Annotated in this window: 55 protein-coding genes (1 of these 55 running past the window's edge); 10 read left to right on the top strand and 45 right to left on the bottom strand. The window is 75.0% G+C overall.

The window, feature by feature from the left end:
* Window positions 1–1,979 carry the 3' portion of an elongation factor G gene (gene fusA / locus VG869_06060; GenBank protein HEV3450754.1) on the top strand. 28 nt of this gene lie to the left of the window's left edge, so only the last 1,979 of its 2,007 coding nucleotides appear in the window; its start codon lies off the left edge, out of view; the stop codon is at window positions 1,977–1,979.
* A gap of 78 nt (window positions 1,980–2,057) precedes the next feature.
* On the opposite strand, the gene VG869_06055 is transcribed toward fusA, so the two are convergent.
* The 6 genes from VG869_06055 to npdG all read right to left on the bottom strand — a co-directional run bounded on the left by VG869_06055 (window position 2,058) and on the right by npdG (window position 7,837).
* Window positions 2,058–2,936: a tyrosine-type recombinase/integrase gene (locus VG869_06055; GenBank protein HEV3450753.1), complete on the bottom strand. Its 879-nt coding sequence runs from the start codon at window positions 2,934–2,936 to the stop codon at window positions 2,058–2,060.
* A 68-nt stretch (window positions 2,937–3,004) separates the two neighbouring features.
* Window positions 3,005–3,472 (bottom strand): hypothetical protein, encoded by a 468-nt coding sequence (locus VG869_06050; GenBank protein ID HEV3450752.1) that lies wholly within the window; start codon window positions 3,470–3,472, stop codon window positions 3,005–3,007.
* Window positions 3,473–3,482: 10 nt separating this feature from the next.
* Window positions 3,483–3,977: an HIT domain-containing protein gene (locus VG869_06045; protein HEV3450751.1), complete on the bottom strand. Its 495-nt coding sequence runs from the start codon at window positions 3,975–3,977 to the stop codon at window positions 3,483–3,485.
* Window positions 3,974–5,953, bottom strand: coding sequence for a threonine--tRNA ligase (gene thrS / locus VG869_06040; GenBank protein ID HEV3450750.1), 1,980 nt, complete (start codon window positions 5,951–5,953; stop codon window positions 3,974–3,976). The genes VG869_06045 and thrS overlap by 4 nt, the downstream gene beginning before the upstream one ends.
* A 25-nt stretch (window positions 5,954–5,978) precedes the next feature.
* Entirely contained in the window at window positions 5,979–7,175 is a 1,197-nt protein-coding gene (gene cysS, locus VG869_06035) for a cysteine--tRNA ligase (GenBank protein HEV3450749.1), read from the bottom strand.
* Entirely contained in the window at window positions 7,172–7,837 is a 666-nt protein-coding gene (gene npdG / locus VG869_06030) for an NADPH-dependent F420 reductase (GenBank protein ID HEV3450748.1), read from the bottom strand. The genes cysS and npdG overlap by 4 nt, the downstream gene beginning before the upstream one ends.
* Window positions 7,838–7,896: 59 nt before the next feature.
* Here npdG and VG869_06025 point away from each other — a divergent pair, with 59 nt between their 5' ends.
* The gene (locus VG869_06025; GenBank protein HEV3450747.1) at window positions 7,897–8,097 is read left to right on the top strand and encodes a hypothetical protein; all 201 of its coding nucleotides are present in this window, start codon (window positions 7,897–7,899) and stop codon (window positions 8,095–8,097) included.
* Between the two features lie 6 nt (window positions 8,098–8,103).
* On the opposite strand, the gene dnaE is transcribed toward VG869_06025, so the two are convergent.
* Together dnaE and VG869_06015 are read right to left on the bottom strand one after the other, a co-directional pair.
* Entirely contained in the window at window positions 8,104–11,604 is a 3,501-nt protein-coding gene (dnaE, locus tag VG869_06020) for a DNA polymerase III subunit alpha (protein HEV3450746.1), read from the bottom strand.
* Between the two features lie 114 nt (window positions 11,605–11,718).
* Window positions 11,719–12,807, bottom strand: coding sequence for an alkaline phosphatase family protein (locus VG869_06015; GenBank protein ID HEV3450745.1), 1,089 nt, complete (start codon window positions 12,805–12,807; stop codon window positions 11,719–11,721).
* Window positions 12,808–12,870: 63 nt separating this feature from the next.
* Here VG869_06015 and VG869_06010 point away from each other — a divergent pair, with 63 nt between their 5' ends.
* Window positions 12,871–13,308: an Rrf2 family transcriptional regulator gene (locus tag VG869_06010; GenBank protein ID HEV3450744.1), complete on the top strand. Its 438-nt coding sequence runs from the start codon at window positions 12,871–12,873 to the stop codon at window positions 13,306–13,308.
* A gap of 6 nt (window positions 13,309–13,314) precedes the next feature.
* Here the strand turns inward: VG869_06010 and VG869_06005 are convergent, their stop codons facing one another.
* From VG869_06005 to VG869_05980, 6 genes are all read right to left on the bottom strand, one after another.
* A complete protein-coding gene (locus VG869_06005; protein HEV3450743.1) occupies window positions 13,315–14,709 on the bottom strand; it encodes a HAMP domain-containing sensor histidine kinase in 1,395 nt (464 codons plus the stop codon).
* Window positions 14,706–15,380 (bottom strand): response regulator transcription factor, encoded by a 675-nt coding sequence (locus VG869_06000; protein ID HEV3450742.1) that lies wholly within the window; start codon window positions 15,378–15,380, stop codon window positions 14,706–14,708. The genes VG869_06005 and VG869_06000 overlap by 4 nt, the downstream gene beginning before the upstream one ends.
* A gap of 160 nt (window positions 15,381–15,540) precedes the next feature.
* Window positions 15,541–16,542 (bottom strand): RluA family pseudouridine synthase, encoded by a 1,002-nt coding sequence (locus VG869_05995; protein HEV3450741.1) that lies wholly within the window; start codon window positions 16,540–16,542, stop codon window positions 15,541–15,543.
* Window positions 16,503–17,012: a signal peptidase II gene (gene lspA / locus VG869_05990; protein HEV3450740.1), complete on the bottom strand. Its 510-nt coding sequence runs from the start codon at window positions 17,010–17,012 to the stop codon at window positions 16,503–16,505. Before lspA ends, VG869_05995 begins: the two co-directional genes overlap by 40 nt.
* Window positions 16,993–17,793 carry a TraR/DksA C4-type zinc finger protein gene (locus VG869_05985; GenBank protein ID HEV3450739.1) on the bottom strand — a complete coding sequence of 267 codons (801 nt, stop codon included), beginning with the start codon at window positions 17,791–17,793 and terminating at the stop codon, window positions 16,993–16,995. Before VG869_05985 ends, lspA begins: the two co-directional genes overlap by 20 nt.
* A 100-nt stretch (window positions 17,794–17,893) precedes the next feature.
* Window positions 17,894–18,247: a DUF167 domain-containing protein gene (locus tag VG869_05980; protein HEV3450738.1), complete on the bottom strand. Its 354-nt coding sequence runs from the start codon at window positions 18,245–18,247 to the stop codon at window positions 17,894–17,896.
* A 53-nt stretch (window positions 18,248–18,300) separates the two neighbouring features.
* Between VG869_05980 and ileS the strand changes: the two genes are divergently transcribed.
* Window positions 18,301–21,405, top strand: coding sequence for an isoleucine--tRNA ligase (ileS, locus tag VG869_05975; protein ID HEV3450737.1), 3,105 nt, complete (start codon window positions 18,301–18,303; stop codon window positions 21,403–21,405).
* Window positions 21,406–21,408: 3 nt separating this feature from the next.
* On the opposite strand, the gene VG869_05970 is transcribed toward ileS, so the two are convergent.
* The 19 genes from VG869_05970 to VG869_05880 all read right to left on the bottom strand — a co-directional run bounded on the left by VG869_05970 (window position 21,409) and on the right by VG869_05880 (window position 39,919).
* Window positions 21,409–22,383 carry a DivIVA domain-containing protein gene (locus VG869_05970; protein ID HEV3450736.1) on the bottom strand — a complete coding sequence of 325 codons (975 nt, stop codon included), beginning with the start codon at window positions 22,381–22,383 and terminating at the stop codon, window positions 21,409–21,411.
* A 46-nt stretch (window positions 22,384–22,429) separates the two neighbouring features.
* Window positions 22,430–22,678: a YggT family protein gene (locus VG869_05965; GenBank protein ID HEV3450735.1), complete on the bottom strand. Its 249-nt coding sequence runs from the start codon at window positions 22,676–22,678 to the stop codon at window positions 22,430–22,432.
* A gap of 6 nt (window positions 22,679–22,684) precedes the next feature.
* Window positions 22,685–23,284 (bottom strand): cell division protein SepF, encoded by a 600-nt coding sequence (gene sepF, locus VG869_05960; protein ID HEV3450734.1) that lies wholly within the window; start codon window positions 23,282–23,284, stop codon window positions 22,685–22,687.
* 67 nt (window positions 23,285–23,351) lie between these two features.
* The gene (locus tag VG869_05955; protein HEV3450733.1) at window positions 23,352–24,017 is read right to left on the bottom strand and encodes a YggS family pyridoxal phosphate-dependent enzyme; all 666 of its coding nucleotides are present in this window, start codon (window positions 24,015–24,017) and stop codon (window positions 23,352–23,354) included.
* Entirely contained in the window at window positions 24,014–24,697 is a 684-nt protein-coding gene (locus VG869_05950; protein HEV3450732.1) for a polyphenol oxidase family protein, read from the bottom strand. The genes VG869_05955 and VG869_05950 overlap by 4 nt, the downstream gene beginning before the upstream one ends.
* 26 nt (window positions 24,698–24,723) lie before the next feature.
* Window positions 24,724–25,806 (bottom strand): cell division protein FtsZ, encoded by a 1,083-nt coding sequence (ftsZ, locus tag VG869_05945; GenBank protein HEV3450731.1) that lies wholly within the window; start codon window positions 25,804–25,806, stop codon window positions 24,724–24,726.
* A 315-nt stretch (window positions 25,807–26,121) separates the two neighbouring features.
* On the bottom strand, window positions 26,122–26,886 hold the full coding sequence (locus tag VG869_05940) for an FtsQ-type POTRA domain-containing protein (protein HEV3450730.1): 765 nt from the start codon (window positions 26,884–26,886) through the stop codon (window positions 26,122–26,124).
* Window positions 26,883–27,824 (bottom strand): UDP-N-acetylmuramate dehydrogenase, encoded by a 942-nt coding sequence (gene murB / locus VG869_05935; GenBank protein ID HEV3450729.1) that lies wholly within the window; start codon window positions 27,822–27,824, stop codon window positions 26,883–26,885. Before murB ends, VG869_05940 begins: the two co-directional genes overlap by 4 nt.
* Complete coding sequence (murC, locus tag VG869_05930; protein HEV3450728.1) at window positions 27,821–29,203, bottom strand: UDP-N-acetylmuramate--L-alanine ligase; 1,383 nt, start codon at window positions 29,201–29,203, stop codon at window positions 27,821–27,823. Before murC ends, murB begins: the two co-directional genes overlap by 4 nt.
* Complete coding sequence (locus VG869_05925; protein HEV3450727.1) at window positions 29,196–30,311, bottom strand: UDP-N-acetylglucosamine--N-acetylmuramyl-(pentapeptide) pyrophosphoryl-undecaprenol N-acetylglucosamine transferase; 1,116 nt, start codon at window positions 30,309–30,311, stop codon at window positions 29,196–29,198. The genes murC and VG869_05925 overlap by 8 nt, the downstream gene beginning before the upstream one ends.
* Window positions 30,308–31,465, bottom strand: coding sequence for a putative lipid II flippase FtsW (gene ftsW, locus VG869_05920; protein ID HEV3450726.1), 1,158 nt, complete (start codon window positions 31,463–31,465; stop codon window positions 30,308–30,310). Before ftsW ends, VG869_05925 begins: the two co-directional genes overlap by 4 nt.
* Window positions 31,465–32,511 carry a phospho-N-acetylmuramoyl-pentapeptide-transferase gene (gene mraY, locus VG869_05915; GenBank protein HEV3450725.1) on the bottom strand — a complete coding sequence of 349 codons (1,047 nt, stop codon included), beginning with the start codon at window positions 32,509–32,511 and terminating at the stop codon, window positions 31,465–31,467. The genes ftsW and mraY overlap by 1 nt, the downstream gene beginning before the upstream one ends.
* Window positions 32,508–33,899, bottom strand: a complete 1,392-nt coding sequence (gene murF / locus VG869_05910) for a UDP-N-acetylmuramoyl-tripeptide--D-alanyl-D-alanine ligase (GenBank protein ID HEV3450724.1) — start codon at window positions 33,897–33,899, stop codon at window positions 32,508–32,510. The genes mraY and murF overlap by 4 nt, the downstream gene beginning before the upstream one ends.
* Window positions 33,890–35,359 (bottom strand): UDP-N-acetylmuramoyl-L-alanyl-D-glutamate--2,6-diaminopimelate ligase, encoded by a 1,470-nt coding sequence (locus VG869_05905; GenBank protein ID HEV3450723.1) that lies wholly within the window; start codon window positions 35,357–35,359, stop codon window positions 33,890–33,892. The genes murF and VG869_05905 overlap by 10 nt, the downstream gene beginning before the upstream one ends.
* Before the next feature lie 34 nt (window positions 35,360–35,393).
* Window positions 35,394–37,091, bottom strand: coding sequence for a penicillin-binding protein 2 (locus VG869_05900; protein HEV3450722.1), 1,698 nt, complete (start codon window positions 37,089–37,091; stop codon window positions 35,394–35,396).
* A gap of 167 nt (window positions 37,092–37,258) precedes the next feature.
* Window positions 37,259–37,687: a hypothetical protein gene (locus VG869_05895; protein HEV3450721.1), complete on the bottom strand. Its 429-nt coding sequence runs from the start codon at window positions 37,685–37,687 to the stop codon at window positions 37,259–37,261.
* Window positions 37,688–37,692: 5 nt separating this feature from the next.
* On the bottom strand, window positions 37,693–38,640 hold the full coding sequence (gene rsmH / locus VG869_05890) for a 16S rRNA (cytosine(1402)-N(4))-methyltransferase RsmH (GenBank protein HEV3450720.1): 948 nt from the start codon (window positions 38,638–38,640) through the stop codon (window positions 37,693–37,695).
* 175 nt (window positions 38,641–38,815) lie between these two features.
* Window positions 38,816–39,247, bottom strand: coding sequence for a division/cell wall cluster transcriptional repressor MraZ (locus VG869_05885; GenBank protein ID HEV3450719.1), 432 nt, complete (start codon window positions 39,245–39,247; stop codon window positions 38,816–38,818).
* A gap of 162 nt (window positions 39,248–39,409) precedes the next feature.
* Window positions 39,410–39,919: an HNH endonuclease gene (locus VG869_05880; GenBank protein HEV3450718.1), complete on the bottom strand. Its 510-nt coding sequence runs from the start codon at window positions 39,917–39,919 to the stop codon at window positions 39,410–39,412.
* Window positions 39,920–40,332: 413 nt separating this feature from the next.
* Between VG869_05880 and VG869_05875 the strand changes: the two genes are divergently transcribed.
* From VG869_05875 to VG869_05865, 3 genes are read left to right on the top strand one after another with little or no spacing between them, the layout of a single operon-like run.
* Entirely contained in the window at window positions 40,333–41,304 is a 972-nt protein-coding gene (locus VG869_05875) for an AAA family ATPase (protein HEV3450717.1), read from the top strand.
* 3 nt (window positions 41,305–41,307) lie between these two features.
* Complete coding sequence (locus VG869_05870) at window positions 41,308–42,525, top strand: DUF58 domain-containing protein (GenBank protein ID HEV3450716.1); 1,218 nt, start codon at window positions 41,308–41,310, stop codon at window positions 42,523–42,525.
* Complete coding sequence (locus tag VG869_05865; protein ID HEV3450715.1) at window positions 42,480–44,711, top strand: DUF3488 and transglutaminase-like domain-containing protein; 2,232 nt, start codon at window positions 42,480–42,482, stop codon at window positions 44,709–44,711. The genes VG869_05870 and VG869_05865 overlap by 46 nt, the downstream gene beginning before the upstream one ends.
* Here the strand turns inward: VG869_05865 and VG869_05860 are convergent.
* The 5 genes from VG869_05860 to VG869_05840 all read right to left on the bottom strand — a co-directional run bounded on the left by VG869_05860 (window position 44,660) and on the right by VG869_05840 (window position 48,350).
* The gene (locus tag VG869_05860; GenBank protein HEV3450714.1) at window positions 44,660–45,103 is read right to left on the bottom strand and encodes a MerR family transcriptional regulator; all 444 of its coding nucleotides are present in this window, start codon (window positions 45,101–45,103) and stop codon (window positions 44,660–44,662) included. The two genes, VG869_05865 and VG869_05860, sit on opposite strands and share 52 nt — an antisense overlap.
* A gap of 12 nt (window positions 45,104–45,115) precedes the next feature.
* Window positions 45,116–45,499 (bottom strand): DUF3040 domain-containing protein, encoded by a 384-nt coding sequence (locus VG869_05855; GenBank protein HEV3450713.1) that lies wholly within the window; start codon window positions 45,497–45,499, stop codon window positions 45,116–45,118.
* Between the two features lie 90 nt (window positions 45,500–45,589).
* Window positions 45,590–46,648 carry a Gfo/Idh/MocA family oxidoreductase gene (locus VG869_05850; protein ID HEV3450712.1) on the bottom strand — a complete coding sequence of 353 codons (1,059 nt, stop codon included), beginning with the start codon at window positions 46,646–46,648 and terminating at the stop codon, window positions 45,590–45,592.
* Window positions 46,645–47,844, bottom strand: a complete 1,200-nt coding sequence (locus VG869_05845) for a DNA polymerase IV (GenBank protein ID HEV3450711.1) — start codon at window positions 47,842–47,844, stop codon at window positions 46,645–46,647. Before VG869_05845 ends, VG869_05850 begins: the two co-directional genes overlap by 4 nt.
* Window positions 47,841–48,350 carry an NUDIX domain-containing protein gene (locus tag VG869_05840; GenBank protein HEV3450710.1) on the bottom strand — a complete coding sequence of 170 codons (510 nt, stop codon included), beginning with the start codon at window positions 48,348–48,350 and terminating at the stop codon, window positions 47,841–47,843. The genes VG869_05845 and VG869_05840 overlap by 4 nt, the downstream gene beginning before the upstream one ends.
* 42 nt (window positions 48,351–48,392) lie before the next feature.
* On the opposite strand from VG869_05840, the gene VG869_05835 reads away from it, so the two are divergent.
* The gene (locus tag VG869_05835) at window positions 48,393–48,668 is read left to right on the top strand and encodes a hypothetical protein (GenBank protein HEV3450709.1); all 276 of its coding nucleotides are present in this window, start codon (window positions 48,393–48,395) and stop codon (window positions 48,666–48,668) included.
* Here the strand turns inward: VG869_05835 and VG869_05830 are convergent, their stop codons facing one another.
* From VG869_05830 to VG869_05810, 5 genes are all read right to left on the bottom strand, one after another.
* Entirely contained in the window at window positions 48,669–49,388 is a 720-nt protein-coding gene (locus tag VG869_05830; GenBank protein HEV3450708.1) for a PIG-L family deacetylase, read from the bottom strand. It lies immediately after the preceding gene.
* Window positions 49,385–50,182 (bottom strand): SDR family oxidoreductase, encoded by a 798-nt coding sequence (locus VG869_05825; GenBank protein ID HEV3450707.1) that lies wholly within the window; start codon window positions 50,180–50,182, stop codon window positions 49,385–49,387. The genes VG869_05830 and VG869_05825 overlap by 4 nt, the downstream gene beginning before the upstream one ends.
* Window positions 50,179–51,222, bottom strand: a complete 1,044-nt coding sequence (locus tag VG869_05820) for a threonine aldolase family protein (protein ID HEV3450706.1) — start codon at window positions 51,220–51,222, stop codon at window positions 50,179–50,181. The genes VG869_05825 and VG869_05820 overlap by 4 nt, the downstream gene beginning before the upstream one ends.
* 1 nt (window position 51,223) lies before the next feature.
* Window positions 51,224–52,096, bottom strand: coding sequence for an acyl-CoA thioesterase II (tesB, locus tag VG869_05815; GenBank protein ID HEV3450705.1), 873 nt, complete (start codon window positions 52,094–52,096; stop codon window positions 51,224–51,226).
* 113 nt (window positions 52,097–52,209) lie between these two features.
* Window positions 52,210–53,238, bottom strand: a complete 1,029-nt coding sequence (locus tag VG869_05810) for a 6-phosphofructokinase (protein HEV3450704.1) — start codon at window positions 53,236–53,238, stop codon at window positions 52,210–52,212.
* Window positions 53,239–53,312: 74 nt separating this feature from the next.
* Here VG869_05810 and VG869_05805 point away from each other — a divergent pair, with 74 nt between their 5' ends.
* The gene (locus VG869_05805; GenBank protein ID HEV3450703.1) at window positions 53,313–53,783 is read left to right on the top strand and encodes a hypothetical protein; all 471 of its coding nucleotides are present in this window, start codon (window positions 53,313–53,315) and stop codon (window positions 53,781–53,783) included.
* A complete protein-coding gene (glpK, locus tag VG869_05800) occupies window positions 53,780–55,264 on the top strand; it encodes a glycerol kinase GlpK (protein ID HEV3450702.1) in 1,485 nt (494 codons plus the stop codon). Before VG869_05805 ends, glpK begins: the two co-directional genes overlap by 4 nt.
* Before the next feature lie 5 nt (window positions 55,265–55,269).
* Here the strand turns inward: glpK and VG869_05795 are convergent, their stop codons facing one another.
* Both VG869_05795 and VG869_05790 read right to left on the bottom strand, forming a co-directional pair.
* Window positions 55,270–55,980 carry a lysophospholipid acyltransferase family protein gene (locus VG869_05795; protein HEV3450701.1) on the bottom strand — a complete coding sequence of 237 codons (711 nt, stop codon included), beginning with the start codon at window positions 55,978–55,980 and terminating at the stop codon, window positions 55,270–55,272.
* 66 nt (window positions 55,981–56,046) lie between these two features.
* A complete protein-coding gene (locus VG869_05790) occupies window positions 56,047–57,222 on the bottom strand; it encodes an aminotransferase class I/II-fold pyridoxal phosphate-dependent enzyme (GenBank protein ID HEV3450700.1) in 1,176 nt (391 codons plus the stop codon).
* Window positions 57,223–57,272: the final 50 nt, after the last annotated feature.

Raw genomic sequence — 57,272 nt, 5'->3', positions numbered from 1 at the left:
GCAACGTGGCCCTGGTCGGCCACGGCGGGGCGGGCAAGACGACGGTGACCGAGGCGCTCCTCTTCCTGGCCGGCGCCATCAACCGGATGGGGCGGGTCGAGGACGGGACCACGGTCACCGACTTCGACCCCGAGGAGCACAAGCGGACGATCTCGGTCTCCCTCGCCGTGGCTCCCTTCGAGTGGGAGGACCACAAGGTCAACGTCCTCGACGCGCCCGGGTACGCCGACTTCGTCAGCGACGTCGCCGCCGCCCTCCGGGTCGCCGACCTGGCGGTGTTCGTCGTCTCGGCGGTCGAGGGCGTCGAGGTCCAGACCGACGCGGCCTGGCGGCTGGCCGCAGCCCGCGGGATGCCCCGGGCCATCTTCGTGAACAAGCTCGACCGGGAGCGCGCCTCGTTCAGCCGCACCCTCGACGAGCTGAAGGCGCGCTTCGGAGCCGGGGTCGCGCCCCTCGAGCTCCCGCTCGGCGAGGAGGCGGCGTTCTCGGGCGTCGTCGACCTGCTGACCGACGAGGCGGTCCGCTACAACGGCGCCACCGGTCGCGGCACGGCCGGACCCGTCCCCGACGACATGGCCACCGAGGAGCACTCCGTCCACGACGCGCTCGTCGAGGGCATCGTGGTCGCCGACGACGACCTCATGGAGCGGTACCTCGGCGACGAAACGATCCAGGTCACCGAGCTCGAGGCGGCCCTGGCCAAAGGCATCGCCGAAGCCACCGTGTTCCCGGTGCTGTGTGGGAGCGCCACGAAGCTCATCGGCATCGACCGGCTCGCGCACTTCATCGTGGAGGAGGGACCGGCGCCGGCCGTCGGCGAGGGGCCACCCGCCGCCTTCGTGTTCAAGACCGTGGTCGACCCGTACGTCGGCCGCGTGAACCTGTTCCGGGTCCTGCAGGGGACGATCGAATCGGACGCCACGCTGGTCAACGACCGCTCGGTCGCCGAGGAGCGCCTCCACCAGCTCGTCACGCTGCGGGGCAAGGACCAGGAGCCGTTGAAGGCCGCGGTCGCCGGGGACCTCGCCGCCGTCGCCAAGCTCAGCGACACGGCCACGGGCGACGTGCTCGGCGCCCGCGGCGCCGAGCTGGACGTCGAGCGGCTCGAGCGTCCGCAGCCGGTGCTGCCCGTGGCGATCCGGGCCAAGTCGAAGGGCGACGAGGACAAGCTCGCCAACGCGCTCCGGCGCCTCCAGGACGAGGACCCGGCCATCCGGGTGGAGCGCAACGGCGAGACCCACCAGACGCTCCTGTGGGGCATGGGCGAGACCCACCTCGGCATCGCCCTCGAGCGCCTCCAACGCAAGTTCGGGGTGGCGGTCGAGACCGACGACGTGAAGGTCGCCTACCGGGAGACGATCACGGGCACCGCCGAGGCCGAGGGGAAGTACAAGAAGCAGACCGGCGGCCACGGCCAGTTCGGGGTGGCGTTCCTGCGGGTCGAGCCCCGGGAGCGAGGCTCCGGGTTCGAGTTCACCGACGCCATCGTCGGCGGTGCCATCCCCCGACAGTTCATCCCCGCGGTCGAGAAGGGCGTCGTCGAGACGATGCACTCCGGGGGCGTCTACGGCTACCCGGTCGTCGACGTCGGCGTCACCTGCTTCGACGGCAAGTACCACTCGGTCGACTCGTCCGAGATGAGCTTCAAGATGGCCGGCTCCCTCGGCTTCAAGGAGGCGATGGCCAAGGCCAGCCCGATCCTCCTGGAGCCGATCAGCGAGCTGGTCGTGACGGCCCCCGAGGACGCCCAGGGCGACATCATGGGCGACCTCAACTCGAAGCGCGGGCGCATCCAGGGGTCCGGCAGCATCGGGAACGGAGAGGTGGAGATCGTCGCCCTCGTCCCGACCTCGGAGGTGCTGCGCTACGCGATCGACCTGCGGTCGGTCACGGCCGGACGCGGCCGCTTCACGATGCGCCACTCCCACTACGACCCCGTGCCGTCGCAGCTGGCCGCCAAGGTCGCCGTGGCGTCGTAGCGAGCCTCGGCGCCGCGCGCCGGCCGGGGTGGCCCGCGTGTCCCGCCGCGGCCCCGCCCCGCGGCGCCTCGCCGAGGGTCAGAGCACGCCGCCGAGGGTGTCGTACTCGCTCAGCGCCCGGTCGCTCGCGAGCGCGCTGCCGTAGCGGCGCGTGATCGACGCGTCGGTCCATCCGCCGAGCGCGGCCAGATTGCGCTCGGTCCCGCCCCGTCGGAGGTACTCGTACGCGAATCGATCGCGCAGCTGGTTGAAGTGCAGCGCCGGGATGTCGGCCTCGGCGCAGCGGCGCCGCAGCATCGCGTGCGCGCCCTTGCGGGTGAGCGGCCCGAAGCGCGTGATGAACAGGGCCGGCAGGTCGGCGAGCCGGTGGTCGGCCCGCACTCTCAGGTAGCGGTCGATGGCGCGGGCCGTCTCGGGGTCTATGCCCGCGCCTCGACCCTTCCGGGCCTTCCCGCGCCGGAGGGACAGGATCCGGCTCTTGAGATCGACGTCAGCGACCCCGACGCCGCAGAGCTCGCCGAGGCGTCCGCCCGTCGCCGCCGCGGTGCGGATCAGCGCCAGGTCGCGCCGCGCCGCGAAGTCTCGGCCGCCGCACGCCTGGAGGAGCAGCGCCACGTCATGGTCGTCGGGGATCGCGACCGGTGGCGGCTCCGCCCGCTTCACCGTGATGTCGCCCATCGGGTTCTCGGCGACCTCGCCCTCGTCGGCCGCCCACCCGTAGAAGCTCCGCAGGGCGATCCAGCGGGATCGGATGGTCGCCTGGGCCCGGCCCTCCTCACCCAGGGCTGCGAAGTACCGCTGGCAGTCCCGGCGCTCGGCGCCGACCAGGCTCGCACCGTCCGGGAGCCACCGGGCGAAGCCGGTCAGGACCTCGCGATACAGGCGCCGGGTGCTGCTGGCCTTGTCGTGGAGCGCCAGGTCCCACGAGGCCAGGAGCGCCTCGTCGTCACCGCCCACGGATGGATTGTACGCCGTAAGCCCGGGGCTACCGGTGGATCCTGCCTCGGACCTGGGGAAACGCGACCTCAGTAACCGGACCAGTCCTCTGGGTTGGCCTCGGTGTACTCGCCGAGCACGTGGGCATCGACGGCGTCGAGCTCGACGAGGCCGCGGCTCGACGGGGGCGAATCGGCGCTGTAGAGGAGGATGCGCCAGGTCGGGCGGGAGCGCAGGCCCCGCCAGGTCAGCTGGGCCGAGGCGTGCCCGACGGGGAAGCCCACGGCGCGGGTGGCGACGAGGAGGGCCTCGGTCTGGTCCACGACGAGGGGCCAGGCCGTGAGGGCGTGGTAGGCGGCCACGGCGAAGAGCGCGAGCGCCCCCGCGAGCAGCCCGTCGTTGCCGCTCACGACGTAGCCGGCGAGGCCGGCCAGGCCGACGGGGATCTGCCACGCCGCCGCGACCAGGCGGCGGCGGGGGCTGGGGAAGAGGTACGGGCCGACGTACGCCGTCACGTCGAGGTCGGCGGGCAGCTCGTCCCGGTCCTGGTGCCCCACTCCCCCGACGCTAGGTCGGCCAGGCCGCCCGCAGCCGCTCGAGGCTCCGGCTCAGCGGCTCGGGCAGCACCCGGGCCTCGGCGACGCTGGTCATGAAGTTCGTGTCGCCGACCCAGCGGGGCAACACGTGGACGTGCAGGTGGCCGGGGACGCCCGCACCCGCGGCCCGGCCCAGGTTCATGCCGAGGTTCACGCCGTCCGGTCGGTAGGCCGCCTTCACCGCCGCGGTGGCGTGCTGGGCCATCGCCATCACCGCGCTCGCCTCCTCCGTCGTGAGCGCCTCGAGCTCGCCCACGTGGCGGACGGGCGCCACCATGAGATGCCCCGACGTGTAGGGGTACAGGTTGAGGACGGCGAAGGCGAGCGGGTCGCGGGCCAGGATCTGACCGTCGTCCCCGGACGCCTCCAGCGCGCAGAACAGGCAGGCCTGGTCGCCGTGGTCGACGGTTGCGAAGTCCTCGATGTACGACGCCCGCCACCCCGCCCACAGGCGGTCCAGGCTCATCGCCGCTCCGCGACCTCGGCGGCCAGGCGCTGCACGAAGGCCTCCACGGGCACGAGCCGCTCGGGTGGACCGTCGGCGCCGCGGGCGTTGACGCCGACCGTGCCCGCCTCAGCGTCCTCGTCGCCCACGACCAGCACGTACGGCACCTTCTCGAGCTTCGCCCGCCGGACCCGGGCGTTCAGGGTGTCGTCGTGGGCGTCGACGAGCTCGATCCGGTACCCCTCGGCCCGCAGCCGGTCCGCGAGCCGGTACGCGTAGGCGTGGTGACGGTCCGCCACCGGGGCGACCGTCACCTGCACCGGTGCCAGCCAGACCGGGAAGTTCCCGGCGTAGTGCTCGAGGAGGATGGCGAAGAAGCGCTCGATCGCCCCGAAGAGGGCCCGGTGGATCATCACCGGCCGGTGCCGCTCGTTGTCGGATCCGACGTAGTGGAGGTCGAAGAGGGCCGGCAGCTGGAAGTCGAGCTGGATCGTCGAGAGCTGCCACGTCCGCCCGATGGCGTCCTGGGCCTGCACGGAGATCTTCGGGCCGTAGAACGCCCCGCCGCCCTCGTCGAGGGTGAGGTCGAGGTCCATGGCCTCGGCCGCCGCCCGTAGCGCCGCCGTCGCCTCGTCCCAGTCGCGGTCGCTGCCGACCGCCTTCTCGCCCGGCTTCGTGGAGAGCTCGAGGTAGAAGTCGTCGAGGCCGAAGTCGCGGAGCACCTCCAGGACGAACACCAGCAGCGAGCGGAGCTCGTCCGCCAGCTGCTCCCGGGTGGTGAAGATGTGGGCGTCGTCCTGGGTCATGCCCCGAACGCGCGTGAGACCGTGCACGACGCCCGACCGCTCGTACCGGTAGACGGTGCCGAACTCGAAGAGGCGCATCGGCAGCTCGCGGTACGAGCGGCTGCGACTCCGGTAGATGAGGATGTGGAACGGGCAGTTCATCGGCTTGACGTAGTAGGCCGTGCCCTCCCCCGGCCCCTCGTCGAGGTGCATGGGCGGGAACATGCTCTCGCCGAACCACTGGACGTGACCGGACGTCTCGAACAGCTCCGCCTTCGAGATGTGCGGCGAGTGGACGAACGAGTACCCGGCGGCTTCGTGGCGGCGCCGCGAGTAGTCCTCCATGATCGTGCGGACGAGCGCGCCCTTCGGGTGGAAGACCGCGAGACCGGACCCGATCTCCTCGGGGAACGAGAAGAGGTCGAGCTCGAGCCCGAGCCGACGGTGGTCGCGCCGCTCGGCCTCCTCGAGCCGGTGGAGGTGCTCGGCCAGCGCGGCCGGGCTCTCCCAGGCCGTGCCGTAGATCCGCTGCAGGACCGGTCCCCGCTCGTCGCCCCGCCAGTAGGCGCCGGCGACCCGCATGAGGTGGAAGGCGCCGAGGCGACCGGTGCTCGGGACGTGCGGCCCGCGGCAGAGGTCCACGAACGCGTCCCCCCCGGGCCGCGGGTTCCGGTACAGCGAGATCACCGTGCCGCCCCCGACCTCGGAGTCCTCGACCCGCTCGATGATGTCCCGCTTGAACGGCTGGTCCGCGAACAGCGCCAACCCGTCGTCGCGCGCCACCTCGTCCCGCACGAAGGGCTGGTCCTCGGCGACGATCTCGCGCATGCGGGCCTCGATCCGCTCGAGGTCCTGGTCCGTGAACCGGCCGTCGTCCGGGAGCTGGAAGTCGTAGTAGAAGCCGTCCGCGACCGCGGGCCCGATCGCGTACTTCGCCCCGGGGAACAGGTCGGTCACTGCCTGCGCCAGCACGTGAGCCGTCGAGTGGCGGAGCACCTCCCGGCCCGCCGGGCTGTCGGGCGTGATGATCGTGAGCCGGGCGTCGTGGTCGAGCGGGCGGTCCAGGTCCACCCACTCCCCGTCGACGATCCCCGCCAGCGCGTCGCGGGCGAGCCGCTTGCCGATCGACGCCGCGACGTCGGCGGGCGTCGTGCCCTTCGGATAGGCGCGGCTCGACCCGTCGGGCAGCACGATCGTGACGTCGCCGGCCATCCCGGCGACGGTACCCGACGGCATCTCAGCGGCCGGGCAAGTTCTCGACCGGTCGGTCGAGGCTGACGCCGACGAGCGCCCCGAGCTCGCGCAGCACCGCCGGCGCGCGCGGGTCGTCGCCCTCGGAGAGGACCGCGCTGGCCAGATCGTCGAGCGCCTCCACGGCGCGGGGAGCGTCGAGGTCCTCGTCGAGCGCGGCTCGGACCCGACGCGCGAACGGCTCCGGGTCCGGTCCGGCGTCTCGGCCCGCCGCCACGAGCAGCCGGTGGAGCAGGGCGACGCCATCGTCGAGGTCGGTGTCGTACCACTCGAAGCCGGCCCGGTAGTGGTGTCGCATCAGCGCCAACCGGATGGCGCGGGCGTCGGCGGTCTTCAGCAGGTCGCTCACGAACACGAGGTTGCCGAGCGACTTGCTCATCTTCTCGCCCTCGTAGCTGACCATCGCCGAGTGCATCCAGTGACGAGAGAACGGCCCGTCCGCCACGCTCTCGCTCTGGGCGATCTCACACTCGTGGTGCGGGAAGATCAGGTCCGTGCCCCCGCCGTGCAGGTCCAAGGGGGTGCCGACGGTCTCCATCGCCATGACCGAGCACTCGATGTGCCAGCCCGGTCGTCCGACGCCGAACGGCGCCCGCCACGCCGGCTCGTCGGACAGCGAGGGCTGCCAGAGCACGAAGTCGAGCGCGTCGCGCCGGTGCGGGTCCTCGGGGCGCCCGCCCCTCGCCCGGGCGAGCCGCACCATGTGCTCGCGCGAGTACTGGGACAGCGCACCGAAGCGCGGGAAGGTGGACACGTCGAAGTACGTCGTGCCGTGGGTGCAGTAGGCGTGCCCGGCGTCGAGGAGGTCGGCGATCATCGTGATCATCCCGGGGATCCACTCCGTCGCCCGGGGCTCGGCCACCGGCGGCCTCATGCCGAGGGCGTCCATGTCGGAACGGAAGCGGTCCAGCTCGGCCTCGGCCAGGTCCAGGTACGGGACGCCGAGCTCCCGGGCCTTCGGGAGGATCGAATCGTCGACGTCGGTCACGTTCCGCACCATCCGCACCTCGTGGCCCAGCTCCTCGAGCCGCCGGGCGAGGAGGTCGTAGGCCAGGTACGTCGCCGCGTGGCCGAGGTGCGTCGAGTCGTACGGCGTGATCCCGCACACGTACATCCGCACCACCCGACCGGGCGCGAAGTCGACGACCCGCCGCTGCGCGGTGTCGAACAGGCGAACCGTCACCGCCCGCTCCCCTCCTCGCCCAGGCGCAGCGTGAAGGTGCCCCGGTGACGGAGGTTCACGGTGAGCAGCGACGCCGCGAACGCCTCGACACCGGCGGCGTTGGCGAGTGAGCCGCCGTCGAAGGCTCGCAGCCCCGGGATGCCGTCGAGCAGCTCGATCACCGTCCGCCGGGCCTCGTCGTCGTCAGCGCAGACCACGACGTCGGTGTCGATCGGCCGATCGAGGTCCTCGAACGCACGCGCCGGGACGTGCTGCAAGGCGGCCACGACCCGCGCCGCCGGGGCGCGGGCCTGCATCGCCGCCGCGATCGAGCCCTCCTTCGTGGGCACAGCCCGGAACTCTCGGCCCTCGCGACGCAGCCCGTTCGCCATCGCGATGACGACCTTGCCGGCGAGCGCCGACGCGTGCGCCTCCGTGGTCTCGAGCGCCGCCTCCCAGTTCGTGGCCACCACGACGGGACCCGGCGCCGCGGCCGCCTCGTCGTTGGTGCCGGGCCGGAGCGACGCGACGCGCCCGTCCCACCGCTGGCGCAGCTCCTCGACGACCTGCTCGGCCCGCGCCCGGGCGCGCGACCCGACGATGACGTCGTGGCCGAGGTCCGCGAACCGAGCCGCCACGCCTCGCCCGGCGGGGCCGGTCGCTCCGAGCACGCCGATCTCCATCCGGCCAGCATGGCACGGCGCGACGCGCGCGCCTCGGTGTGCCCCTACGCTGCGCCGGCGTGGACCCGCGACCGCGGCCGCGTCCGCCCGTCTCGCTGCGCCTGGTCGGCATCGTCGTCATCGCGCTGCTCGCCTGGGTCATCCTCGGCTCGGCGATCAGCGCGGCCCGAGCGGTCGTCGCGATCGCCGGCTACGTGGTCGTCGCGGTCCTGGCGTACTCGCTCGGGAAGTGGGTCGGTCGCCGCGGCCCGCCGCGGTGACCCCGATCAGCAGATGCAGTCGGGTCCGAGGAGGATCCGCAGCTCTGCGAAGAGGCCGTTCGTGGCGTCGACGCGGAAGTCATCGGCCAGGCGCAGCACCGTGACGCGCTCGGGGCGCTCGAGGTGCACGAACACCGGGCTGTCCCCCGGGTGGCGGCGCAGGAGCTCCCGCAGGTCGTCGACGCGCTCGTCGGAGAGCCGCGCCAGCGGGACCCGGACCCGCAGCGGCGGCGCCCCGTCGAGGGCGATCTCCGGCCGGGTCAGCTCCATCGCGACGATCTTCGGCTGGTCCTCGCGCCGGTCGAGCCGGCCCCGCACGCAGACGATGGCGTCGTCCTCGAGCAGGTGCCCGTAGTCGGTCATCGTCTTCGGGAACACGATCACGTCCATCGCGGCGGCGAGATCCTCGAGGACGAACGTCGCCATGAGGTCGCCCCGCTTCGTGTACTTCCGCGTGAGCGCGGTGACGATGCCGCCGACGGTGTGGAGCTCCCCCTCGCGACCCTCGCGGAACTCGGTCAGGCTGGCGTCGACGTGGCGACGGAGGAGACGCTCGATCCCGAGGAGCGGGTGGTCGCTGACGTACAGGCCGAGCATCTCCTTCTCGAAGTCGAGCCGGGTCTTGCGGTCGAACTCGGTCTCCGGGATCGCCACCCGCTCGGACAGCCCGCCGTCCCCCTCGCCGTCGCCTCCGTCACCGAAGAGGCTCATGATGCCGGCGTCGCGCTCGCGCCGACGGGTGACCGCCTGGTCGACGACGGGCTCGAAGACGTGGAGCAGGCCCTGGCGCGGGTGCCCGAGCGAGTCGAAGCCCCCCGCCTTGATCAGCGACTCGATCGTCCGCTTGTTCAGCGCGGCCGGGTCGACCCGGGAGCAGAAGTCGTAGAAGTCGCGGAAGGGACCGCCCTCGGTCCGGGCGGCGACGATCATCGCCACCACGCCCTCACCGACGTTGCGGACCGCGGAGAGCCCGAACCGGATCGCTTGCGCTTCCTCGGGACCGACGTGCACCGAGAAGTCGGAGACCGACTCGTTCACGTCGGGTACGAGCACCGAGATGCCGAGCTGTCGGCACTCGTTGAGGAAGACCGCGGTCTGGTCCTTGTTCGTCCGCACGCTGGTCAGCAGCGCGGCGAGGTACTCGACCGGGTAGTTCGCCTTCAGGTACGCGGTCTGGTAGGCGAGGTAGCCGTAGCCGACCGAGTGCGACTTGTTGAACGAGTAGTCGGCGAACGGCTCGATGGTGTCGAAGATGCGCTCGCCGAAGGCCCGGTCGTGGCCCTGGGCCACGCAGCCGTCGACGAACTTCGAGCGCTCCTTGGCGATGAGCGCTCGGATCTTCTTGCCGGTCGCCTTCCGAAGGTTGTCGGCCTCCTCGAGGGTGTACCCGGCGAGCCGCTGCGCGACGCGCATCAGCTGCTCCTGGTAGATCATCAGGCCGTACGTCGGCGCCAGGGTCTCCTCGAGGTCGGGGTGCGGGTACGCGACCGGGCGGCGCCCGTTCTTGCGGTCGGCGTACTCGGTGTGCCAGTTCTGGGCCATCGGCCCGGGCCGGTACAGCGCCACGAGCGCGGCGATGTCCTCGAAGCTGGTCGGCGCCAGTCGCTGGAGCAGCGCCCGGACCGGGCTGCCCTCCAGCTGGAACACGCCGACGGTGTCCCCCCGGCGGAGGAGCTCGAAGGTCTTCGCGTCGTCGAGGGGCACCGCGTCGATGTCCGGACGCCGACCGGTGGCGGCCTCGACGAGGTCCAGCGTGACCTCGAGCACGTCGAGGTTGCGCAGGCCGAGGAAGTCCATCTTCAGCAGGCCCAGGCGCTCGACGCCGTGCATCTCGTACTGGGTGACGATCGGGCCCTCCGCCAGCTCCCGGCCCGGCTCGGGCTTCCGCTGCACGGGCAGGTACTCGGTGAGCGGCTCCCGGGTGATCACGACCGCGGCGGCGTGGATCCCGTCCTGGCGACGCAGCCCCTCGAGGCCGCGGGCGACGTCGATGACGCGCCGGGCGTCGGGGTCGTCGGCGTAGAGCTCCCGCAGCTCGGTCGCCATCTTGTACCCGTCGTCGTGGCCGGGCACGACCTCGAGGCAGGCGCGCAGCGGCGTGTCCCGACCCATGATGAGCGGGGGCATGAGCTTGGCGATGCGGTCCCCCATGCCGTACGGGTAGCCGAGCACCCGCGACGCGTCCCGCACCGCGGCCCGGGCCTTGATGGTCGAGAACGTGACGATCTGGGCGACGTGGTCCTCCCCGTACCGCGACGCGGCGTAGCGGATCATCTCGCCCCGGAAGCGGGAGTCGAAGTCCATGTCGATGTCGGGCATCTCGGCCCGGCCGGGGTTCAGGAAGCGCTCGAACAGCAGGTCGTAGCGGATGGGGTCGCTGTCGACGATGCGGAGCGCGTACGCCACGCAGGAGCCGGCGGCGCTGCCGCGCCCGGGGCCGACTCGGATCTTGCGCTCCCGCGCGTACCGCACCAGGTCCCACACCACGAGGAAGTAGGCCGAGAAGCCCATCGTCTTGATGACGCCCAGCTCGAACTCGATGCGCTCGCCGACCGTCGGCGGGAGCGGCTCGCCGTAGCGCTCGGCCGCGCCGGCCAGGGTCAGCTCGCGCAGGTAGGAGTCCTCGTCGTGGCCCTCCGGGGTCGGGAAGGCGGGCAGCACCGCCCGGTCGAACTCGATGTCGACGCTCGCGCGCTCGGCGACCAGCAGCGTGTTGTCGCAGGCGTCCTCGTGGTCGGCGAAGACCGCCCGCATCTCGGCCGCCGACTTCAGGTAGAACTCCTGGCCCTCGAACTTCAGGCGACGGGGGTCGTCCTGGGTCGACCCGGTCTGCACGCAGAGGAGCGCGTCGTGCGCCTCCGCGTCCTCGCGGCGCGTGTAGTGGCTGTCGTTGGTGGCGAGGAGCGGCGCGCGGAGGTCGCGGGCGACGTCGAGGAGGCTCCGGTTCACCCGGTGCTGGTCCGCGAGCCCGTGGTCCTGGAGCTCGATGAAGAACTGGCCGGGTCCGACCACGTCCTGGAACCGGCCCGCGAGCTCGCGCGCCCCCGGAGCGTCGTCGACGAGCAGGCGCTGGCACACCGCGCTGCCGAGGCACCCGCTGGTGACGATGAGCCCGTCGCGGTGCTCCTCGAGGAGCTCGAAGTCGACGCGGGGCTTGTAGAAGAAGCCGTCGAGGTACGCCGACGACGAGATCTTGATGAGGTTCTTGTAGCCGGCGTCGCTCTCGGCCAGCAGCGTGAGGTGGAAGATGTCGTGGTCGTCGCGCCGCGGCCGGTCGAAGCGGCTGTGGGTGACGAAGTACGCCTCCATGCCGATGATCGGCTTGATGCCGGCGTCGAGCGCGGCCCGGTAGAACTCGAGGACCCCGTACATGTTGCCGTGGTCGGTGATCCCGACCGCCGGCTGCCCGTCGGCGGCGGCGGTGGCGATCACGTCCGAGACCCGGGCGGCACCGTCGAGCATCGAGTACTCGGTGTGCAGGTGAAGATGGACGAAGGACGTGGTCACGGTCCGCGTTCTCCCGCCGGTCCCTCTCTATCCACAGGGTCCCGGCGCCCTGTGGAGAACTACAAGCGTGTAACTCCCGAACCTACGCCGGGCGCCCGACCGCCGCAAGGGCTCTCACGCCCGCCCCCGCCCGGCGAGCAGGGGCACGAGCACCTCGGCCTCGGTGACGGACCCGTGGGCCGACACCAGCGTCGCCTCGCGGGGCAGGGCCGGGTCGATGAACGCGACCGGGCCCTGCGCCGCCAGGACCACGTCGCCGACCCGGCGGCGGGTGGCGCCCGACGGCGCCGGCCCGAGCCAGCCCTCGTCGAGGAGCTGGGCCCGGCCCCAGACCCAGGCGTCATCGCCGAAGCACTTGCTCGCGGCGTCGAGCAGGGCCGCTGCCGCCCCGGGCCGAGCGTGGAGGTAGCGGAACCGCCCGTCGCCCGAGCAGCGCTCGACGAGACCCTCGAGGGGGCTGAGGCCGAGCCAGCCCTCGGGCCCGACGTGCACCTGCCCGTGGTCGGAGGTGACCGCCAGCGCCGCGTCCTCGGGCAGCGCGTCGAGCACCGACCCGACGAGCCGGTCGACGGCTCGCAGCTCGGCGTCGTAGAAGCCGTCGTAGAGCCCGTGGGCGTGGGCGACGGCGTCGACGCCGTCGTAGTACGCGTAGACGAACGGCTCCCCGCCGGCGACGAGCTGGCGGCACGACTCGACGAGCGACGACACCGCCCGCCAGCCGAGGAACCGCCCGCCGCGCAGGTGGGCTTCGGTGAAGCCGGTGGCCGCGAACTCGGCCTTCGTGACCACCGGCACCGCCCGCCCGAAGAAGGGTGGGTGACGCTGCACGCTGAACGGCTCGGGGGCGCGGCGGTTGTTCGACATCTGCCACGACAGCACGTTGAGCACGGCGTGGTCGATGAGGACGCGGTAGCCGACGATGCCGTGCTGCGACGGCGGCAGCCCGGTCGTGATCGAGGTGAGCGCGCTGGCCGTCGTCGACGGCGCCACGGTCGTGATCGCCCCGCCGTCGAGGGCGCGCAGCTCGCCGAGCTCGGGCCGGGCGCTGACCGCGTCCCAGCCGAGGCCGTCGACGACGAGGAGGACGACGCTGCGGGCGGCGCGCACCGGTGCCGGCAGCCACTCCCCTGGCCGGGCCCCGAGCAGGGCTGGGACCACCCCGGCGACCCCCGCGCCGTCGTAGCGGGGCCGGGCCGGTTCCACCCGGGCAGGGTAATGGGGTCCCGGCACGACCCTGTGCTGGGGACGCGCGACCATGGTGAGGCCATGAAGATGTCGACCCGGGGCGACTACGCGGCGCGGGCCCTGCTCTCGCTGGCCCTGCACGGGCTCGACCGGCCGACGTCGGTGAAGGAGATCGCCGAGCGCACCGCCTTGCCCCAGCCCTACCTCGAGCAGATCCTCCTGGCTGCGAAGGGCGCGGGCTTGGTGAGCTCAAAGCGCGGGGTCGGCGGGGGTTACGTGCTCGCCCGGCCCCCCCACGAGATCACGCTGGCCCAGATCGTGAGCGCGGTCGAGGGTCCGCTCGAAACCCCCCTCGGCGAGCACGACCACTGCGAGGGGCACTGCGTGCTGCAAGAGGTGTGGGTGGGCGTGTCCGACGAGATGCGTCGACTCCTCGAGGGCTACACCCTGGCCGACCTCGTGCACCGGACCCGGGTCGGTCATCGGGTCGTCGGCGCGTCCGACGCCGCGACCGCCTGATATCGGTCAGGCGCTGGCCCGCAGCGCCGCGACGCGCGCCGCCGGGAGCGACACCACGACCGCGAGCCCGCCCCCGGGCGCGTCGGCGAGGCGCACCTCCCCCCCGTCCGCGACCACGAGCCGCCGCACGATCGGCAGGCCCAGCCCGAAGCCGCCGTCGTGCCGACGAGCGCTCGGCGACCGCCAGAACCGGTCGAAGGCCCGGGCCCGCTGCTCCGAGCTCATGCCGGGCCCGGCGTCCCGCACGGTGAGCTCGACCCGCTGGCCCGTGGTCCGGGCCGAGACCCGCACCGCCGACCCGCCCGGCGCGACATCGAGGGCGTTGCTGAGCAGGTTGTCGAGCACCTGCTCGAGCCGCCCCGGCTCGCTGCGCACGGCCACGGCGCCGACGGCGGCGTCGAGCTCGACCCCCCGCTCCGCCGCCACCGCGCTCCAGGCCTCGAGGCGCGCCTCCACCAGCGGCTGGAGCCACACGTCGACCGTCGGCGCCGGCGCGTCCTCCGCCCGCGTGAGCACGAGCAGGCTCTCGACGAGGGCGGTGAGCCGACGGACCTCGGTCAACGCGCCGTCGAGATCCTCGGGTCGGTGCTCCGGCCCGTCCGCCTCGACGTTCTCGAGGCGCAGCCGCAACGCTGCCAGCGGGGTCCGCAGCTGGTGGGAGGCGTCGGCCACGAACGCGCGCTGCGACGACAGCAGCGACGCCAGCCGAGCCGCGGTGGCGTTGAACGACCCCGCCAGCCGCCGCAGCTCCGGCGGGTCGTCGGGCACGGGCACGCGTGCGTCGAGGTCGCCGTCGCCGAGGGCGGCGGCGGCGCGGTCGAGCTCGGCCAGCGGGCGCGTGAACGACCGGGCGAGCAGCGTGCTCACGAGCAGCACGATGAGCGCGATGACGCCGGCCAGGCCGCCGAGGAGCAGCCAGTTCCGCGCCACCGCCCCGTCGACCTCGGCGAGCGAGGACGAGACGCGCGCGGCGCCGATCGTCGCGCCTCCCGAGAGGATCGGCACCGTGACCGTCAGCGTGTCGTCGCCGCCAACCGTGTGCCGCGCGGTGACGCCGTGGCCGCGCCGCGCCGCGTCGAGGTCGGCGGAGCCGACGGTGGACGCGGCGGTCGCCGGCTGATGAGCCCCGGCGGCGTCGACCACGCGCCCGCCGAGGTCGACGACCGCGATCCCGTCGCCGGTCCGGGCGGCCAGCTGGTGGACGAACGGGCCCAGCACGGCGGTGTCGCCGTGCGCGAGCGGCTGCTCGGCCCGCAGCGCCAGCGCGAACGCCTCGTCGCGCACGCGGCTCGTGAGCTGCCGCTGTTGGCCCTGCCGGTAGGAGAGGCCAAGCGGCAGGGCGAGGGCGAGGAGCACGAAGCAGGTGATGGACAGGGAGCTGATCAGCAGCCGCCGCTTCACGCCGCCGCCTCGGGGACACAGAGCCGGTAGCCGACCCCCCGGACGGTCTCGATGAGCTCGGGGCGCCCGAGCTTGCGGCGGAGGCTGGCGATGTGCACGTCGAGGGTCTTCGTCGGCCCGTACCAGTGGGGGTCCCAGACCTCGTCGAGGATCTGCTGGCGGCTGCACACCGCCCCCGGGTCGTCGGCGAGCAGCGCCAAGAGGTCGAACTCCTTCGGCGTCAGGGTGAGCGGCTGGTCGTCGACGGCGGCGCGGCGGGTGCGACGGTCGACGACGAGCGGCCCGAGCGACGCCGCCCCGCCGGCGGCGCGTCCGGCGGCCCGGCGGAGCACGGCGCGGATGCGGGCGACGAGCTCCCGGAACCCGAACGGTTTCACGACGTAGTCGTCGGCGCCGAGCTCGAGGCCGACGACCCGGTCCACCTCTTCGCCGCGGGCGGTGACGACGATGATCGGCACCCCCGAGCTGGCCCGGAGGGTCCGGCACAGCTCGAACCCGTCGACGTCGGGGAGCCCGAGGTCGAGGAGGATCACGTCGGGGTGCGCCCCGTCGAGGGCGCCGGCCACGTCGCCGCCGCACTCGGCGTGGGCGACCGCGAAGCCCTCCCGCTCCAGGCCCCGGACCAGCGGGTTGGCAATGGTGAGGTCGTCCTCGATGAGGAGCACCCGCATCCTCACCGCGTCGGCGCGTGGGCGCCTGGACCTTTACCGAATCTTGGCCTGGCGCGGAGCCGACGCTGAGACGGCCCGTCGTACCGTGTGGAGGGTCAGCACGCCCCGCTGATCGGTGTCCAGCCCGTTCCGACGGCCCGGCGCCGGCGACGTCGAACAGTCACCCCGCCTCGACGCCGCCGGCTCGGGCTGGTCGGTCCTCCAGGGCGGGCGGCTCCACCCCCACCTCGGCCAGCACCCCCGCCAGCTCTGCGGGCAGGGCCGCCTCGAAGGCCTGCCGCGCCCCGCCACGGGGATGCGAGAACGCCAGCCGGTGGGCGTGCAGGAAGGGCCGGGGCCCGCCCGGCCCCCCGCCCCCGTAGGCCCGGTCCCCCACCACCGGGTGGCCGATGGCGGCCAGGTGCACCCGGATCTGGTGGGTGCGGCCGGTCTCGAGCCGGCACTCGAGGAGGGCGACCCGCCGGGCGGGGTCGGTGCCGAGGAGCTCGTAGCCGGTGCGGGCCGGGCGCCCCTCGGCGCGCACCGCCATCCGGGTCCGCCGGCCCTCGGCCCGGCCGATCGGGGCGTCGATCAGCGCCTCGGGGGCGTCGGGCACGCCCCGGACCAGGGCCAGGTAGCGGCGCTCGACCCGGCGGGCCGCGAGCGCCGCCACGAGGGCCTCGAACGCCGACGGGGAGCGCGCCACGACGAGCAGGCCGCTCGTGTCCCGGTCCAGCCGGTGGACGATGCCGGGTCGGTACGGGTCGCCGACGGCGGCGAGCTCCGGGTACCGCGCCAGCAGCCCGTGGACGAGGGTCCCGTGGGCGTGCCCGGCGCCCGGGTGCACGACCAGGCCGGCCGGCTTGTGCACGACGATGACGTCCTCGTCCGCGGCCCGGACGTCGACCGGGACCGCCTCCGGACCCGGTGGGCCCGGGGGTTCCGGGCCGCCGAGCAGCTCGACGACGGCACCGGCGGCGACCCGCTGGCTCTTGGCCGGCGCCCGCCCGTTCACGAGGACGGCGCCGTCGGCGAGGAGGGCTTGGACCTCGGCCCGGCTCCAGCCGGTCAGCCGGGCTACGGCCCGGTCGACCCGGTCGCCGGCCAGCTCGGCCGGCACCGTGATGGCGTCGGGCTCGGCGTTCACGCCGCCGCGCCCGCCCGCCCGCCGAAGAGGCTCCACCACACCAGGAGGACGGCGCCGATGGTGATCGCCGAGTCGGCGACGTTGAAGGTCGGCCACCCGTCCAGGCGCACGAAGTCGACGACCCCGCCGCGCAGCCAGCCCGGCGACCGGAAGAGGCGGTCGGCCACGTTCCCGAAGGCGCCGCCGAGCACGAGCGCCAGGGCCACGAGCACGGTGCGCTCGTGGGCGCGGCGAACGGCCCGGAGCAGGACGACGGCGACGCCGATGACGAGGATGACGAGGAGCGGCGTCATCGTCTGGAAGAGGCTGAACGCGCTCCCCGTGTTGCGGGCGAGGCGCAGCTCGACGGTCGAGCCGACGATCGACACCGGCGACCCCGGCAGCGTCGCCGCCGCCCAGGCCTTCGTGGCCTGGTCGAGCGCCACCACCGTGATGACGATTCCGGCCACCAGCCCGCGGCGCCCGCGGAGGCGCGCCGCGACGGGATCAGCGTCGCCGCTCGGCACGCGCCTTGCAATCGACGCACACCTGGGCCCAGGGGATCGCCTCGAGCCGCTCGAGCGCGATCTTCCGCCCCGCGGGCTTACAGACGCCGTACCGGTTGCGCTTCATCCGCTCGAGGGCGTCGTCGATCTCCTCCACGACCTGCCGGGCCGTCGCCGACAGGAGCAGGTCGCGCTCCCGCTCGATGTTGACGGTGTCCCCCTCCCCCGACTCCTCGTCGAACTGGGTGTCACCGGCCTCCCGCTCCCGGGCCAGCTGCTCGGCCTCGGCCGTGAGCTCCTCGGCCTGGTGGTGCAGCCGGTTCTTCTCGTCGACCAGCTTCTGGCGGAGCCGCTCGAGCGTCTTCGGGCTCAGGTTGGCGGGCCCGGGCGTCACCTCGAAGCCCGAGAGCGGGCAGATGACCGTCTTCTTGCCGCCCCGGGACCTTGTCTCCCCCGCCCCGGGCGCGGCCGGACGGGTCGCGGTCGGGGCGCGGGCGGGCGCGGCGGCCTTGGTCGTCGCCTTCGGCGCCGCCGCCGGCTTGGCCGGGAGTCGCTTCGCGGCCGGCCGCGGGGCCGGGGCCTTCTTCGCCGCCGGCTTCTTGGTCGGGACGGCCTTCGCCGGCGTCCGCTTCGCCGTCTTGGCCGCCGGCGGCTTCGGCGCCGCCTTCCGGGCCGGGGGCTTCTTGGCCGCGGCCGGCTTGCCCGGGTTGCCCCGGCTCGAGCCGGATCGGGCCCGCCCCCCGCCCGCGGGACCCCCGGTCGCGGCGCGGCGCGGTGTCGCCTTCTTGCCTGCCCCGGGCATGCAGCCTCTCTTTCGGCGAATGTGCGAGCGGGCGATGGTAGTGCGTGCCGCACGCCACGCTGTCGCCGCCCTCGACGGCCGGCGCCGCCGCTCCGGACGGTCAGTCGACGTGGTGGCGCGAGCGCGGCCCGGCGGCCTGGTCGGCCTCGCGGACGGCGCGTCGCAGCCGCACGACGAACTCGTCGTGGTCGACGTTGGCGAGGCGGAAGCGCTTCAGGCGCGACCGCTCGCCCGCGACCAGCTGCACGTCGGCCGGCTTCACGCCGAACTGCTCGGCGAGCAGCGCGCGTGCGGCCTCGTTGGCCCGGTCGTCGACCGGCGGCGCCGCGACGCGGAGGCGCAGCGCGTTGCCGTGGCGGCCGAGCACCGCGCTCCGCCCTGCGCGGGGCTGCACGTGCACGGCGAGCACGACCGTGCTGCCGTCGAACGCGTAGAGGTCGTCGACGTCGCTCACCGCGGCTCCATTCTCGGGCGGCCCGCGAACCGGCTCACGATACGCTCCGGACGATGCCGTTCGAGTCACTTCCTCGCGAGGTCGACCTCGTCGCGCTCGAGGAGCGCGTGCTGCGGCGGTGGGCCGACGACGACGTGTTCGGCGAGAGCCTTCGTCGCCGCGACGGGGCCCCGGAGTGGGTGTTCTACGAGGGACCGCCGACCGCCAACGGCCAGCCCGGGCTCCACCACGTCTGGGCCCGCTCCTTCAAGGACCTCTATCCCCGCTTCCACACCATGCGCGGGCGCTACGTGGCCCGGAAGGGCGGCTGGGACTGCCACGGGCTCCCGGTCGAGCTCGAGGTGGAGCGGGAGCTCGGGTTCTCGGGCAAGCCCGAGATCGAGGAGTTCGGGGTCGCAGCGTTCAACCAGCGCTGCCGCGAGTCGGTGCACCGATACGTCGAGGACTGGTCCGCGCTCACGACCCGGATCGGGATGTGGCTCGACACCGCGAACGCCTACTGGACGTTGACGAACGAGTACATCGAGAGCGTCTGGTGGCACCTTCGCCAGCTCTGGGACGCCGGGCTCGTCTACGAGGGGTTCAAGGTCGTGCCCTACTGCGCGCGCTGCGGCACCGCCCTGTCGAGCCACGAGGTGGCGCTCGGGTACGAGGACGTGGTCGAGCCGTCCGTGTACGTGCGCTTCCCGCTCGTCGACGACGACGTCGACCTGCTGGTGTGGACGACCACGCCGTGGACGCTGGTGTCGAACGTCGCCGCCGCGGTGGGACCCGACGTGCGGTACGCGCGCGTGCGCGCGCAGGACGGCCGGCGCGACCTCGTGCTGGCGGCGGAACGGGTCGCGCCGGTGCTCGGCGACGACGCCGAGGTGGTCGCCGACGTGCCCGTCGCCACGCTGGTCGGACGCCACTACGAGCGGCCGTTCGACGTCCTGCCCCTCCCCGCTGACGCGGCGCGCGTGGTCGCCGCCGACTTCGTGACCGTCGAGGACGGCTCCGGCGTCGTGCACCTGGCGCCGGCCTTCGGCGAGGTCGACCGCGAGGTCGGCGAGGCCGAGGGCCTGCCGATGCTGAACCCCGTCGACGCCGCCGCCCGCTTCGACCACTCCGTGCCCCCGTACCGGGGGCGCTTCGTGAAGGACGCCGACCCGCTCATCATCGACGACCTGGCGGCGCGCGGCCGGCTGGAGCGGGTCGTCGACTACGAGCACTCGTACCCGCACTGCTGGCGCTGCGCGACGCCCCTCATCTACTGGGCCAAGCCGACGTGGTTCGCCCGCACGTCCGAGCACCGCGCCGAGCTGCTGCGCGAGAACGAGACCGTCGGGTGGCACCCCGAGCACATCAAGCACGGCCGCTTCGGCGACTGGCTCGAGCACAACGTCGACTGGGCGTTGTCACGCGACCGCTTCTGGGGGACGCCGCTCCCCTTCTGGCGCTGCGAGGAGGGGCACGACACCTGCGTCGGGTCGGTCGCCGAGCTCGCCGAGCTGGCCGGCCGCGACCTGGCCGGGCTCGACCTGCACCGGCCGGACGTCGACGAGGTCGCGATCACGTGCCCCACGTGCGGCGCTCGGGCCCGCCGCGTCGAGGCGGTGCTCGACGCCTGGTTCGACTCGGGCGCGATGCCGGCGTCGCAGTGGCACTACCCGTTCGAGCACGCCGACCGGTTCGAGCGTCGCTTCCCCGCCGACTTCGTCTGCGAGGCCATCGACCAGACCCGGGGCTGGTTCTACTCGCTCCTGGCCGTCAACACGCTGGTGTTCGGCCGGGCGCCGTACCGGCACGTCGTGTGCCTGGCCCACATCGTCGACCGCGACGGCCAGAAGATGTCGAAGTCGCGCGGGAACGTCCTCGACCCGTGGACCATCCTGCGGAGCCGGGGCGCCGACGCGCTCCGCTGGTACTTCTTCTCGGCCGGCTCACCGTGGACGAGCCGACGGGTCGACGAGCAGGTGATCGACGAGTCGACCCGCCGGTTCCTGCTGACGCTGTGGAACACGGCGTCGTTCTTCGTCACCTACGCGAACCTCGACGGCTGGGAGCCCGGGCCGCCGGTTCGGTCCCCGCACGTGCTCGACCGCTGGATCCGGTCCCGCCTCCACGCGACCGTCGGCGAGGTCACCGACGCGCTCGAGGGCTTCGACGCCTTGCGCGCCGCGCAGGCCCTCGACCGGCTGGTCGACGACTGCTCGAACTGGTACGTGCGCCGCTCCCGGCCGCGCTTCTGGAAGTCGGCCGACCCGGGCGCGCCGGCGACGCTCCACGAGTGCCTGACGACGATCAGCCTGCTGCTGGCCCCGTTCTGCCCCTTCCTCGCCGACGAGCTGCACCGCACCGTCACCCAAAGCGGCGTGTCGGTGCACCTGGCCGACTGGCCCGCCGCCGATCCCGGCGCCGTCGACCCGGCCCTCGAGGCCGAGATGGCCTTCGCCCGCCGGCTGGTGACCCTCGGGCTCGCGGCCCGCAACGAGGCTGGGATCAAGGTGCGCCAGCCGCTGCGGCGGGCCCTGGTCCTGTTCCCGGCGGGCCTGACCCTCGGCGACGAGCTCCGCGCCCAGGTCGCCGACGAGCTGAACGTGAAGGCCCTCGAGCCCGTCCGCGACCTCGAGGGCCTCCTCGACTACTCGGTGGCGCCCCGGTTCCGGACGCTCGGGCCTCGCCTCGGGCCGCTCGTGCGCCCGCTCCAGGCCGTGCTGGCGGCCGCCGACGGCGCCGCCCTCCGTCGGGCGCTCGAGACCGACGGGCGGGTGGTCGTCACGGTCGACGGCCAGGCGGTCGAGCTCGGACCCGACGACGTCGACGTGCGGGCCCGGACCCACGAGTCGCTGGCCCTGGCCGAGGACGGCGGCGTGGCGGTCGCGCTCGACACCGCCCTCGACGACGAGCTGCGCTCCGAGGGCCTGGCCCGCGAGCTCGTCCGCGCCCTGAACGAGCACCGCAAGGCGCTCGGCCTCGACCTCGCCGACCGGGTGCGCGTGGAGCTCGGCGCCGACGGCCGCGTCGCCGCGGCGGCGCGGCGGCACGCGGACTGGATCCAGGAGGAGGTGCTCGCCACCGACTGGCGGGTCACCGACGTCGGCGACGACGGGCTCGACGGCGCGGCGACGCTCGCGGTCGACGGCGACCCGGTGCGGGTGCGCGTGGACCGGGTCTGACCCTCAGCGCCGCCGGCGGAACAGCTTGCGCTGGTCGTCGGGCTCCTCGGTGTCGAGGAAGTGCTCCGACGTCGGCTCCCGCGAGCCGAGGGGCGTGTCGTCGCGCACGGCCTCGCGCAGCGACGCGAAGAAGGCGTCGTCGTCGAGGCTCTCGCTGCGCTCCGACAGGTCGGGCTCCTCGGCGTCGTCGACGACCGCGGCGGCGGGCGTCTCGCCCCACTCGCCGCTCGACTCCTCCCACTGCTCGTGGGCGGAGACGGCCTGGATGCTGACCGTCGGGACTCCGCCCGACGCCAGCGCCGCCGGCGACCCCGTCCCCTCGGCGGACGGGGCGTAGCCCGAGGACGCCGACCAGGACCGCGGCGCGGGCACGTGCACCGCGTGGAGGGACGGCCGCTCACCGGTCGGCGGGTTGGGCGAATCGAGGACGGCGAGCTCGGCGCGGATGGCCTGGCGGAGGCGCTCCTTGTACTCGGACTCGAAGCGCTCGAGGGCGTCCACGTCGGCGTTCAAGGTCTCGCGCGCCGCCGTGAGCTGTCCGATCTCCTCCTCGAGGCGGCGGCGCTCGGTGTCGGCGATCCGACGCGCGTTCGCCTCGGCCTCGCCGACCAGCGACTGCGCCTTGGCCTCCGACTCGGCCAGCATCTGCTGGGCGGCTGCGCGCGCCTCGGCGACCGCCTCGTCGGCGGCCTTCTGCGCGAGGACGAGCGTCCGCTGGATGACGTCGGTGTCGACGCCCGGCGGGCGGCGCTCGGGCACCGGCGGCGGCGTCACCGCCGGCGTGCGTGCCGGCGCCGGCGCCGGGGTCGGCGCCTGCGCGGCCCGGAGCTTCTCCTGGCGAACTTCGTCCTGCAGGTGCTCGATCGTGGCGGCCGCCCGCTCAAGCAGCTCGTCGACGTCGTCGCGGTGGTAGCCGCGCCACGCCTCACGGATCTCGACGTCGCGCAACTCCTGGGGGGTCACGTCCATGGAAGCCATAGGCGTTCCATGGTAGCGAGATGGTCCCGCCGGGGCGATGCGACGATCAGCCGCAGAGGAAGGTGCGGAGGAAGATCAGGAAGAACACCAGCACGAGGAACGAGAGGTCGAACATGCCGGCGGGCGGGATCACGCGGCGGAGCGGGCGCAGCGCCCACTCGGTCAGGTCGTTGAGCACCCGGGAGATCTGCGCGGTCGCGGTGCCGGGGCGCTGCGACTCGGGGAACCACGAGAGCACGGCGCGGAGGAACAGCACGACGATGAAGACGATGAGCAGCGCGCAGACGAATCCCACTGGTGCTCAGCGTCGGTAGAGGCCGCGGGCCTCGAGTCGCTCCTTCTCCTCTTCGGAGAGCTGCACATTCATCGGCGTCAGCAGGAAGACGGAGTCGGCGACGCGCGACATCGACCCGCCGACGGCGTAGGCGAGGCCGCTCGAGAAGTCGATGAGGCGGCGCTGCAGCTCCCGGTTGCTGCCCTGCAGGTTGAGGATGACGGCCTGGTTGCCCTTGACGCGGTCCCCGATCTCCTGGGCGTCGTTGAAGTTCAGCGGCTCGACCACGTGGACCCGGGCCGCCGACGTCGGCACGCTCCGCACGACCGGCGGGCGCGGGACCGAGACGCCCGACGGCGGCTCGTCGCGGGGCACCGCGCGCACGGTCGGCTCGCCGTACTCGGGGCGTGCCATCGGTGCCGGCGGGTCGCGGACCGGTCGCGCGTCCCGTGACTCCGGGTAGGCGGGGCCGCCGGCGTACTCGGGGACCCGGCGGTGGTTGGGGTCGTTGGGCCCGGCGTCGTGCGGCCCGCGCCGGCCCTCGTCGCCGTACTCGCCGTACTCGTCGTAGCCGTACGCGTCGTAGCCGTACTGCTCGTCGTCGTCCTGGAGTCCCAGGTAGACCATGGCTCGGCGCCAGAGCGAGGCCAATACGCGTCACGTGCCGGGGCGGCACGCCCTCCCGGGTCGAAGGTTACTGCTGGGGCGCCTGTGACGGGGGACGGTCACCGAAGAGGGCCCGGCCCACCCGCACCATCGTCGCGCCCTCCTCAACCGCCACCTCGAAGTCGTCGGTCATGCCCATCGACAGCTCCTGCAGCGTCGCCGCGGCGGCGAGGTCTCGCAGCCGGGCGAACCACCGGCGGGGGTCGTCGCCGAGCGGGGGCACGGTCATGAGCCCGGCGACGACGAGCCCGACCCCGCGGAGGGCGTCGACCAGACCCCCGGTGGCCTCGGGCGCGCAGCCGGCCTTCTGCGGCTCGCGGCCCAGGTTCACCTCGACGAGGACCTGGGCCGCCGGCGCGTGCCGGGCGATGACCGTCCCGAGCTCGACCCGGTCCACCGTCTGCCACCACGTCACCCACGGGGCGAGGGCCTTCACCTTGTTGCGCTGGAGGGGGCCGACGAAGTGCCAGCGGGGTGGGGCCGCCGCCAGCGCCGGCGCCTTCGCCAGCAGCTCCTGGGCCCGGTTCTCGCCCACGTCGCGCACCCCGGCCGCGACGGCCTCGGCCACCCGGTCGGCCGGCACGGTCTTGCTGGCGGCGACGAGGGTCACCGAGCCCGGGTCTCGACCGGACCGGGCGGCGGCCGCGGCGATGCGGGCCCGGACCGCGGCCACCCGGGCGGCGACGTCGGTCACCCGAGGACGGCCACCACGGCCTGGCGGCCGGTCTCGCCGTCGCGGCGGTAGGAGAAGTGGTCGGCCGACGCCGCCGTGCACACGCCGACGTCGTGGACGTCGGTGACCCCGACCCCGGCGAGGGCGGCCCGGACCGCCGCCGGGAGGTCGAGGGCGGGCCCGCCGTCGGCGGTGCGGGCCGCGACCGTGGGCCCGTAGGCGGCGACGACGCGGCCGAGGTCGTCGGCCCCGAAGGCGTACCGGTCGGGGTGGATGCAGGGGCCGATGGCGGCCCGGACCGGGCCCCGGCCCCGGGCCCGGAGCCGGTCGACCGCGGCCGCTACGACGCCGGTGAGCAGCCCGACCCAGCCGGCGTGGACGACGGCGACGGCGTCGTCGCTGGCGAGCACGACCGGGGCGCAGTCGGCGGTGAGGACGGCCAGCGGCCGGCCGGCGGTGGTGGTCACGGCGGCGTCGGCGGGCGGCACCGCGGCCGGGGGCGGCTCGTCGGCGTCGAGGACGGCGGCGCCGTGCACCTGGTGCAGCCACCACCAGCGGTCGGGGTCGCCGAGCCCGAGCGTGGTGGCGAGCCGGGCCCGGTTCTCGCGCACGGCGGCGGGGTCGTCGGCGCTGCGGGTGGACAGGTTGGCGGTGGAGTAGCGGCCGGTGGAGACGCCGCCGTGCCGGTCGGTCCAGGCGATTCGGGCCGGGCCGAGCCGGTGGTGGATCAGCGCAGGAACTCGGGGACGTCGAAGTCGTCGTCCTCGTCCCGGCCGGCTGCGCCCTCGCCGGGCTCGTCCCGCACGGGCATCCCGACCATCGGCTCGATTCGCCGGCGCCCGCCCTCGGGGTGGCGCTCGCCCTCGAAGCGGTCGAAGCCGGCCGCGATCACGGTGATTCGGATCGTCTCCCCGAGCGAGTCGTCGATCGAGGCCCCGAAGATGATGTTGGCGTCGGGGTGCGCGGTCTCCTTCACGATCTCGGCCGCCTCGTTGACCTCGAAGAGCCCGAGGTCCGACGGCCCGGCCACGTTGAGGAGCAGCCCGCGTGCGCCCTCGATGCTCGCCTCGAGCAGCGAGCTGGAGATGGCGATGCGCGCCGCGCCGACGGCCCGGCCCTCGCCCGACGATTCGCCGACGCCCATGAGGGCGGTGCCGGCGTTCTGCATGATCACCCGCACGTCGGCGAAGTCGGTGTTGATGAGGCCGGGGGTGGTGATGAGGTCGGTGATGCCCTGGACGCCCTGCAGGAGGACGTCGTCGGCGAGCCGGAAGGCGCTGAGCAGCGACGCCTTCTCGTCGGCGACGTCGAGGAGGCGGTCGTTCGGGATCACGATGAGGGTGTCGACCTTCTCGCGCATCCGGCTGATGCCGGCGTCGGCCTGCACCGCCCGGCGCCGGCCCTCGAACCCGAACGGGCGGGTGACGATGGCGATGGTGAGCGCCCCCATGTTGCGGGCGACCTCGGCGACGATCGGGGCCCCGCCGGTGCCGGTCCCACCGCCCTCACCGGCGGTGACGAACACCATGTCGGCGCCCTTCAGCACCTCTTCGATCTCGTCGCGGTGGTCCTCGGCGGCCTGCCGGCCGACGTCGGGGTCCGAGCCGGCGCCGAGGCCGCGGGTGAGCTGGCGGCCGATGTCGAGCTTCACGTCGGCGTCGCTGACGAGCAGCGCCTGCGCGTCGGTGTTCACGGCGACGAACTCGGTGCCCTTCAAGCCGGCGTCGATCATGCGGTTCACGGCGTTGCAGCCCCCGCCGCCGACGCCGACCACCTTGATCACGGCCAGGTAGTTCTGGGGGTCGCCCAGCATGTCGGTCGTCCTTCCCGTCGGGTTGCCGGCGACGCGCCGGAGGTGCCCTGGGGTCGTCGGTCGATTGGCCTGCCAACCCGACCCCCCATTGTCGTCCCCGGGGGACGGGGATCGTGGGACCTGCCCGGGTCCCGCCGCTCGCTCCGGGTCACCGTCTCGCGGCTCGGGGGGACGGCCCGCGTCGGCATGCCGCGGGGCCGTAGCCGGACCCACCCCCGGTGGGAGCGGCCCTGACGGTAGCGCACCGGGCCCCGGGCCCTCCATCGCCGGGCCGGGCGGGCCCGGGAAGCGGTCGTCGTCGCCCATCGCCACCTACCCCGACACCGGCGCGTTCGGCACGCTGACGTCGATGTAGCGGGCGGGGGCGACGAGGGCGGCGAGCACCGCCGCCGCCGCCTCGGCCTTGGCCGCCAGCTGGGTGCCGTCCCCGAAGCGGATCTGGGGGCCGTTGGCCACGAGGGCGACGAGCCCGCCGGGCAGGGCGACCACGGTGGTGACCCGGCCCCGCAGGGACGGCCCGAGCGCGGCCGCGGCCGCGGCGGCGGGCGCGTGCAGGCGCCCGCCCGGCCCCGGGACGCGGGTCAGCCCGGCCAGCTCGGGGAGGCCGGCCGGCGGCCAGGGCCCGACGGCCAGGACGTCGCCGTGCCGGTCGAGGACGGCGGCGCGGCCCGGCCCGGCGGGGGCCCAGGCGACCGGCACCCGGCGGGACACGGTGATCGTGACCGTGTTCGGGAAGTCGCGCTCGACGCGCGCCGAGGCCACCGTCGGGAGGCGGCGGACCGCGGCCGCGACTCCGCCGGCGTTGACGAGGAGCATGGGCTGGCCCGTCCGAACCCGGGCCGCGGCGCGGACCGCGGCCCGGTCGGCGCCGGCGCCGCGGACGACGATCGTGTGCACGGCGAGCAGCGGCGACCACGCGACGGCGGCGGCCACCGTGAGCGTGGCGACGACGCCGGCGCCGAGGAGGAGCCGGTGGAGGCGGCGCCGGCCGGCGTCGCGGCGGACCGCGGCGCGGCGAGCGCGCAGGCGGGGGTCGATGCGGACGCGGAGGCCGGCGACCCCGGTGGCGGCGGTCACCGCCGGGCCTCCTGCTCGAAGCCCACGAGCTGCAGCTCGGGCTCGAGGTGAACGCCGGTGGCGGCGTCGACGCGCGCCTGGACCTCGGCGACGAGCATGGCGACGTCGTCGGCGGTGGCCCCGGGCTCGGCCTGGAAGAAGTTGGCGTGCTTCGGCGACACGAGCGCGCCGCCGAACCGGAGGCCCTTGAGGCCGACGGCGTCGATGAGCCGGCCGGCCGAGTCGCCCGGCGGGTTGCGGAACACCGAGCCCGCGTTGGCGCCGCCGGGCTGGTGCTGGCGGCGCCAGCGCACCACCTCCTCGATGCGGGCCGCGCACGCGTCGGGGTCGTCGGGGGTGGCGGTGAACTCGGCCCTGGTGACGACCTCGCTCGGACCGAGGGCCGAGTGCCGGTAGCCGAGGTCGAGGTCGGCGGCGGCCCGGGCGCGCGGCGCTTCGGCCCGGGCGAGGAGGTCGACCGTGAACGCCAGTCGCAACACCGCCGCGGTGTCGCGGCCGTGCCCGCCGGCGTTCATGCGCACCGCGCCGCCGACCGAGCCGGGGATCCCGACGTAGAACTCGAGCCCGCCGAGGCCGGCGGCGGCGGCCCGCCGGGCCAGCACCGGCAGCGGGGTGCCACCCCCGGCGCGGACGACCCCGGCCGGGTCGAGCTCGATCGCCTCGAAGTCGCCGGCGAGCAGGACGCCGAGCCCGGGGAAGCCGCGGTCGGCGACGAGCAGGTTCGAGCCCCGCCCGAGGACGAGCACCGCCGGCGGCGGGTCGGCGCGCCCGGCCGCGGCGGCCACGACCGCGAGCTCGGCGTCGGTCGTGACGCGGACCATGACGTCGACGGGGCCGCCGAGGCGGTAGGTGGTGAGGTCGGCGACGGGCACGGCGCGCCGCACCGCGCCGGGGGGCAGCGCCGACGTGAGCGCGGCGGCGAGCGCACCGAGGCTCACGGGTCCGCCTCCCGCGCCGCCAGCCACTCGTCGGGCACGGTGGTCAGGTCGCCGGCGCCGAGGGTGACGAGGACGTCGCCGGGGCGCGCCAGGTGGAGCGCGTGCGCGACGACGTCGGCCCGGCGAGGGAGGTAGGTCACCGGCGTGTCGGGGTGCGCGTCGAGGACGGCGCGCAGGACCAGCCGCCCCGACACGCCCGGCTGGGGCGCCTCCCCCGCCGCGTACACGTCGGTGAGGACCACCTGGTCGGCGTCGAGGAAGGCGTCGGCGTAGTCGCGCCAGAGCGTCGCCGTGCGCGTGTAGCGGTGGGGCTGGAACACGGCGACGACCCGCCGCCAGCCGCCCTCGCGTGCCGCCTCGAGGACGGCTGCGACCTTCCCGGGGTTGTGGGCGTAGTCGTCGATGATGGTGACGCCGTCGATCTCGCCGCGGAACTGGAAGCGGCGCGCCACGCCGCCGAAGCCGCGGAGGGCGCGCGCCACGTCCTCGAACGGGACGCCGAGCTCGAGCGCGACGGCGGCGGCGCCGGTGGCGTTCAGCGCGTTGTGGCGGCCGGGGACGGGCAGCTCGAGCAGGCCGAGCGGCTCGTCGCCGCGGTGGAGCCGGAAGCGGCTGCCCGCCCGGCCGCCGCGGTAGTCGTCGAGCCGGTAGTCGTCGGCGGTGAAGCCGTACGTGCGCACGCCCGGTCGCTCGGCCGCGAGCCGGGCGGCGACGGGGTCGTCGACGCACACGACCCGCGCGCCGGGCACGCGGTCGAGGAAGGCGGCGAAGGCGTCGACCAGCCGCTCGAAGCTGCCGTAGTGGTCGAGGTGGTCGGGGGCGACGTTCGTGACGACCGCCGCCTCGGGCGCCAGCTCGAGGAACGTGCCGTCGCTCTCGTCGGCCTCCACGACGAGCCAGTCGCCGTCGTCGTAGGCGGCGTTCGAGCCGACCTCGTTGAGGTCGCCCCCGATGAGGAAGGTCGGCCGCCAGCCCGCCGCGCGCAGGCAGAGGGCCAGCATCGACGACGTGGTCGTCTTGCCGTGGCTGCCCGCCACCGCGATCGAGCGGCGGGTGGCGACGAGGGCGCGCAGCGCCTCGGCCCGGCGCAGGACGCGTGCGCCCCGGTCGGCGGCCGCCACGACCTCGGGGTTCGTCGGCGGGATGGCGCTCGAGTGCACGACGGCGTCGACGTCGCCGGGGACGTTCGCCGCGGCGTGACCGATGAAGGCGTCGACGCCGAGCAGCCGCAGCCGGTCGAGCGCGTGCGAGTCCTTGAGGTCGGAGCCGCTGACCCGGTGGCCCATCCGAGCCAGCACCGCGGCGATGGCGCTCATCCCGGCGCCGCCCATCCCGACGATGTGCACCACCCGCGGCCGGCTGAGGTCGAGCTCAGGCACGGGCCACCGCCTCGACGAGGTCGGCGACGCGGGCGGCGGCGTCGGGGCGGGCCAGGGCGCGGGCGGCGCGGCTCATGGCCTCGAGCCGGTCCGGCGCGCCGAGGAGCGCGTCGAGCTCGGCCGCGAGTCGGGCCGCGTCGGCGTCGCGGTCGGGGACGAGCGTCGCCGCCCCGGCGGCGGCGAGCGCCGCCGCGTTTGCGGTCTGGTGGTCGTGGGGCGCGCCGGGCAGCGGCACGAGGATCGCGGGCAGCCCGGTGACCGTGAGCTCGGCGACGGTGACGGCGCCGGCGCGGCAGACGGCGACCGCGGCCTGTCCGTATCGCCGCTCGAGGTGCTCCTCGTACTCGACGAGCTCGTACGCGAGGCGGTCACCGGCCCGGCGCAGCGCGGCGAGGTCGCGCGCGCAGTCGGCGTGGTCGCGGCGGCCGCTGACGTGGCACACGGCGACGTCGGCGCGGTCTCGCCACCGGTCGTAGAGGCCGAGCGCAGCCTCGTTGAGTCGCCGGGCGCCGAGGCTGCCGCCGAAGACGAGGACTAGAGGACGGGTGGGATCCGGGGTGCGCTGCACGACCGTGATCGCGCGCCGCACCGGGTTGCCGGTGAGGACCGCGCCCCGCAGCGGCGTGCAGGGCAGCGACACCGCGGGGTGCGCGCCGAGGCGCACCGCGAGCCGGTTCGTGAGCCCGGGGGCCGCGTTCTGCTCGTGCACGACGGTGGGGACGCCGGCGAGGCGGGCGCTGACCACGCAGGGCAGCGACGCGTACCCGCCCACGCCGAGGACGACGCGGGGGCGGGTGCGCCGCACGAGCCGCCACGCCTGGCCGAGGGCGCGGCCGGTCCCGACGAGGGCCCCGGCGTTGTCGCGCCACGCCGCGACGTCGAGGCGCCGTCGCAGCCCCCGGCCCGGGAGGGCGTCGAGCCGGAACCCGGCCGCAGGCACTGCGGTCACCTCGAGGCCGCGGCGACCGCCGACGAAGCGGATCGCGGCCGGGTCGTGGCCGCGGTCCACGAGCGCCTCCGCGACCGCGAGGGCCGGGTACACGTGGCCGCCGGTGCCGCCGCCGGTGACGAGGGCGAACACGGCCGTCGGCGTGGCGGCGGCCGTCATCGGGCCTGGCGCGCCACGTTGGCGAGGACGCCGGCGGCGAGCATCGTGAAGACCAAGGCCGAGCCGCCGAACGACACGAACGGGAGCGGGACCCCCGACACGGGGAGCAGGCCCACGACACCGCCGATGTTCACGGCCGCCTGGCCGACGACCCAGGCCGTGATCCCGGCCGCGAGGAGGAGGCCGAAGCGGTCGGGGGCGCGGTGGGCGGCCCGGACCCCGAGGACGGCGAAGGCCACGAAGAGCCCGAGGACGGCCAGCGCGCCGACGAGCCCGAGCTCCTCGCCGATGACGGCGAAGATGAAGTCGGTGTGCGCGTTCGGCAGGAACAGCCACTTGGCCCGCCCGGCCCCGAGCCCGACCCCGGCGACCCCGCCGCTGCCCAGCGCAATGAGCGACTGGACGATCTGGTAGCCGCCGTTGCCGGCGGTCGCCGTCGGGTGCAGGAAGGTGAGCAGGCGGGCCCGCCGGTACGGGGCCGAGAAGGCGAGGATCGTGGCGAGGGTCACGCCGCACGTGGCCGCGGTGGCGAGGTGGCGGAGCCGCACGCCGCCGACCAGCAGCACCGCCGCCGCGATGAGCCCGAGGAGGATCGTGGAGTCGAGGTCGGGCTCGAGGAAGACGAGCCCGCCGAGGCCGGCGACGACGGCGACGACCGGTCGGAGCGTGGCCCGCCAGTCGTGCAGCTCGTGCTCGCGGCGCGTGAGCAGGTCGGCGGCGAAGAGGACGACCGTCAGCTTCGCCAGCTCGGTGGGCTGGAACCGCCAGCTGCCGATCCCGAGCCACCGGCGCGAGCCGGCGACGTACGTGCCGAAGTGCGGCACGAGGACGAGCACGAGGAGGCCGGCGGTGACGACGAGCAGGGGCCGCGCCCAGTCGCGCCACCGTCGGTAGTCGATGCGGGACGCGACCACGAACGCGACGGCGCCGAGCACGGTCCAGATCAGCTGCCGCTCGAAGAAGTACCAGGCCGACCCGTACGTGGTGAGCGACACCACCGACGACGCCGAGAGCACCATGACCACGCCGACGACGTTCAGGACCGCCACCGTGATCACGAGGAGGAGGTAGTGAGCGGGCGGCGCCGCCCCCGCGGCGGGCCCCGAGCGGGCCGGAGCCCGGGTCGACCAGCGATGGCGGGTGGCGGACGGCATCAGCCGATCGCTCCCGGGATGTTGATGAAGTCGGCGTAGAAGAGGCCGAGGGCGAGCGCGACGCACACGCCGGCGAAGAGCCAGAACCGCACGATGACCGTGAACTCGGGCCAGCCGATCACCTCGAAGTGATGGTGGATCGGCGCCATGCGGAGCACCCGGCGCCCGAAGCCGCGGAAGGAGATGACCTGGGCGATGACGCTCAGCGTCTCCACGACGTAGAGGCCGCCGAGGATCGGCAGCAGCAGCAAGGTCTTGGTGAGCAGCGCCAGGCCCGCCAGCGCGCCGCCGATGGCCATGGACCCGGTGTCGCCCATGAAGATCCGCGCCGGCGCCGCGTTCCAGTACAGGAAGCCGCCCGACGCACCCATCATCGCCGCCGCGACCACGGCGAGGTCGACGACCGCGGCGGGGCGCACGTGGTACACGGCGGCGTGGCGGAACTGCCAGAACGCGATGATCGTGAAGGCCGCGAACGCGAGGGTGGCCGAGCCCGCGGCGAGGCCGTCCATCCCGTCGGTGAGGTTGACCCCGTTCGCCGCGCCCACCACCACCACGACGGCGACGACGAACCACAGCGTCGAGCCCAGGTTGAGGTCGAGGTCTCGGATGAAGGACAGGTGCGTGGACACCTGGACCCAGTTCAGGGCCAGCAGCGCGAAGCCGGACGCGGCGAGCAGCTGGCCGGCGGTCTTGCCCCGCTTCCGGAGGCCGAGGTTGCGCCGCCGCCGCACCCCGAGCAGGTCGTCGACGAAGCCGACCACGGCGAGCAGGGTCACGAGCGTCAGCAGGGTGACACCGGTGCGGGCGAACTTCAGCTGCTCGGTGCGCACGTGCGCAGCCGAGTACCCGATCAGGGCGGCGCCGACCAGGGCGATGCCGCCCATCGTCGGCGTTCCCGCCTTGGCCGCGTGCGGGTGCCGGAACGGCCCGTCGTCGCGGATGAGCTGCCCGATCCCGCGGGCGCGGAGCAGCCGGATGAGCAGCGGCGTGCCGAGGACCGCGATCGTGAACGCGGTGCCCGCCGCGATGAGCAGCGAGGTCACGGCGTCCCGCCCGAGTTCCGGTCGGCGGGCTGGAGGGCGTCGGCCACGACGTCGAGCCCGACCGCGCGGCTGGCCTTCACGAGGACCGCGTCGCCCGTCCGCACCTCGGACCGCACGACGCCGACGGCGGCGCAAGGATCCGGAGCCTGCACGACGGCGACGCCCCCGGCGCGGGCCGTCGCCGCGATCGGGTCCGCGCCGGCGCCGACCGTGATGACCAGGTCGACGCCGACCGAGGCCGCGAGCGCCCCGAGCTCGGCGTGGGCCTCGGGCCCGTGCCCGCCCAGCTCGAGCATCTCGCCGAGCACGGCGACCCGCCGGCCCGAGACGTCGAGCTGGCCGAGGGCGCGCAGCGCCGCCGCGGCCGAGCTCGGGCTCGAGTTGTAGGCGTCGTTGACGAGCAGCACCCCGTCGGGGGTCGGTGCGATCTCCATGCGCCGCGCCGCGGGGCGGGCGGTCCCCAGGCCGGCCGCGGCGACGTCGAGGGGCACGCCGAGCTCGAGCGCGGCGGCGGCGGCCATCGCCGCGTTCGTGGCGTGGTGCTCGCCGTGGAGCGCCAGCGCCACCGGGGCCTCGCCCGCCGGCGTCACGAGGGTGAAGCGGGGCCGGACGCGCGCGTCGACGCTGAGCCCGACGACGCGGACGTCGGCGTCGGCGGCGAGGCCGACGCGCGTGACCCGCGCCCGGGTGCAGGCCGCGAGCGTCGTCGCGGAGCCGCAGTCGGCGTTCACGATGGCCAGGCCCTCGGCGGGGAGGGCCTCGAGCAGCTCCCCCTTGGCCGCCGCGATCCCGTCCGGGCCACCGAGGTGGCCGGCGTGGGCGAGGCCCACGTGGGTGACGATGCCGATGGTGGGCGCGGCGATCGCGGCCAGCGCCGTCAGGTTGCCGGCGAACCGCGCGCCCATCTCGGTCACCACGACCTCGACGTCTGGCGGCGCGCCGAGCAGGGTGAGGGGCACGCCGGCCTCGTTGTTGAACGACGCCGGGCTGGCGTGCACCCGCCGGCTGGCCGCCAGCGCCGCCGCGGTGAGGTCCTTCGTCGCCGTCTTCCCGGCGGAGCCGGTGACCGCGACGACGGGCACGTCGGCCAGCCGGCGGCGGGCGGCGCCACCGAGGCGACCGAGGGCGGCCAGGCTGTCTCGGACCTCCACCACACTCCGCCCGGGAGGCGCCGGGCCGACCGGTCGGCTCACCAGCGCGACGGTCGCGCCCCGCTCCCAGGCGTGGGGCACGAAGTCGTGGCCGTCCCGCTCGGCCACGAGGGCGACGAAGCAGGCGCCCGGCTCGAGCACCCGCGAGTCGATCGCGAACGAGGTCGCGCGCGCCGCCTCGGGTCCCGCGAGCCGGCCCCCGGTGTCGGTCGCGATCTCCGCCGCGGTCAGCTCCACGGCCGCCCCCCCAGCTCCTCGCGGGTCACGACGCGGTCGTCGAACGGGACGACACGGTCGCGGAAGCGCTGGTCAGTCTCGTGGCCCTTCCCGGCGACGACGAGAACGTCGCCGGGCCGGGCCGCGGCGAGCGCGTCGCGGATGGCGGACCGGCGGTCGGCCTCGAGGCGGACCTCGGCCGCGCCCGCGGCGGCGCCGGCCCGGACCGCGGCCGCGATCGCGGCCGGGTCCTCCGAGCGCGGGTTGTCGGTCGTGATGACCACGAGGTCGGCGGCGTCGGCCGCGACGCGACCCATGAGCGGCCGCTTGGCCGGGTCGCGCTCGCCGCCGGCACCGAAGACCGCGATCACCCGATTCCGCCCCGCCAGCTGGCGCGCCGCGGCCAGGGCCGCGCCCAAGGCGTCGGGCGTGTGCGCGTAGTCGACGAGCACGGTGAAGGGCTGGCCGGCGTCGACCGGTTCGAGCCGGCCGGGGATCGTCGACACGGCCGCCAGCCCGCGGGCGATGGCGTCGGCGTCGAAGCCGGCGAGCTGAGCCGTCACCGCCGCCGCCAGCGCGTTGGCGAGGTTCAGCCGCCCGAGGAGCGGCGTGTGCATCGGGTGACGCGGCCCGTCGCGCGTCGTCATCGCGAAGTGACCGCCGCGGTCGTCGACGCGTGCGTCCGCGGCGACGACGTCGGCGTCGGCGTCGAGCGCGTACGTCGTCACCGGCAGCCCGCGCTCCCGGCAGCGGCGGGCCAGCTCGGCTCCCCGCTCGTCGTCCAGGTTCACCGCCGCGGCCGCGGCTCGGGCCGGGTCGAAGAGCCGGGCCTTCGCCTCGAAGTACTCGTCGAGCGAGCCGTGGTAGTCGAGATGGTCGCGCGTGAGGTTCGTGAAGCACACGACCCGGAACCAGGTGCCGTCGACACGGTGCTGGGCGAGGGCGTGGGAGGAGACCTCCATCGCGACGGTCTGCACGCCGTCGTCGCGCATGCGGGCGAGCAGCGCCTGCAGGTCGGGGGCCTCCGGCGTCGTGTGCTCGAGGGGCAGCGGCGGGCCACCGGTCTGGGCGCCGACCGTGCCCACGATCCCGGCGTTCTCGCCGGCGGCGGCCGCGATGGCGGCGAAGAGGTGGGTGGTCGTCGTCTTGCCGTTCGTGCCCGTGACGCCGACGCACCGGAGGGCGCGCGACGGGTGCCCGTGGAGTCGGGCCGCGGCCGGCCCCAAGGCCCGCCGCACGTCGGTCACGCGGGCCTCGGGGACGGTGAGCCCGACGTCGCGCTCGACGAGGAGCGCGACGGCGCCGGAGCGCACCGCCGCCGGCGCGTAGTCGTGGCCGTCGTGGTTGGCGCCCACGATGCACGCGAAGCACGCGCCCCGATCGACGCGGTGGCTGTCGTAGGCAAGGGCCTGCACGTCGACCGAAGGGTCGCCGTGCACGTCGAGCACGTCGACGTCAGCTAGAAGCTCGTGGAGCTGCACGCGCGCGGTCCTACTCTCCGTCACGGAACGGGGGTCAGGGTATCGGGCCGGTTGCGATGCTCGAGGGGCCGCTCGCGGGCACCCGCTCGACCGTCAGCGCGTACTGCATGATCCGGGCGAAGACCGGTGCCGCGACGTCGCCTCCGAACACGGAGCCGCCCTGCGGCTCGTCGAGCACGACCACCGCCGCGAGCCGGGGCGCGTCCGCGGGCGCGAACCCCGCGAACGAGGACACGTACTGGCCCGCGAGGTACGGGGGCTTGCGCGCGGTCCCGGTCTTGCCCGCGACCAGGTAGCCGGGGACCTGGGCCTTCGTGCCCGTGCCCCCGGTGACGACCCCGACGAGCAGCTGGCGCACCTGGTTCGCGGTGCCGGCCGACACGACGGGGTGCGCGAGCGCGCGGGCGCGGTCCCGACGGTGGCCCGCGGGATCGACGGTCGCGGCGACGAGACGCGGCGCGCGCGCCGCGCCCCCGTTGGCGATCGTGGCGTAGACATCGAGGAGCTGCATGGCGGTCACGGCGATGCCGCTCCCGATCGGCATCGAGGCCAGGCTCGTCGCGTTGTACTGGCCTCGCGGGAGCAGGATGCCGGCCGCCTCGCCGGGGAACCCGACGCCAGTCGGCACGCCGAACCCGAAGGCGTGGAGCGCGGCGTCGAAGCGGTCGCGACCGAGCATCCGCGCGATGAGGATGGTCCCGACGTTCGAGGACTGACGCACGATGTCGGCCACCGTCATCAGAGTCGCGTGGGTCTCGACGTCCTCGTACTTCGTGCCGTCGACCATGATCGACTGCGGCACCGACAGGACCGTCGACGGGGTCACGAGACCGGCCTCGAGCGCGGCCGCGATGGTGACGACCTTCGCCGTGGACCCGGGCTCGAACACGTCGGTGAGCGGACGGTTGCGGGCGCCGGCCGGTGACGGGCGCGCCGGCTGGCTCCCGGCGGGACCGTCGACGCTCGCCATGGCCAGGATGTCGCCGGTGCGGGTGTCGACGATGATCGCCATCCCGCCCCGCGAGTGCTGGTTGCCGACCTCGGCGGCGAGGGCCTGCTCCGCCGCGTACTGCATCGACTGGTCGATCGTGAGCAGCACGTCGGAGCCCTGCTTCGTCGCCTGCTCCTCGTGGGTGCCGTTCGGGAGGGTCTGGCCGCGCGGGTCCTGCTCGACGAGGAGCCGCCCGTTGCGACCGCCCAGGATCGACTGGTCGCCGGCCTCGAGCCCGCCGAGACCGCCGTTGTCCGTCCCCACGAGCCCGAGCAGCGGCGCCGCCAGCGGGTCGGCCGGGTAGTAGCGCTTCGGCTCCGACTCGAAGCCGAGGCCGACGAGGTGCAGGTTGCGCACCGCCGCGGCCGGCCCGGCGTCGAGCTTGCGCGCCACGTACACGAAGCCGCGGCGGCGATCGCTGAGCCGGGCCTGCAAGGTCGCCTCGTCCACGCCGACCAGCGGCGCCAGCTTGGCGGCGGCGAAGGCCGGGTCCGGCATCACGCGCGGGTTGGCCCACACCGTCGTGGCCGGCACCGAGACCGCGAGCTGGTTGCCGTTGCGATCGAGGATGCTGCCGCGCTGCGCGGCGACGGTCACGGTCCGCACCCGCTGGCTCAGGCCCAGCCGCACGTACCGGGCTCGGCTGCGCGTCTGCACGTCGACGAGGCGGAGGGCGATGAGCGCGAAGACGACCGCGACGGCGACGAGGAGCGCGGCGAGCCGGCGCGGCGCCGACGCCACCGCGACGAGGCGAGATTCGTGGTGACCGCCCCGGCCGTGCGCGACGGCGACCGGGCGGGCGCGTCGGTGTGCGCGCGGAGCGACCGCCGGCCCGGCCGGCGGTCGCCCGATCCGAGGGCTGCGGTTCCGACCCGGTCGGGCCCGGACGGGAACCGCCCGCGGCGGGCTCACGGTCGGGGCACCGGCGTCGCCGTGCGCGCCGCGGTGGGGACGGCGCCGGCGGGCACCGCCACGGCCACGGGGGGCTGGCCCGGCGCGACGAGGCCGAGCTGGCCGGCGCGGGTGATGACGTACGAGGGCGCGGCGAGCTCGGCGTTCCGGAGGAGGGCCTGGTCGTACCGCCGCTGCGCGGCGCCGACGCGGCCGTTGAGCCGGTCGAGGGACAGCTGGGTCTGGGCCAGCATCACGCGGACGACGACCAGCGAGATGACGATGAGCACGGTGCCGATCCCGACGAGCGCGGCCGTGCTCGGGAGTCGGCGCCGCCGCGCGGCGGTGGTGACGAGCCGCAGGTGCCGCGGCCGGCGCGCGGGGACGGCCCGCGGCGCGGGGCGGGCGGCGCCCCGGGTCCGGGGCGCGGCGCCGGCGACGGCCACCCCGCTCACCGCCCGGTGGGCGTGTCGAGCTTCTCCGCGGCGCGGAGCCGGGCGCTCTCGGCCCGCGGGTTGGCCGCGACCTCGTCCCGGCTCGGTCGGCGCGCCCGGCGGGTGACGAGCCGGAGGAGCGGCCGCGGGCGCGGCGGCTCGACCGGCAGGCCCGGCGGCGTCGCCTCGCGCTCGCCGGCCCACGTCGCGAAGCGATCCTTCACGAGCCGGTCCTCGAGCGAGTGGTACGAGAGCACGACCACCCGGCCGCCGGGACCGAGGAGGTGCACGGACTCGTCGAGCCCGGCCTCCAGGTGCGGCAGCTCGCGGTTGACCTCCATCCGGATGGCCTGGAAGGTGCGGCGCGCCGGGTGCCCGCCGCGGCGGCGGGCCGGAGCCGGGATGGCCTCGCGCACGGCGCGCACGAGGTCGCCGGTGGTGTGGAGGGGCCGGCTGGCGACGATGCGGGCGGCGATCTGCCGGGCGAACCGCTCCTCGCCGTTGCGGGCGATGACCGCCGCCAGCGCCCCCTCGTCGTACTCGTTGAGGACCTGCTCGGCGGTCAGCGCCTGGGCGCTGTCCATCCGCATGTCGAGCGGGGCCTCGCCCCAGTAGGTGAATCCGCGTTCCCGCAGGTCGAGCTGGGGGCTGCTGACCCCGAGATCGAACAGGATGCCCATGACGTTCCCCTCGCTTGCTCGCTTGACGATCTCGGCGACGTCCTCGAAGCCGCCGTGCACGATCCGGACCCGCTCGCCGAAGGGCTCGAGCCCGGACCGGGCCGCCGCCACCGCCGCGGGATCACGGTCGATCCCGAGGAGGCGGAGGTCCGGCCGGGCCTCCAGGAGTCGGCGGGCGTGCCCGCCAGCTCCGACCGTCGCGTCGACGACGGTCCCCGTCGGCACGGCGGCGAGGAGCTCGACCACCTCCCGGACCATGACCGGACGGTGCTGATAGCCACCCATCACGTCTCCTCGCCGACCCTGGGCCCGTCGGCAGCCCCCCGGCGGACGATGTCCGTTCGGATTTCTCTCCGAAACGGTCCGGTGGAGCGGGCGGAGTAGGGGCTTCACCGCGCCGGCCGGGGGGCTGCTGCCGAGCCCAGGGGCCACGTTTGGTCCTAGTGCTGCTCCTTCCTCGCTACATGCCCCAGCCCTGGCGACGAGCGAGCTCGGCCTGGCCGCGCTCCTCGACCGCTCGCCAGTTCTCGGGCGACCACAGCTCGATCCGCTTCTGCTGCCCGGTGACGACGACCTCGCGGCCCAGCTGGGCCCACTCCCGCAGGTGGGGAGCGATCGGCACCCGGCCCTGCTTGTCGGGGACCACCGGTCGGGCCCCGGAGTTGAAGAACCGCGAGGCGGCGAGGGCGTCGCCGCCCCCCTCCTTGGCCGCGCGCGTGATGTCCTCGGTCACGGTGTCGAACTCGCCGGGGGGGTAGATGGCCAGGCAGTGATCCGGGAACCGCCCGATGAAGGCCCCGTCCTCCAGGCCCTGGCGGAACTCCGCCGGGAGGATGAGCCGGCCCTTGTCGTCCAGCGTGTGCTGGAACCACCCGAAGAAGCGGGCCGCCACGGTGTCCCCTCGCCGGCGGAGCGTCGCGGGGCCACCCCCGACACTCCACGATCAACCACTACGCCCCACCCTAAGCCCCGCGACTCCACCACGTCAACCCCTTGAACCCCACTTCCTCCCACGAGCCACACCCCGCGCCCGCCTCCGGGCGCGGGGGCGGGGTCAGGCGGGGACGGCCTCGAGGCCGGGCAGGAAGGGCTCCCAGGCCGGGTCGAGGGCGCCGGCGGTCGCGACCACCCAGAGGCTGGCGTGGGGCGCCACCGGTGGGCGGCGCAGCCGGAGCCCGGACTCGGCCAGGGTGCGGTCCTCCTTGCGGGCGTTGCAGGAGCGGCAGGACGCGACGACGTTCTCCCAGCTGTGCTCGCCCCCCCGCGAGCGGGGGACGACGTGGTCGATGTTCTCGGCCGTGTGGCTGCAGTACTGGCAGCGGTGGCCGTCGCGCGCGAAGACCGCCCGTCGGGAGAGCGGCACCCGGCTGCGGTACGGGACGCGGACGAAGTGCATGAGCCGGATCACCGACGGGACGGCGATCACGCGGCGCTCCGAGTGCAGCTCAGCGCCGTTGCGAGCGACGATCTCGGCCTTGTCCTTGAGGACGAGGACGACCGCCCGCCGCACCGTGACGACGCAGAGAGGCTCGAAGCTGGCGTTGAGCAGTAGAGCTCTCCCCAAGCCTCGGAACCTCCCCGGGGCCCGCGCCGCTGGCGGGTCGGGCGAAGTCTACTGGGGCCCCTGACCGCTCCCCCGGCGACGTTGGCGGCGGAGATCGTCCTGCGCACGGCACCACCGGAGGTACGCGAGGACGTCCCCGCCGGCGGGTCGCGCGTCGGCGGACCCGTACTGGGTCTCGAGTCGGAACGCGAGGTAAGCGGAGTCCGGGAGGGGCAGGAAAGGCGGACGTCGCCACCAGCGGGGGCGGGCGAGCCGGAAGGCCTGCCGCGCCGCGACAGACCAGAGCGAGGGCCGAGCCGCGACCGCCAGCCCGGCGCGCGCCCAGCCGGTGCGGGGAGCCGGCATCACGTGACGGTAGCGGCAGAGCGAGAGGGCCCTGCTGGTAGCGTGCGCGCCGCGTTCGAGGAGGGAGCGTGGCCCAACCTGCTACCGCTCGGCGCGTCGACGTCGCGGCGCTCTTCGAGCTCGTGGCCCGCAACGTCGAGCGCGTGATCCAGGGCAAGCACGACCAGATTCGGCTCGCCCTGGTGTGCCTCTTCGCCGAGGGGCACCTCCTCATCGAGGACGTCCCCGGGGTGGGCAAGACGTCGCTCGCCAAGGCGATGGCCCGCTCGATCGCCGGCACCGCGCACCGCATCCAGTTCACCCCGGACCTGCTGCCGTCCGACGTGCTGGGCGTGTCGGTCTGGAACCGGGCCAACAGCCAGTTCGAGTTCCGGCCCGGCGGCGTGTTCGCCCACGTCGTCCTGGCCGACGAGATCAACCGGGCGTCGCCGAAGACCCAGTCGGCGCTGCTCGAGGCGATGGAGGAGCGTCAGGTCACCGTCGACGCGCGGACATGGGCGCTGCCGCGGCCGTTCCTCGTGATCGCGACCCAGAACCCGGTCGAGCTCGAGGGCACCTATCCCCTGCCCGAGGCCCAGCTCGACCGGTTCCTGATGCGGCTCCCGATGGGCTACCCGGACCGGGAGGCCGAGATGGCGATCCTCGAGACGCACGGCGTCGGCCAGGTCGAGCCCGACGACCTGCAGCCGGTCACGACCGCGGCCGACGTTGCCGCCGCCGCCGACGCCGCCACCGCGGTGCACGTCGCCGCGGCGCTGCGCGCCTACGTCGTCGACGTGGTCGACGCCACCCGACGGGACCCGGAGCTGGCGCTGGGCGTGAGCCCCCGGGGGGCGCTGGCGCTGCAGCGGGGCGCCCGCGCGCTGGCCGCCGGCGCGGGACGCGACTACGTCGTGCCCGACGACATCAAGGCCTTGGCGCCGGCCGTGCTCACGCACCGCATGATCGTCGCCCCGGAGGCGGAGCTGCGCGGCGTGACCGCCGAGGACGTGCTCGAGCGGGTGCTGGCGGGCGTCGCCGTCCCGCGCGCCAGCGGGTAGCCCGTGGCCCGCGGCCCTCGGATCGGCGTCCCCGAGCTGACCCGGCGGGGCTGGACCCTCGGTGGCGCCGCCGTCGGTCTGCTCGTCGGCAGCTGGCTCCTCGGCTCGGACGCGCTCGCCGCGCTCGCCCTCGGCGGCGGGCTCGTGCTCGGCATCGCCGCCGTCTGGGTGCTGCGTCACCGGGTGGTGATGACGGTCGATCGGTCGGTGCACCCGGCGCGCCTCTCGGTCGGGCAGGAGGGCCGGGTGATCCTGCGCGGGACGACCACGGTCGCCACGCCCTGGCTGAGCCTCACCGAGACCGTCGACGGCGGGCGCCGCGCCGCCCGGTTCGTCGTGGTGCCGCTGCCGGGCGGCACCGAGCTCCAGGCCGGGTACCGGATCCCGACCGAGCGTCGGGGACGGCACGTGGTCGGCCCGACGCTGCTGACCCTGGCCGACCCGTGCGGCCTCGTCCGTCGCACGTGGACCGTCGGGGGCACGAGCGAGGTCATCGTGCGGCCCCGCGTCCACACGGTGCTGCCACCCCGCCGGGGCGGGGGCGGGGAGCCGGCCGAGCGGGCCAGCGGGCCCCGCATCCCGGTGGTGGAGGCCCTCGGCGAGTTCCTCGCCCTCCGCGACTACGAGCCCGGCGACGACCCGCGGCGCGTCCACTGGCGATCGACGGCGCGCCGCGGCGACCTGCTCGTCCGCGTCGACGACGCTCCCGCGCCTGGGCGTGCCGTCGTGCTCTTCGACGTGCGGGCGTCGGCGCACGACGCCCGCACCTTCGAGGCCGCGGTCGAGGCGGTGGCGTCGATCGCGGCGAGCCTGCACCGGACCCACCAGCCGGTCGAGGTGGTGACGAGCGCGGGCGAGACGCTGCGACGGCCGGGGCGGACCGCGCTCGACGCGGTGCTGGACCGGCTGGCGGTGGTCGAGCCCGACCCCACCGACCACCTCGACGTGGTCACCGGCGCCTTGCGGAAGCGCTTCGGCCTCGGCGGCGTCGTGGTCGTGACCGGGGCCGCCGACCCGGTCATCCTCGACGCCGCGGCCGCGCTGCGCCGCCGCCGGGTCGTGACCCTCGTGACCACCGGGCCGGCGACGCTCGCCACCGGCCCCATCGTGCTCGTCGACGCTTCGCAGCGTCCGTTCCCGGTGGCGTGGGCCGCCACCACCCGCACCCGGACCCGATGGCAACCCGCGAACTCCCCGTCTCGGTCGCGCTCGCGGCGCTGAGCGCGTCGGTCGCGCTGAGCTTCGGCGCGATCTTCGCCTCCGACGCGTACCTCGGGCCGCTGCTCGTGGCGGCGGTGCTCCCCCACGCCCTGGGCTGGGTCACCCGACGCTGGACCCGCTCCGCGGCCGCCAGCGCCGTCGTCGCCGGCGCCGGCCTGCTGCTCGCCGCGGTCGCGTGGACGGGGTCGCTGACCCGGCTCGGCGACCAGCTCCGCGCCGGGTGGACCGTGGTCCGGACCGACGCGCGCCCGATCCCGGCCAGCCCCAGCGCGGTGCTGCTGGGCGCCATCGCCGTCTTCGTCGTCGGCGCGGTGGCCGACGACCTCGCCTTCCGGCGCGACGGGGCCATGAGCGTCCTGGCCCCCGCGACGGTGGCGGTGATCTGGCTGCGGGCGCTCGGGACGCCCCACGGCTGGGTGCCGAGCACCGTGGCCTTCGGCGGCGCCGCGGTCGTGTTCCTCGCCGTGCAGCACCAGACCCTGCTGGAGCGGCGCCGCACCCGGATCGGTCGGTCCCCCGGCGCGACGGCGCCGCGGCTGCTCGCGGGCGTGGCCGTGGCGGGCCTGGCCGCGACCCTCGTGGCATCGGCGGTGGCGCCGACGCTGCCGACCTCGGGCCACCCCTTGGTCAGCGTCGGGTCGCTCAGCTCGTCGACCGGGAGCTCGAGCTACCAGACCAGCGTGGCCCCGCTCGTGAACGTCGGGGACCAGCTGCGTCGGGGACCACGGCACGAGCTGTTCACGGTCGCCGTCGCCAGCCCCGACTACTGGCGGATCACCGCCCTCGACGACTACAGCTCGGCCGGTGGGGGGCAGTGGACGCTCACCGCGCGCGGGAACGGCGCCGTCGGCCAAGGGCTCGCGTCCCGCGCCCCCCGCGGCGCGCTCCACCAGCGGTACCAGATCGGTCCGCTCGGTGAGCGGTGGATGCCGGCGGCGTACGAGCCGGTCACGGTGAGCCGCCCCGACACGCTCGTGGTGCGGTCGTCGGGCACGCTCGTCACCGACCGGTCGTCCGTGGACGGGTTGAGCTACTCGGTCGACTCGCGGCTCCCGAGCGCGCCGGTCACCCCGACGCAGCGGCTCGGCACCGGGGCCCCGCTGCCGGCCGCGCTCCGCCGGTACCTCGCGCTGCCGTCGGACCTCCCCGCCACCCTGCGCGAGCGCGCCCGGCAGGCCGTCGGCGGCGCGACGCTCCCCTACGACGAGGCCCTGGCCCTCCGGGACTACTTCCGGTCGTCCCTGTTCACCTACGACGCGAGCGTGACCCTCGGCGACGACGAGAACGCGATGGTCACGTTCCTCGCCACCCGCCGGGGGTTCTGCGTCCAGTTCGCGAGCACGTACGCGGTCATGGCGCGGTCCCTCGGGATCCCGGCGCGCGTCGCGGTCGGGTTCACGCCGGGCACCGCGCAGGGCGGCGTGTACCACGTGACGAACTTCGAGGCCCACGCGTGGCCGGAGATCTGGCTCGCCGGGCTCGGCTGGACCCATCTCTTCGACCCGACGCCGCGGACCGGCGCGCCGGGCGGCGCCGCCCCGCTCCCCGGCGAGCCGCCGGCGGCGACCCGGTCGACCCCGACCCCGTCGACGGTGCCGGCGGCGCCGACGCCGACGCCGTCGGGTGGCGGCGTGGCGCCGAACCCGACGCCGGTGCCGAACCGGGTGGCGGTGTCATCCCCGCGGCGCTCGACGGGGCTGTCGGTGCTCGGCTGGGCGATCGTCATCGCCGGCCTCGTGACGCTCGGCCTCCTCGCCGCGCTCGGCGCCGCGGTGGCGCGCAAGGCGCGGCGGCGCGCCCGTCGTCGCGCCGTCCCCGATCCGGCCGAGCAGGTCGCGGGGGCGTGGGCGGAGGCGCTCGACGGCTTCCGCGCCGCCGGCGTCGGCTGGCCGCGCTCGCTCACGCCCTACGAGGTCGCCGAGGCGCTGCCGGTCCGACTCGACGAGCGGCTGGCGCCGCCCCTCGCCGCCCTGGCGGGCCGCTACACCGCGGCCCGGTACGGCGAGCTGCCCCCGAGCGACGCGACGGTGCAGGCGGCGTGGCAGGACGCCGACGCGGTGCTCACGGCGCTCGACGCCGCGCTGGACCTGCGCACCCGGCTGCGGTCGCGGCTGCGGGTGGGCGGGCCGCCTCGTCAGCCGGAGCCGGCGGGGTGGTCGCGGCGGAGCCCGTCCACGAACGACTGACGGTCGTGGGCGAAGGCGCGGACCTCGGCGTCGACCTCGGCGGCCATGCGGTCGATGGCGACGAAGAGGGCGAGCTGGCCGTGTCGAAGGGCGTCGAGGATCTGGCCGTCGTCGCGGCAGGCCCAGACGTGCTCGCCGTCGGTGACCATGCGCAGCCCGGCGACGTCCTCCCCCGCCTCGACGAGCGCCGCGACGGCGCGTCGGATCCGCGCCAGCGGCAGCCCGGCGTCGAGGAGCGACCGCACGACGCGGAGCGCCACGAGGTCACGGAACGAGTACGGGCCGTCCGGGTCCTGGGGGCGCGCCACCACGAGCCCGCAGCGCTGCCAGTACTCGAGCTGGGCCGGGGCGCATCCCGTCAGCCGCGCCGCCTGCGGGGCGGTAAAGCCCATCCGTTCGGGTCGTCAGGACGAGTCGTCGTCGCGCCGCCAGCGTTCCCGCCACCGACGGCCGGTCTCGCCGAAGAGGCCCTTCAGTGCGCCCCCGCGGAGGGAGCCGGTGAGGCTCTCGAGGCCGGCCCGGCCGATCTTGCGGACGTTGCGCTCGATGACGAGGAGGCAGAACAGCATGATGAGGAAGCCGACGACGCCGAGGGCGAGCACGCTCGTGAAGGTGGTGAGGAGCACCACGAGGCCGGCGACGAACCCGACCACGGCCCACTTGATCATCCGGGTGGCGTGCCGGTAGAGGGTGGTGTCGGAGACCTGCTGGACCAGCTTCGGGTCGGTGACCGAGAGGTTGGCCTCGATGTCCTTCAGGATCCGCTGCTCGTCTTCAGATAGCGGCATGACCTGGACGGGGCTCCTTGGTGCTGGCTTCGGTCGCGAGAACCGCTCCCGGGGGCGCCATCGTCATTGTCGCGCAGGCCCCCCACCCCATCAACGCGCTAGGGGTGCGGTTGCTTCCCCCCCGGCGGCGGCGGACCGATAGGCGGCGTCCACGATTCGGTGCGCGGCGAGCGCCGTCGCCGCGTCCGGCCCGGGCGCCTCCGCCGCCCCGGCGGCCAGAGCGTCGAGGAAGGCCTTGCTGGCGGGGGCGTACTCGGCGACCGCCCGCGCCAGCACCGGGGGCGCGTCGAGCCGCTCGACCCAGGACGGCGGGTCGGTCGTGATCGTGGTCGCGCCGTCCGACGTCTCGACGTGGAGCGGCCCGGTGAAGTCGTCGTCGAGCCAGAGCAGCGCCCGCTCGCAGAACACCTCGACGCGTCGGCCCGAGCCCCGGGTGAGGACCTGGTGCCACACGCCGGTCAGCGTCGCCACCGCCCCGTCCGGGTACGTGCACAGGACCGCGGCGACGTCGTCGATTCCCGGGTGCCCGAACCGCGACCGCACCGCGGCTTGCACGTGGTCGGGGTCGCCGAGCAGCCAGCGGAGGATGTCGACGTCGTGGATCGAGTGCTCGAGGAGCGTGCCGGCGCCCGCTCTCCGCGCGTCGGCCCGCCAGTCCGACCCGTAGAGCCCCTGGATGGGGAAGTACTGGTCATCGCGGAACAGGATCGTCAGCGGCGCCCCGTGCTCCCCGCTCTCGACCGCGGCCTTCAGGGCGACGAACACCGGCGCCGAGCGCAGGACCAGCCCGACCTGGTGGGGAACGGTGGCGAGGAGGCGGGCCACCTCCTCGCACTCGGCGAGGGTCGGGGCGAGGGGCTTCTCGCAGAACACGGCCCGGCCCCGTTCGGCCGCGGCGGCGACCGCCTCGAGGTGCGCCGCGGTCCACGTGCACACCCACACCGCGTCGACCTGGTCCACGAGCGAGGCGAGGTCGGCGCAGGCGACGGCGTCGTGGGCGGCGGCGAACGCGGCGGCGCGCTCCGGCCGCCGGTCGTAGGTGGCCGTGACCGCCGCGTCCACGACCCGGCTCCGCCCGAGCAGCCGCAGCGTGTACGAGTGGACGAAGCCGATGAGCCCGCAGCCGACGAGCCCGACGCGGGTCGTCACCGGCGGGGGGCGGTCGGCGGTGGCACGGCGCGCGTGACGGCGTCGTCGCCGAACCGTCGGCGCAGGTCCTCGACCGTGCGCTCGAGGTCGCCGCGGCGGTCGCGCTCGAGCGCCGCCGGCGCGTCGAGCGGCAGGCGGGCCTGCGCCTCGCCGAGCGAGACGAGCTGCTGCGCCGACAGCCCGAGCAGCCGCAATCCCGGGCGCACGTCGACGTCGTCGAGCAGCTGCCGCCCGACGCGCACGAGCTCCTCGGCGAGCTCGGTCGGCTCGCTCATCGTGCGCGACCGCGTGATGGTCCGGAAGTCGCCGTAGCGGGCCTTCAGCTGGACGGTGCGGGCCAGGAGCCGGGACTCGCGCAGCCGGGTCGCGACGCGCTCGGCGAACCGCAGCAGGTCGCGTTCGAGCGCGGCACGGTCGGTGACGTCGGTGGCAAAGGTCTCCTCGTGGCCGATGGACTTGACGGGACGCGCCGGCTCGACCGGCCGGTCGTCGTCGTTGCGGGCGAGGGCGGCCAGGTGGGCGCCGTGCGCGCGTCCGAGCGCGCCCTCGAGGGCGGCGACCGGGAGCGCGGTGAGGTCGCCGACCGTGCGCACGCCGAGCCGCGCCAGCCGCCGCTCGGTGGCCGGGCCGACGCCCCAGAGACGGCGGACGTCGAGGGGAGCGAGGAACGCGGCCTCGGTGCCCGGCTCGACGAGCAGCAGCCCGTCGGGCTTGGCCAGCTCGCTGGCGAGCTTCGCCACGAGCTTCGTGGTGCCGACGCCGACCGACGCCGTGAGGCCGGTCTCGTCGCGTACCCGGGCGCGGATCGCGGCACCGATCGCCGGGCCGGTGCCGTGCAGCCGGCTCGCGCCCCGGGCGTCGAGGAACGCCTCGTCGAGCGAGATCGGCTCCACGAGCGGCGTGTAGGAGCGGAGGATCGTCATGACGCTGCGGCTGGCGTCGCCGTAGCGGTCGAAGCGGGGCGCGAGGAACACCCCGTCCGGACAGGCGCGGCGGGCCCGGCCGGTCGGCATCGCCGAGTGGACGCCGAACCGGCGGGCCTCGTAGCTGGCGGCCGCCACCACGCCGCGACGGCCGAGGCCACCGACGATCACCGGTCGGCCCCGCAGCGACGGGTCGTCGCGCTGCTCGACGGCGGCGTAGAAGGCGTCGAGGTCGACGTGGAGGATGGCGGCGGCGGCCGCGCCGTCGGTCACCCGGCGGCGGGCGACGTCCGCACGACCGCGAGGTCCTCGCGTCGGGTCCCGTGGACGTCGTAGGTGTAGCCGCGCACGGCCTCGGGCCCCCACCGCTCGGCGATCCACTCGGCCAGCGGCTCCCGCACCCAGAGCGCGCCGTCGGCGAGGCGGGCCGCGCACGTGGGCGTGTCGACGAAGGCGGCCTCGACCACGATCCCGTCGGGGTCGGCGACGCGCACCTCGCCCTCGAAGCGCAGCGCCCGGTAGACCTCGGCGCGCATCCGCCACCCCATGTCCACGGCGACCGCCCGCACCTCGTAGAGGGGTCCCTCCCAGGCGGTCACGCGCAGCCCGGTCTCCTCCTCGACCTCGCGGGTCAGGCCCTCGAGCACCGATCCGTCGTCGGCGTCGATCACCCCGCCCGGCGTCGACCAGTCCGAGTAGCCGCCACGGCGCTCGTTGCGGACGAGGAGCAGCGCGTCGTCCACCTCGACGAGCGCGCCGGCGACCAGCCACTCGCGCATCGCGAGCAGCCTATCGGCGCGCCTCGGCCGTACCATCGGGGCGTGCCAGGCGAGAACGGCGCCGGATCGGGCGGTCTGCCGGCGGGGCTGCCGTCGCGCGCCGCGTACCTCCTCGCGTTCGGCAGCGTCGTCCTCGCCGGCGTGTTCGGCGGGATCATCGGCTACGGGATCGTCGACGTCGGCGCGACCGGCACCGACAGCACCCCGAGGCTGCTCGGGACGCTCGTCGGCGCCGCCGGTGGCGCCGTGGGCGTCGGGATCATCGCCGTGCTGGTGCTGCGGGCGATGGCCGAGTGGAAGCGCCGACCGCGCCCGTAGTCACAGCAGCGCCAGGCGCCGGAACCCCTCCGCGTACCGGACGCCCGCGGCCCGGCCCGCCTCCTCGGCCCGCTCGCGCAGGAACTCCCGGAACCACTCCCCCGTCTGGGTGAGCTGGCTGGCGTGGCAGAACAGCGCGTCGACCTTGCGCTCGAGGACGTCGCTGATGTCGACCCAGCAGTTCGGCTCCATCGTGCCGGACAGGTACACCGCCCCCACGCGGTGCACGGCGAGACCGGCCTCGATCTGGTCCGCGAAGTAGTGCGGGTTGCCGGAGGCGGGGGCGACGGCGTCGAGCGCGGCCCATCCGGTGACGCGGTGGTCCCGGTGGTTGAAGTAGGAGTCGCCGAAGAACACCGCGGTCGGGTCCGGGCACACGACGACCTCGGGCCGGAGCTCCCGCACTCGCCGCACGATCGCGGCGCGCAGGTCGAGGTCGTCGGGGAGCTCGCCGTCCGGGTACTCGAGGTGCAGGTGACCGGCGAACCCGAGCAGCTCGCTGGCCGCCGCCGTCTCCTCGACCCGTCGACGGGCCAGCGCGTCGCGGTCGGCGCGCGGGTCGTCGGAGCCCTTGTCGCCGCGGGTGGTGATGAGCACCCACACCGCGGCGCCGGCGGCCGCCCACCGGGCCAGCGTCCCCCCGGCCGCGATCTCGGGGTCGTCGGGGTGGGCGAAGATCGCGAGGACGCGGCTCGGGATGTCGTCGACGAGCGGGATCACCACGTGACGCCGAGCAAGTTCCGCATGCTCGACTCGAAGTCCTCGAACGGCATCGAGTCCTTCGCGCCGATCGCCAGCTCGGCGTCCGGGCCGACGAGCCAGCGCAGCCGCGGCGCGGTGCTCTCGATGGCGTCGGCGATGACGCTCGCCACCAGCTCGGCCGTGGGCGGCGGCCCGTCGCCGATCAGCGCGGGGCGCGCCGCCTCCCACTGGCGGTCGAGCTCCTCGTACGGGGTGCCCTCGATCCCCCCTCGCACCGCGTTGCCGTCGAACGCGGTCTCGAACGCGCCCGGCTCGACGATCCGCACCCGGATCCCGAAGTGGGAGACCTCGAAGTGCAACGACTCGGAGAGCCCCTCGAGCGCCCACTTCGTCGCCGAGTAGAAGCCGTCGAGCGGCGCGCCGACCCGTCCCGCGGCCGACGACACGTTCACGATCGTGCCGCCGCCGCGGGCCCGCAGGCCCGGCAGCACGGCCTGGATCATGCGGGCGGCGCCGAAGAGGTTCGTCTCCATGCAGCGCCGGGCGGCGTCGAGCGACACCGTCTCGACCGGCCCGGCCACGCCGAACCCGGCGTTGTTGACGAGCGCGTCGACCGGGCCGGCGGCGTCGACGGCGGCCCGCACCGACGTCGGGTCGTCGACGTCGAGCGCGAGGCGTGACGCCACGTCGAGGTCGTCCAGGGTCTCGGGCCGTCGTGCCGTCGCGACCACCTCGTGACCGCGCTTCGTCAGCTCGACCGCGGCGGCCCGACCGAACCCGGTCGAGCAGCCCGTGATGAGTACCCGGCTCATGCGTCCTCCTTGCGGATCACGTCGAGGGCGGCGACGGTGCGGTCGACGTCGTGGTCGTCGACGTCCTTGTGCGTCACGAAGCGTACGGTGCGGCCGTCGATCATGCCGCAGCGCACGCCCTCGACGTCGAGCCGCTCCACCAGCCGCGGCGGCAGATGGTCGGCGGACGCGCACACGATGTTGGTCCGGACGTGCTGGGGCTCGACGCTGCCTGGGAACCGGGCCGCGAGCGCGTCGGCGAGTCGTCGGGCGCGCGCGTGGTCGTCGGCGAGCCGCTCGACCATCGTCTCGAGCGCGACGATCCCGGCCGCGGCGATCACCCCGGCCTGGCGCCAGGCGCCGCCGAGACGGGCCCGCTCCTCCCGCGCGGCGCCGATCGCGGCGCGGGAGCCGCAGAGCACCGAGCCGATGGGCGCCGCCAGCCCCTTCGAGAGGCAGAACATGACCGTGTCGACGGGCGCGCCCAGGTCTCGGGGCGCGACGCCCGTGGCGACGGCGGCGTTCCAGATGCGGGCGCCGTCGCAGTGGACCGGGAGCCCGTGCCCGTGGGCGGCCGCGGCGACCGCCGCCACCTCGGCCGGGGACCACGGCCGGCCGCTGGCCGGCATGTGCGGGTTCTCGATCGCGACGGCGGAGAGCGGCGGGAGGTGCGCGCCGGCGTCCTGCACGGCCCGCGTCACGGCGGCGTCGCCGAACCGCCCGTCGGGGTCGGGGACGGGGCGCAGCTGCACGCCGGCGTTCCCGGCCGCGGCGGCGTGCTCGTAGCGGTAGACGTGGGCGCGCTCGCCGCACAGCACCTCGGTGCCGGGTCGGCCGAGCACCCGCAGCGCCAGCTGGTTGGCGAGGGTCCCGGACGTGACGTACAACGCCGCGTCGGTGCCGAGCCGGTCGGCGGCGAGCGCCTCGAGCCGGTTCACCGTCGGGTCCTCGCCGTAGGCGTCGTCCCCGACGTCGGCGGCGGCCATGGCCCGCCGCATCTCGGGGGTGGGCGTGGTGACGGTGTCGGAGCGCAGGTCGACGCGCCCGTCGGGGCTGGTCACCTCACGACCGCTCGGTGTCGCGCACCGGTCGGATGAGGCCCTCTTGGGCCACCGTGACCACGAGGTCGCCGTCGCGCCGGAAGACGTGACCGAGCGCGAGCCCGCGGGCTCCCGCCGCCGACGGGCTGAGCTGGTGGTAGAGGAGCCACTCGTCGGCGCGGAACGGCCGGTGGAACCACATGGCGTGGTCGAGGCTCGCCATCATGAAGTTGCCGTCGTAGGAGATCGCGTGCGGCAGCGTGGCCGTGTCGAGCAGCGTGAGGTCGGACGCGTACGCCACGACGCAGGCGTGGACGAGCGGGTCGTCGGGCAGCGTCCCGTTGGCGCGGATCCAGACGTCCTGGGCCGGCTGCCGGGGCGAGGGCGCCAGCCAGTGGGGGTCGTCGACGGGCCGGGATTCGATCGGTCGCTCGCGGACGAGCCACTCGGTCGCCGCCGGCCCGAAGCGGTCGAGGGAGCCCTCGACGCGCTCGCGGAAGGTCGGGAGCTCCTCGGGGTCCGGGACGGCCGGCATCTCGGCCGAGTGGTCGGGGCCGGCCTCGACGATCTGGAACGAGGCCTGGAGGTTGAAGATCGCCCGGCCGTGCTGGATCGCGACCACCCGTCGGGTCGTGAACGAGTGCCCGTCGCGGATCCGGTCGACCTCGTACACGATGGGGATCGTGGGGTCGCCGGGCCGCAGGAAGTAGGCGTGGAGCGAGTGCACGGGCCGACCCGATTCGACGGTGCGGCCGGCGGCGACGAGCGCCTGCGCCGCGACCTGACCGCCGAACACCCGCTGGCGGTCCTCGTCGGGGCTCAGCCCCCGGAACAGGTTGACCTCGAGGGTCTCGAGCTCGAGCAGGTCGAGCAGGTCGTCCAGCGCTGAGCCCATCGTGCTCCTCGGGTCCGGCGTCGCCTCGTCGCGGTCGGCGTCGACGGGCGATGCCCGTCCCGACAGTGTGGCGCGCCCGGAGCCGCGTCCCGGCGCCGAGACGAGGCCCGGGCCTACCCGAAGAAGACGGCGGCGTCGGCGAGGAGGGCCGGCGGGACGGTCTTCAGCGTCCGAACGGCGTCGGCGATCGGCACCCGGACGATGTCGGTGCCCCGGAGCGCCACCATGGTCCCGAAGTCCTGCTCGTGGACGGCGTCGATTGCCGCGAGGCCGAAGCGCGTGGCGAGGATCCGGTCGAACGCGGTCGGCGTGCCGCCGCGTAGCACGTGGCCGAGGATCGTGACCCGGGTCTCGTAGCCGGTGCGGTCCTCGATCTCCGGGGCCAGCGCGCTGGCGATGCCGCCGAGGCGGACGTGGCCGAACTCGTCGACGCCCGCGTCCTGGATCGTCATCGTGCCCTCGGTCGGCTGGGCGCCCTCGGCGACCACGACGATCGAGTAGCTGGCGCCGCGGGTGTGCCGGTGGCGGAGCCGCTCGCACACAGCGTCGAGGTCGAAGGGCTGCTCGGGGATCAAGATGACGTCGGCGCCGCCGGCCAGCCCGGACCACAGGGCGAGCCAGCCGGCGTGCCGTCCCATCACCTCCGCGACCATGACCCGGTCGTGGCTCTCGGCGGTGGTGTGGAGCCGGTCGATGGCGTCGGTGGCGATCTGCACCGCGGTCTGGAACCCGAACGTGACGTCCGTCGCCGACAGGTCGTTGTCGATGGTCTTCGGGACCCCGACGCTGGCCACGCCCTCCGAGCCGAGCGCCGCCGCGACGCCGAGCGTGTCCTCGCCGCCGATCACCACGAGCGCGTCGACGCGCTCACGGGCCAGGGTCGCCTGCACCGCCGCGAGGCCGCCCTCGTGCTGCATCGGGTTGGTGCGGGAGGTGCCGAGGATGGTGCCGCCGCGACGGAGGGTGCCTCGCGTCGAGCCCACCGTGAGCTCGACCGTCTCGGAGTCGAGCACGCCGCGCCACCCGTGGCGGAACCCGACCAGCTGGTGGCCGTAGACCTCCTCGCCCTTGCGCACGACGGCGCGGATCACCGCGTTGAGCCCGGGGCAGTCACCGCCCCCGGTGAGGATGCCGACGCGCATGGGCGCTCCCTTCTCGACCGCCCATCCTGGCGCGGCCAGGCCCCGACGCCGAAGACCGGTAGCCTCGCCCGGCGATGCCCCGCCGGAGCCTCGAGCAGATCGTCGCGGCCGCGCACGAGGTGCTCGCCGAGGGCGAGCGGGTGGTCGGGCACGGACCGTGCTGGGCCGCGTCGCTCCGTCGCCGGGTTCCCCTGCTGCTGCAGCGACGACGCCAGTTCCTCCTCCTGCTCACCGACCGGCGGCTGCTCGTCTTCGAGCGCCGCCGCGGCCGCGCCCCGCGGCCGACCGACCTGGTCACGAGCGAGCGCTACGAGGCGTTCCGCGTCGAGCGCGTCCGCCGGGCCCGGCCGCTGCTGCAGGTGGTCGTGGCGACGAGGAACACCGAGACCGTCTTCGAGTTCCGCCCCCGTCAGCGCCTCCTCGGCGAGACGCTCGTGCACCGCGTGGACGCGGGCGCCGGCGCCCCCGCGACGCGCGCCGCCGGGCCCGCCCGGGCGGACGCCGAGGACGCCGGCCTCCGGGATCCTCCGCCGCCGGCTCCGTGACGATCGTCCTGGCCGTCGACGCCGGCACCACCGGCGTCCGGACCCTGGCCGTCGACGAGGACGGGCAGGTGCGGGCCCGCGCCTACCGCGAGTTCCCGCAGCACTTCCCGCGGCCGGGCTGGGTCGAGCACGACGCCGTCGACATCCTCGAGGCCACACGGGTGACGCTCGCCGAGGCGGCCGCCGCCGCCGGCGGGCCGGTCGCGGCGATCGGGATCACGAACCAGCGCGAGACCGCGGTGGCGTGGGACCGGGCCACCGGCCGGCCGCGCCACCGAGCCATCGTGTGGCAGGACCGGCGGACCGCGGCGCGCTGCGAGGCGTTGCGGGCCGAGGGGCGGGAGCCGATGATCCGGGCCCGGACCGGCCTCGTGCTCGACCCCTACTTCTCGGCCACGAAACTCGAGTGGCTGCTGCACGAGGGTGGCGTCAGCGCCGACGCCGACCTCCTCGTCGGCACCGTCGACGCCTGGCTGCTCTGGTGGCTGACCGGCGGCCCGGGCGCCGGCGTGCACGCCACCGACCCGTCGAACGCGTCCCGCACCCTGCTCTTCGATCTCGACGAGCTGGCGTGGTCCGCCGAGCTCTGCGACCTGTTCGGGGTGCCGCTCCGCTGCCTGCCCTCGGTCGGCGCGAGCAGCGGCCGGTTCGGGGTCACGGCGCCCGAGGCCGCGGCCGGGCTGCACGTGCCGGTCAGCGGCATCGCCGGCGACCAGGCCGCGGCGTTGTTCGGGCAGGCCTGCTTCGAGCCCGGCATGACGAAGAACACCTACGGGACCGGCTCGTTCGTGCTCATGAACCTCGGGAACACCCACCCGCCGCCCACCGAGGGGCTCCTGACGAGCGTGGCGTGGCGTCGAGGCGACGAGGTGTCCTACGCGCTCGAGGGCGCGATCTTCGTCACCGGCGCCGCCATCCAGTGGCTGCGCGACGAGCTCGGCGTCATCGAGCGGGCCGCGGAGGTCGGGCCGCTGGCGGCCAGCGTGCCCGACACCGGCGGCGTGGTGTTCGTCCCCGCCTTCGCCGGGCTCGGCTCGCCGTGGTGGGACCCCTACGCGCGCGGCACCGTGCTCGGCATCACCCGCGGCACGAACCGTGCCCACCTGGCCCGAGCCGTGGTCGAGGCGATGGCGTGGCAGGTCCGCGACGTCGTCGGCGCGATGACCGCCGCCGCCGGTCGGTCCCTCCCCGCCCTGCGGGTCGACGGCGGCGCCAGCGTGATGGACGTGCTCTGCCAGCTGCAGGCCGACGTGCTGGACGTCACCGTGCAGCGCGCCGCGGTCCAGGAGACGACCGCGCTCGGCGCCGCGTTCCTCGCCGGCCTCGCCGAGGGGGTCTGGGCCACCCCCGAGGAGGCGGCCCGCCGATGGCGGGCCGACGCCGAGTTCCGGCCCGCGGCGTCGGCCGACGACGTGGCCGCCGGAGCGGCTCGCTGGCGGCGGGCGGTCGACCGGTCGCGCGGCTGGGCGCGCGACGCCTGATCCCCTCAGGCGACCTGCGCGGTCGGGAGCGCCGAGACGCGCGCCACCGCGGTCGGCAGGTCCTCGGCCTGCTTCGTCGCGTACGTGTCCCGATACTCGTAGACGCCGCACAGCTGGACGATCTCGAACATCACCTCGTCGGTGAGCGCTCGCAGGGCGAGGCCCTCGGTGTCGTCCCCGTAGCGCGCCGGCGAGATCGGGGCGCCGAAGCGGATGGTGACCGGGCGGAACGGGCGCGGGAGCTTGGCGTCGGTCGGCTGGGCCGCGTCGGTCCCGACGAGGCCGATGGGGACGATCGGGGCGCCGGTGGTGCGGGCGAGGCGGGCGACGCCGGTGTGGCCGCGGTGCGTGAACCCGGAGCGGGTGCGGGTCCCCTCGGGGTAGATCCCGAAGACCCGGCCCTGCTGCAGCACCGCGGTGGCGGCGGTGAGCGCGGCGTCGCTGGCGCTGCCGCCGCGGCGCTGGATGGGGATCTGGCCCACGGCCCGGAAGAACCAGGCCGTGCGTCGCTGCTCGAAGTACTCGGCCTTGGCCACGAAGGTGACGCGACGCCAGCCGATGGCGAGCGGCACGAAGATCGAGTCGAGGAAGGAGCGGTGGTTGGCGGCCAGGATGACCGGCCCGGTGCGGGGCACGTGCTCCCGGCCCTCGATGCGGATCCGGAAGAACACCCGCAGCAGCGGGGTGAGCACGGCCTTCAGGGTCCAGTAGAGCATGGTGGCGTCACGCGGTGACGCCCGTCACGTTATCGGAGCGGCCCCGCGGCCAGCCGGGCCGGCCGCTTACCCGAGCTTCGGGAGCGCCCGGCGGATGCCCCGGACCGCCTGGTTGATGCGGTGCTCGTTCTCGACCAGCGCGAACCGCACGTACCCCTCCCCGCCCGGCCCGAAGCCGACGCCGGGCGACACCGCCACCTTGGCGTCGGCGACGAGCAGCTTGCAGAAGTCGAGGCTCCGGTGCTCCTCGTAGGGCGCGGGGATCGGCGCCCACACGAACATCGTGCCGCGGGGCTTCTCGATCTCCCACCCGATGCGGGCCAGGCCGTCGATGAGCGCGTCGCGGCGGCGCCGGTAGATGGCGTTCACGGCCACGGGGTAGTCGGAGGCCTCGTTCATGGCCACGATCGAGGCGATCTGGATGGGCTGGAACGTCCCGTAGTCCAGGTAGCTCTTCAGCCGGGCCAGCGCGGCGACGACCTCGGCGTTGCCGAGGAGGAAGCCGACCCGCCACCCCGCCATCGAGAACGACTTCGTGAGGGTGTAGAGCTCGACCGCGACCTCGGACGCGCCGGGCACCTGCAGGATCGACGGCGGGTCGTACCCGTCGAAGCCGAGGTCGGCGTAGGCGAAGTCATGGACGAGCAGCACGTCGTGGGCTCGCGCGAACTCGACCATGCGGGCCATGAAGTCGAGGTCGACGCACGCCGTCGTCGGGTTGTGTGGGAACGAGAGGACGACGACCCGAGGCCGGGGCCACGAGTCCTCCCACGCCTCGACGAGGTTGGCGAGGAAGTCCTGCTCGGGGCCGAGCCGGACGTGGCGCACCTCGGCGCCGGCGAGGATCGGGCCCCAGATGTGGATCGGGTACGACGGCGTCGGCACCATCGCGGCGTCGCCGGGTCCGAGCAGCACCCACATGACGTGCGAGAAGCCCTCTTTGGCACCGATGGTCGTGCACGCCTGGGTCTCCGGGTCGAGCTCGACGCCGAACCGGCGCGCGTAGAGGTCGGTGATCGCGAGTCGGAGCTTCGGGATGCCCTTGCTCGACGAGTACCGGTGGTTGCGGGGGTTGCGGACCGCCTCCCCGAGCTTGTCGACCGCGACCGAGGGGGACGGGATGTCGGGGTTGCCGAACCCGAGGTCGACGACGTCCTCGCCCGCCCGCCGCGCCTCCATCTTCAGCGCCTCGATTTCGCCGAACACGTACGGCGGGAGGGCGTTGATGCGACGGAACTCCATCCGAGATCACGGTATCAGGGGCGCCCTTCGCCGCCGGTTACCGTTTCTGC

Source organism: Acidimicrobiia bacterium (assembly GCA_035948415.1).
In the GTDB taxonomy this organism is placed as follows: Bacteria; Actinomycetota; Acidimicrobiia; order IMCC26256; family PALSA-555; genus PALSA-555.
Note: the sequence above shows the minus strand (reverse complement) of the source record. Positions and strands in the feature narration are given on the sequence as shown.

Coding starts and splice junctions, on each gene's coding strand:
- VG869_06045 (HEV3450751.1), bottom strand. CDS start 3,977: ATGAGCCTGGACCGCCTGTGGGCGGGGTGGCGGGCGTCGTACATCGAG.
- thrS (HEV3450750.1), bottom strand. CDS start 5,953: ATGGCCGGCGACGTCACGATCGTGCTGCCCGACGGGTCGAGCCGCGCC.
- npdG (HEV3450748.1), bottom strand. CDS start 7,837: ATGGAGATCGGCGTGCTCGGAGCGACCGGCCCCGCCGGGCGAGGCGTG.
- VG869_06010 (HEV3450744.1), top strand. CDS start 12,871: ATGAAGATGTCGACCCGGGGCGACTACGCGGCGCGGGCCCTGCTCTCG.
- VG869_06000 (HEV3450742.1), bottom strand. CDS start 15,380: ATGCGGGTGCTCCTCATCGAGGACGACCTCACCATTGCCAACCCGCTG.
- VG869_05985 (HEV3450739.1), bottom strand. CDS start 17,793: ATGCCCGGGGCAGGCAAGAAGGCGACACCGCGCCGCGCCGCGACCGGG.
- ileS (HEV3450737.1), top strand. CDS start 18,301: ATGCCGTTCGAGTCACTTCCTCGCGAGGTCGACCTCGTCGCGCTCGAG.
- VG869_05970 (HEV3450736.1), bottom strand. CDS start 22,383: ATGGCTTCCATGGACGTGACCCCCCAGGAGTTGCGCGACGTCGAGATC.
- sepF (HEV3450734.1), bottom strand. CDS start 23,284: ATGGTCTACCTGGGACTCCAGGACGACGACGAGCAGTACGGCTACGAC.
- VG869_05925 (HEV3450727.1), bottom strand. CDS start 30,311: ATGACGGCCGCCGCCACGCCGACGGCCGTGTTCGCCCTCGTCACCGGC.
- ftsW (HEV3450726.1), bottom strand. CDS start 31,465: ATGCCGTCCGCCACCCGCCATCGCTGGTCGACCCGGGCTCCGGCCCGC.
- rsmH (HEV3450720.1), bottom strand. CDS start 38,640: ATGGGTGGCTATCAGCACCGTCCGGTCATGGTCCGGGAGGTGGTCGAG.
- VG869_05865 (HEV3450715.1), top strand. CDS start 42,480: ATGGCAACCCGCGAACTCCCCGTCTCGGTCGCGCTCGCGGCGCTGAGC.
- VG869_05860 (HEV3450714.1), bottom strand. CDS start 45,103: ATGGGCTTTACCGCCCCGCAGGCGGCGCGGCTGACGGGATGCGCCCCG.
- VG869_05855 (HEV3450713.1), bottom strand. CDS start 45,499: ATGCCGCTATCTGAAGACGAGCAGCGGATCCTGAAGGACATCGAGGCC.
- VG869_05840 (HEV3450710.1), bottom strand. CDS start 48,350: ATGCGCGAGTGGCTGGTCGCCGGCGCGCTCGTCGAGGTGGACGACGCG.
- VG869_05825 (HEV3450707.1), bottom strand. CDS start 50,182: ATGAGCCGGGTACTCATCACGGGCTGCTCGACCGGGTTCGGTCGGGCC.
- tesB (HEV3450705.1), bottom strand. CDS start 52,096: ATGGGCTCAGCGCTGGACGACCTGCTCGACCTGCTCGAGCTCGAGACC.
- VG869_05810 (HEV3450704.1), bottom strand. CDS start 53,238: ATGCGCGTCGGCATCCTCACCGGGGGCGGTGACTGCCCCGGGCTCAAC.
- VG869_05805 (HEV3450703.1), top strand. CDS start 53,313: ATGCCCCGCCGGAGCCTCGAGCAGATCGTCGCGGCCGCGCACGAGGTG.
- VG869_05795 (HEV3450701.1), bottom strand. CDS start 55,980: ATGCTCTACTGGACCCTGAAGGCCGTGCTCACCCCGCTGCTGCGGGTG.
- VG869_05790 (HEV3450700.1), bottom strand. CDS start 57,222: ATGGAGTTCCGTCGCATCAACGCCCTCCCGCCGTACGTGTTCGGCGAA.